Source organism: Aliiroseovarius sp. Z3 (assembly GCF_029105185.1).
GTDB lineage: Bacteria > Pseudomonadota > Alphaproteobacteria > Rhodobacterales > Rhodobacteraceae > Aliiroseovarius.
On the sequence record NZ_JAFMZK010000006.1, the window covers coordinates 1 to 55,023 of the forward strand.

At 58.8% G+C, this 55,023-nt stretch carries 62 protein-coding genes (1 of these 62 only partly in view); 36 read left to right on the top strand and 26 right to left on the bottom strand.

From position 1 onward, the window contains the following. The first annotated feature begins 8 nt into the window (after positions 1-8). The 22 genes from rplR (at position 9) to J3R80_RS11610 (ending at position 18,479) form a co-directional block, all read left to right on the top strand. On the top strand, positions 9-368 hold the full coding sequence (gene rplR, locus J3R80_RS11505; protein WP_275394153.1) for a 50S ribosomal protein L18: 360 nt from the start codon (positions 9-11) through the stop codon (positions 366-368). A 121-nt stretch (positions 369-489) separates the two neighbouring features. After that, positions 490-1,059, top strand: a complete 570-nt coding sequence (gene rpsE, locus J3R80_RS11510; protein ID WP_275393933.1) for a 30S ribosomal protein S5 — start codon at positions 490-492, stop codon at positions 1,057-1,059. Between the two features lie 12 nt (positions 1,060-1,071). Continuing rightward, on the top strand, positions 1,072-1,260 hold the full coding sequence (rpmD, locus tag J3R80_RS11515; RefSeq protein ID WP_191286621.1) for a 50S ribosomal protein L30: 189 nt from the start codon (positions 1,072-1,074) through the stop codon (positions 1,258-1,260). A 733-nt stretch (positions 1,261-1,993) separates the two neighbouring features. Beyond that, complete coding sequence (locus J3R80_RS11520; protein WP_275393934.1) at positions 1,994-2,137, top strand: hypothetical protein; 144 nt, start codon at positions 1,994-1,996, stop codon at positions 2,135-2,137. Between the two features lie 128 nt (positions 2,138-2,265). Continuing rightward, entirely contained in the window at positions 2,266-3,102 is an 837-nt protein-coding gene (locus J3R80_RS11525) for a DMT family transporter (protein ID WP_275393935.1), read from the top strand. 135 nt (positions 3,103-3,237) lie between these two features. Beyond that, the gene (gene rplO, locus J3R80_RS11530; RefSeq protein ID WP_275393936.1) at positions 3,238-3,708 is read left to right on the top strand and encodes a 50S ribosomal protein L15; all 471 of its coding nucleotides are present in this window, start codon (positions 3,238-3,240) and stop codon (positions 3,706-3,708) included. 106 nt (positions 3,709-3,814) lie between these two features. Continuing rightward, complete coding sequence (secY, locus tag J3R80_RS11535; RefSeq protein WP_275393937.1) at positions 3,815-5,170, top strand: preprotein translocase subunit SecY; 1,356 nt, start codon at positions 3,815-3,817, stop codon at positions 5,168-5,170. Further along, the gene (locus tag J3R80_RS11540) at positions 5,167-5,745 is read left to right on the top strand and encodes an adenylate kinase (RefSeq protein WP_275393938.1); all 579 of its coding nucleotides are present in this window, start codon (positions 5,167-5,169) and stop codon (positions 5,743-5,745) included. The genes secY and J3R80_RS11540 overlap by 4 nt, the downstream gene beginning before the upstream one ends. Positions 5,746-6,032: 287 nt before the next feature. Further along, on the top strand, positions 6,033-6,401 hold the full coding sequence (rpsM, locus tag J3R80_RS11545) for a 30S ribosomal protein S13 (protein ID WP_275393939.1): 369 nt from the start codon (positions 6,033-6,035) through the stop codon (positions 6,399-6,401). 15 nt (positions 6,402-6,416) lie between these two features. Beyond that, positions 6,417-6,806 carry a 30S ribosomal protein S11 gene (rpsK, locus tag J3R80_RS11550; protein ID WP_133484925.1) on the top strand — a complete coding sequence of 130 codons (390 nt, stop codon included), beginning with the start codon at positions 6,417-6,419 and terminating at the stop codon, positions 6,804-6,806. Positions 6,807-6,910: 104 nt separating this feature from the next. Continuing rightward, the gene (locus J3R80_RS11555; RefSeq protein WP_275393940.1) at positions 6,911-7,927 is read left to right on the top strand and encodes a DNA-directed RNA polymerase subunit alpha; all 1,017 of its coding nucleotides are present in this window, start codon (positions 6,911-6,913) and stop codon (positions 7,925-7,927) included. A gap of 150 nt (positions 7,928-8,077) precedes the next feature. Continuing rightward, entirely contained in the window at positions 8,078-8,506 is a 429-nt protein-coding gene (rplQ, locus tag J3R80_RS11560) for a 50S ribosomal protein L17 (protein ID WP_275393941.1), read from the top strand. Positions 8,507-8,689: 183 nt separating this feature from the next. Then, entirely contained in the window at positions 8,690-9,301 is a 612-nt protein-coding gene (locus J3R80_RS11565) for an autoinducer binding domain-containing protein (RefSeq protein WP_275393943.1), read from the top strand. A 60-nt stretch (positions 9,302-9,361) separates the two neighbouring features. Then, the gene (locus J3R80_RS11570) at positions 9,362-10,684 is read left to right on the top strand and encodes a replication-associated recombination protein A (protein ID WP_275393944.1); all 1,323 of its coding nucleotides are present in this window, start codon (positions 9,362-9,364) and stop codon (positions 10,682-10,684) included. Between the two features lie 78 nt (positions 10,685-10,762). After that, complete coding sequence (crcB, locus tag J3R80_RS11575; protein WP_275393945.1) at positions 10,763-11,140, top strand: fluoride efflux transporter CrcB; 378 nt, start codon at positions 10,763-10,765, stop codon at positions 11,138-11,140. Further along, positions 11,137-12,186 carry an RluA family pseudouridine synthase gene (locus tag J3R80_RS11580; RefSeq protein ID WP_275393946.1) on the top strand — a complete coding sequence of 350 codons (1,050 nt, stop codon included), beginning with the start codon at positions 11,137-11,139 and terminating at the stop codon, positions 12,184-12,186. The genes crcB and J3R80_RS11580 overlap by 4 nt, the downstream gene beginning before the upstream one ends. Continuing rightward, positions 12,183-12,872, top strand: a complete 690-nt coding sequence (locus tag J3R80_RS11585; protein ID WP_275393947.1) for an HAD-IA family hydrolase — start codon at positions 12,183-12,185, stop codon at positions 12,870-12,872. The genes J3R80_RS11580 and J3R80_RS11585 overlap by 4 nt, the downstream gene beginning before the upstream one ends. Then, on the top strand, positions 12,869-13,585 hold the full coding sequence (locus J3R80_RS11590) for an ATP12 family protein (RefSeq protein ID WP_275393948.1): 717 nt from the start codon (positions 12,869-12,871) through the stop codon (positions 13,583-13,585). Before J3R80_RS11585 ends, J3R80_RS11590 begins: the two co-directional genes overlap by 4 nt. Before the next feature lie 205 nt (positions 13,586-13,790). Continuing rightward, the gene (locus tag J3R80_RS11595; RefSeq protein ID WP_275393949.1) at positions 13,791-14,810 is read left to right on the top strand and encodes an amino acid ABC transporter substrate-binding protein; all 1,020 of its coding nucleotides are present in this window, start codon (positions 13,791-13,793) and stop codon (positions 14,808-14,810) included. A gap of 123 nt (positions 14,811-14,933) precedes the next feature. Then, positions 14,934-16,196 (top strand): ABC transporter permease subunit, encoded by a 1,263-nt coding sequence (locus tag J3R80_RS11600; protein ID WP_275393950.1) that lies wholly within the window; start codon positions 14,934-14,936, stop codon positions 16,194-16,196. Between the two features lies 1 nt (position 16,197). Then, the gene (locus J3R80_RS11605) at positions 16,198-17,682 is read left to right on the top strand and encodes an amino acid ABC transporter permease (protein WP_275393951.1); all 1,485 of its coding nucleotides are present in this window, start codon (positions 16,198-16,200) and stop codon (positions 17,680-17,682) included. A gap of 11 nt (positions 17,683-17,693) precedes the next feature. Then, positions 17,694-18,479 carry an amino acid ABC transporter ATP-binding protein gene (locus J3R80_RS11610; protein ID WP_275393952.1) on the top strand — a complete coding sequence of 262 codons (786 nt, stop codon included), beginning with the start codon at positions 17,694-17,696 and terminating at the stop codon, positions 18,477-18,479. A 106-nt stretch (positions 18,480-18,585) separates the two neighbouring features. Here J3R80_RS11610 and J3R80_RS11615 read toward each other — a convergent pair whose 3' ends face one another. The 5 genes from J3R80_RS11615 to argB form a co-directional block, all read right to left on the bottom strand. Next, complete coding sequence (locus J3R80_RS11615) at positions 18,586-19,197, bottom strand: LysE family translocator (protein ID WP_275393953.1); 612 nt, start codon at positions 19,195-19,197, stop codon at positions 18,586-18,588. 49 nt (positions 19,198-19,246) lie between these two features. Then, positions 19,247-19,750, bottom strand: coding sequence for a histidine phosphatase family protein (locus tag J3R80_RS11620; RefSeq protein WP_275393954.1), 504 nt, complete (start codon positions 19,748-19,750; stop codon positions 19,247-19,249). Beyond that, complete coding sequence (locus tag J3R80_RS11625) at positions 19,747-20,433, bottom strand: ferredoxin (protein ID WP_275393955.1); 687 nt, start codon at positions 20,431-20,433, stop codon at positions 19,747-19,749. The genes J3R80_RS11620 and J3R80_RS11625 overlap by 4 nt, the downstream gene beginning before the upstream one ends. Continuing rightward, entirely contained in the window at positions 20,370-21,164 is a 795-nt protein-coding gene (locus J3R80_RS11630; protein WP_275393956.1) for a sterol desaturase family protein, read from the bottom strand. Before J3R80_RS11630 ends, J3R80_RS11625 begins: the two co-directional genes overlap by 64 nt. A 67-nt stretch (positions 21,165-21,231) precedes the next feature. Next, positions 21,232-22,092, bottom strand: a complete 861-nt coding sequence (argB, locus tag J3R80_RS11635) for an acetylglutamate kinase (protein WP_275393957.1) — start codon at positions 22,090-22,092, stop codon at positions 21,232-21,234. A 117-nt stretch (positions 22,093-22,209) separates the two neighbouring features. Here argB and J3R80_RS11640 point away from each other — a divergent pair, with 117 nt between their 5' ends. Next, positions 22,210-22,944 carry an SDR family oxidoreductase gene (locus J3R80_RS11640; protein ID WP_275393958.1) on the top strand — a complete coding sequence of 245 codons (735 nt, stop codon included), beginning with the start codon at positions 22,210-22,212 and terminating at the stop codon, positions 22,942-22,944. Positions 22,945-22,952: 8 nt separating this feature from the next. Here the strand turns inward: J3R80_RS11640 and yihA are convergent, their stop codons facing one another. From yihA to rpmH, 9 genes are all read right to left on the bottom strand, one after another. After that, positions 22,953-23,606, bottom strand: a complete 654-nt coding sequence (yihA, locus tag J3R80_RS11645) for a ribosome biogenesis GTP-binding protein YihA/YsxC (RefSeq protein ID WP_275393959.1) — start codon at positions 23,604-23,606, stop codon at positions 22,953-22,955. Continuing rightward, on the bottom strand, positions 23,603-24,355 hold the full coding sequence (locus J3R80_RS11650) for an MOSC domain-containing protein (protein ID WP_275393960.1): 753 nt from the start codon (positions 24,353-24,355) through the stop codon (positions 23,603-23,605). Before J3R80_RS11650 ends, yihA begins: the two co-directional genes overlap by 4 nt. Continuing rightward, on the bottom strand, positions 24,355-26,166 hold the full coding sequence (yidC, locus tag J3R80_RS11655) for a membrane protein insertase YidC (RefSeq protein ID WP_275393961.1): 1,812 nt from the start codon (positions 26,164-26,166) through the stop codon (positions 24,355-24,357). Before yidC ends, J3R80_RS11650 begins: the two co-directional genes overlap by 1 nt. 108 nt (positions 26,167-26,274) lie before the next feature. Continuing rightward, on the bottom strand, positions 26,275-27,807 hold the full coding sequence (locus J3R80_RS11660) for a GGDEF domain-containing phosphodiesterase (protein WP_275393962.1): 1,533 nt from the start codon (positions 27,805-27,807) through the stop codon (positions 26,275-26,277). A 109-nt stretch (positions 27,808-27,916) separates the two neighbouring features. Then, on the bottom strand, positions 27,917-28,768 hold the full coding sequence (gene ttcA / locus J3R80_RS11665) for a tRNA 2-thiocytidine(32) synthetase TtcA (protein ID WP_275394154.1): 852 nt from the start codon (positions 28,766-28,768) through the stop codon (positions 27,917-27,919). A gap of 85 nt (positions 28,769-28,853) precedes the next feature. Further along, positions 28,854-29,087: a hypothetical protein gene (locus J3R80_RS11670; protein WP_275393963.1), complete on the bottom strand. Its 234-nt coding sequence runs from the start codon at positions 29,085-29,087 to the stop codon at positions 28,854-28,856. A gap of 690 nt (positions 29,088-29,777) precedes the next feature. After that, entirely contained in the window at positions 29,778-30,026 is a 249-nt protein-coding gene (gene yidD / locus J3R80_RS11675) for a membrane protein insertion efficiency factor YidD (protein ID WP_275393964.1), read from the bottom strand. After that, entirely contained in the window at positions 30,023-30,463 is a 441-nt protein-coding gene (gene rnpA / locus J3R80_RS11680; protein WP_275393965.1) for a ribonuclease P protein component, read from the bottom strand. The genes yidD and rnpA overlap by 4 nt, the downstream gene beginning before the upstream one ends. A gap of 17 nt (positions 30,464-30,480) precedes the next feature. Beyond that, positions 30,481-30,615 (bottom strand): 50S ribosomal protein L34, encoded by a 135-nt coding sequence (rpmH, locus tag J3R80_RS11685; RefSeq protein ID WP_005980833.1) that lies wholly within the window; start codon positions 30,613-30,615, stop codon positions 30,481-30,483. Positions 30,616-30,871: 256 nt separating this feature from the next. On the opposite strand from rpmH, the gene J3R80_RS11690 reads away from it, so the two are divergent. Genes J3R80_RS11690 through J3R80_RS11700 form a run of 3 tightly spaced genes read left to right on the top strand, consistent with a single transcriptional unit; the run spans position 30,872 to position 34,394 of the window. Continuing rightward, positions 30,872-31,609, top strand: coding sequence for a TVP38/TMEM64 family protein (locus J3R80_RS11690; RefSeq protein WP_275394155.1), 738 nt, complete (start codon positions 30,872-30,874; stop codon positions 31,607-31,609). Between the two features lies 1 nt (position 31,610). Further along, on the top strand, positions 31,611-32,981 hold the full coding sequence (locus J3R80_RS11695) for an FAD-dependent oxidoreductase (protein ID WP_275393966.1): 1,371 nt from the start codon (positions 31,611-31,613) through the stop codon (positions 32,979-32,981). Between the two features lie 24 nt (positions 32,982-33,005). After that, the gene (locus J3R80_RS11700) at positions 33,006-34,394 is read left to right on the top strand and encodes a HAMP domain-containing sensor histidine kinase (RefSeq protein ID WP_275393967.1); all 1,389 of its coding nucleotides are present in this window, start codon (positions 33,006-33,008) and stop codon (positions 34,392-34,394) included. Positions 34,395-34,416: 22 nt separating this feature from the next. Here the strand turns inward: J3R80_RS11700 and J3R80_RS11705 are convergent, their stop codons facing one another. The 6 genes from J3R80_RS11705 to ubiA form a co-directional block, all read right to left on the bottom strand. Continuing rightward, positions 34,417-34,890, bottom strand: a complete 474-nt coding sequence (locus tag J3R80_RS11705; protein WP_275393968.1) for a GNAT family N-acetyltransferase — start codon at positions 34,888-34,890, stop codon at positions 34,417-34,419. 28 nt (positions 34,891-34,918) lie between these two features. Then, positions 34,919-38,125 carry a 2Fe-2S iron-sulfur cluster-binding protein gene (locus J3R80_RS11710; RefSeq protein WP_275393969.1) on the bottom strand — a complete coding sequence of 1,069 codons (3,207 nt, stop codon included), beginning with the start codon at positions 38,123-38,125 and terminating at the stop codon, positions 34,919-34,921. Positions 38,126-38,127: 2 nt separating this feature from the next. Continuing rightward, the gene (locus tag J3R80_RS11715) at positions 38,128-39,783 is read right to left on the bottom strand and encodes a sulfatase-like hydrolase/transferase (RefSeq protein WP_275393970.1); all 1,656 of its coding nucleotides are present in this window, start codon (positions 39,781-39,783) and stop codon (positions 38,128-38,130) included. Between the two features lie 132 nt (positions 39,784-39,915). Beyond that, positions 39,916-40,245, bottom strand: coding sequence for a hypothetical protein (locus tag J3R80_RS11720; protein ID WP_275393971.1), 330 nt, complete (start codon positions 40,243-40,245; stop codon positions 39,916-39,918). 23 nt (positions 40,246-40,268) lie between these two features. Further along, positions 40,269-42,380: an OmpA family protein gene (locus J3R80_RS11725; protein ID WP_275393972.1), complete on the bottom strand. Its 2,112-nt coding sequence runs from the start codon at positions 42,378-42,380 to the stop codon at positions 40,269-40,271. 64 nt (positions 42,381-42,444) lie between these two features. Next, positions 42,445-43,413 (bottom strand): 4-hydroxybenzoate octaprenyltransferase, encoded by a 969-nt coding sequence (gene ubiA, locus J3R80_RS11730; protein ID WP_275393973.1) that lies wholly within the window; start codon positions 43,411-43,413, stop codon positions 42,445-42,447. 11 nt (positions 43,414-43,424) lie between these two features. Here ubiA and J3R80_RS11735 point away from each other — a divergent pair, with 11 nt between their 5' ends. From J3R80_RS11735 to J3R80_RS11750, 4 genes are all read left to right on the top strand, one after another. Continuing rightward, complete coding sequence (locus J3R80_RS11735; protein ID WP_275393974.1) at positions 43,425-44,150, top strand: 16S rRNA (uracil(1498)-N(3))-methyltransferase; 726 nt, start codon at positions 43,425-43,427, stop codon at positions 44,148-44,150. Further along, positions 44,120-45,013 carry a GNAT family N-acetyltransferase gene (locus tag J3R80_RS11740; RefSeq protein WP_275393975.1) on the top strand — a complete coding sequence of 298 codons (894 nt, stop codon included), beginning with the start codon at positions 44,120-44,122 and terminating at the stop codon, positions 45,011-45,013. The genes J3R80_RS11735 and J3R80_RS11740 overlap by 31 nt, the downstream gene beginning before the upstream one ends. 5 nt (positions 45,014-45,018) lie before the next feature. Next, the gene (locus tag J3R80_RS11745) at positions 45,019-45,522 is read left to right on the top strand and encodes a hypothetical protein (protein ID WP_275393976.1); all 504 of its coding nucleotides are present in this window, start codon (positions 45,019-45,021) and stop codon (positions 45,520-45,522) included. A gap of 64 nt (positions 45,523-45,586) precedes the next feature. Continuing rightward, entirely contained in the window at positions 45,587-46,957 is a 1,371-nt protein-coding gene (locus J3R80_RS11750; protein WP_275393977.1) for a glutamate--cysteine ligase, read from the top strand. 311 nt (positions 46,958-47,268) lie between these two features. On the opposite strand, the gene J3R80_RS11755 is transcribed toward J3R80_RS11750, so the two are convergent. Next, complete coding sequence (locus J3R80_RS11755; RefSeq protein ID WP_275393978.1) at positions 47,269-47,511, bottom strand: hypothetical protein; 243 nt, start codon at positions 47,509-47,511, stop codon at positions 47,269-47,271. 82 nt (positions 47,512-47,593) lie between these two features. Here J3R80_RS11755 and J3R80_RS11760 point away from each other — a divergent pair, with 82 nt between their 5' ends. Next, complete coding sequence (locus J3R80_RS11760; protein ID WP_275393979.1) at positions 47,594-47,962, top strand: YigZ family protein; 369 nt, start codon at positions 47,594-47,596, stop codon at positions 47,960-47,962. Then, positions 47,959-48,312 (top strand): diacylglycerol kinase, encoded by a 354-nt coding sequence (locus J3R80_RS11765; RefSeq protein WP_275393980.1) that lies wholly within the window; start codon positions 47,959-47,961, stop codon positions 48,310-48,312. The genes J3R80_RS11760 and J3R80_RS11765 overlap by 4 nt, the downstream gene beginning before the upstream one ends. A 4-nt stretch (positions 48,313-48,316) precedes the next feature. Here J3R80_RS11765 and J3R80_RS11770 read toward each other — a convergent pair whose 3' ends face one another. After that, positions 48,317-48,775 carry a hypothetical protein gene (locus J3R80_RS11770; protein WP_275393981.1) on the bottom strand — a complete coding sequence of 153 codons (459 nt, stop codon included), beginning with the start codon at positions 48,773-48,775 and terminating at the stop codon, positions 48,317-48,319. A 360-nt stretch (positions 48,776-49,135) separates the two neighbouring features. On the opposite strand from J3R80_RS11770, the gene J3R80_RS11775 reads away from it, so the two are divergent. Next, the gene (locus J3R80_RS11775; protein ID WP_275393982.1) at positions 49,136-49,729 is read left to right on the top strand and encodes a thymidine kinase; all 594 of its coding nucleotides are present in this window, start codon (positions 49,136-49,138) and stop codon (positions 49,727-49,729) included. Between the two features lies 1 nt (position 49,730). Here J3R80_RS11775 and J3R80_RS11780 read toward each other — a convergent pair whose 3' ends face one another. The 4 genes from J3R80_RS11780 to J3R80_RS11795 form a co-directional block, all read right to left on the bottom strand. Next, positions 49,731-50,681 (bottom strand): D-glycerate dehydrogenase, encoded by a 951-nt coding sequence (locus J3R80_RS11780; protein WP_275393983.1) that lies wholly within the window; start codon positions 50,679-50,681, stop codon positions 49,731-49,733. Further along, the gene (locus tag J3R80_RS11785; RefSeq protein WP_275393984.1) at positions 50,681-51,019 is read right to left on the bottom strand and encodes a tRNA-binding protein; all 339 of its coding nucleotides are present in this window, start codon (positions 51,017-51,019) and stop codon (positions 50,681-50,683) included. The genes J3R80_RS11780 and J3R80_RS11785 overlap by 1 nt, the downstream gene beginning before the upstream one ends. Continuing rightward, the gene (gene proC, locus J3R80_RS11790; protein ID WP_275393985.1) at positions 51,012-51,836 is read right to left on the bottom strand and encodes a pyrroline-5-carboxylate reductase; all 825 of its coding nucleotides are present in this window, start codon (positions 51,834-51,836) and stop codon (positions 51,012-51,014) included. Before proC ends, J3R80_RS11785 begins: the two co-directional genes overlap by 8 nt. A 109-nt stretch (positions 51,837-51,945) precedes the next feature. Beyond that, positions 51,946-52,449: a YbjN domain-containing protein gene (locus tag J3R80_RS11795; RefSeq protein ID WP_275393986.1), complete on the bottom strand. Its 504-nt coding sequence runs from the start codon at positions 52,447-52,449 to the stop codon at positions 51,946-51,948. 324 nt (positions 52,450-52,773) lie between these two features. On the opposite strand from J3R80_RS11795, the gene J3R80_RS11800 reads away from it, so the two are divergent. The 3 genes in view from J3R80_RS11800 to J3R80_RS11810 are tightly spaced (at most 55 nt apart) and all read left to right on the top strand, a layout consistent with a single transcriptional unit that may run on beyond the window. Beyond that, on the top strand, positions 52,774-54,060 hold the full coding sequence (locus J3R80_RS11800) for a lipoprotein-releasing ABC transporter permease subunit (protein ID WP_275393987.1): 1,287 nt from the start codon (positions 52,774-52,776) through the stop codon (positions 54,058-54,060). Next, on the top strand, positions 54,053-54,781 hold the full coding sequence (locus J3R80_RS11805) for an ABC transporter ATP-binding protein (protein WP_275393988.1): 729 nt from the start codon (positions 54,053-54,055) through the stop codon (positions 54,779-54,781). The genes J3R80_RS11800 and J3R80_RS11805 overlap by 8 nt, the downstream gene beginning before the upstream one ends. A 55-nt stretch (positions 54,782-54,836) precedes the next feature. After that, on the top strand, positions 54,837-55,023 hold the 5' portion of the coding sequence (locus J3R80_RS11810; protein WP_275393989.1) for a cytochrome c. Its footprint extends 227 nt past the window's final position; 187 of the gene's 414 nt are visible here — the first part of the coding sequence; the start codon lies at positions 54,837-54,839; its stop codon lies off the right edge, out of view.

Sequence of the window (55,023 nt, forward strand, 5' to 3'; positions counted from 1 at the left end):
CCAGACAGATGGCAAACAGCAAACGGACCCTGTTCCTCAAGCGCCGCCTGCGCGTCCGGAACAGCCTGCGCAAACACAACGTAGGCAAGATGCGCCTTTCGGTGCACCGCTCGAACAAGAACATCAGCGTTCAGCTGATCGACGATGTGAATGGCGTCACCCTGGCTTCGGCTTCTTCGTTGGAGAAGGATCTGGGCGTGGTTGGCAAAAACAACATCGACGCAGCCAGCAAAGTGGGTGCAGCGATCGCGGAACGTGCCAAGAAAGCCGGCGTCGAGGAATGCTATTTCGACCGCGGCGGCTTCCTGTACCACGGCAAAGTGAAGGCTCTGGCCGACGCGGCGCGCGAAGGTGGTCTGAAGTTCTAAGTGACCTGAGAGGGGCGCCGGACCTGATCCGCTGCCCCTCCGATGATCCGGGGGCACATCAAACGCCCACCAGGATTGAGATAAACGGCGCAAACGCGCGCCATCATGAAAGGAATGCCTGATGGCAGAACGTGAAAACCGCCGGAACCGTCGCGACCGCGACGAAACCCCGGAATTTGCCGATCGTCTGGTTGCGATCAACCGTGTGTCGAAAACCGTTAAGGGTGGTAAGCGCTTTGGCTTCGCCGCACTTGTCGTTGTTGGCGACCAAAAAGGCCGTGTTGGCTTTGGTAAAGGTAAAGCGAAAGAGGTCCCCGAGGCCATTCGCAAAGCCACCGAGCAAGCCAAGCGTCAAATGATCCGCGTGCCGCTGCGCGAAGGTCGCACGCTGCACCACGACATCGAAGGTCGTCATGGCGCCGGTAAAGTGGTCATGCGCACCGCCCCGGAAGGTACCGGTATTATTGCTGGTGGTCCGATGCGTGCCGTGTTCGAAATGCTGGGCGTCAAAGACGTTGTGTCGAAGTCGATCGGCTCGCAGAACCCATACAACATGATCCGCGCCACCATCGACGGGCTGCAAAAAGAAGCCAGCCCCCGCATGATCGCCCAACGTCGCGGCAAGAAAGTCGCCGACATTCTGGGCGCCAAATCTGAAGCTCCGGCAGACGCCGAAGCCGCAGACGCGTAAGGAGACTGATCCATGGCTAAAACCATCGTCGTCAAGCAGATCGGCTCCCCGATCCGCCGCCCCGCCAAACAGCGCCAGACGCTGATCGGCCTGGGCCTGAACAAGATGCACAAGACCCGTGAGCTGGAAGACACCCCCGCCGTCCGCGGCATGGTCGCGTCGATCCCGCACATGGTGGAGATCATCGAAGAGAAGGGCTGAGCCTCGGCTTGGACCAACTCTTGAAGACTTGAAGCACCCCGGTCAGAAATGGCTGGGGTGTTTTTGATACTAGGTATTAGTTCGCAAGCTTAGAGTCATATGAAGCGCTCTCTATATGAGTGCTGCGCCTCTATAAAAGACCGTCATTTTGGCTAGATGGAAGCTTCCGTACCAACGAGCTGTGGAAATCGAGAAGTTTTTGTTGACCTGCTAGGGCTCAATGGTGCGATATTACCCCTCAAGGGGTGACACACTATAGCCGGGAGTGTGTCATGACGCTAGAACCACCTACCTCAATAACGGATAAGATGTTGCAGCTAATAGCGAACGCCGAGTTGAGTTTTGGCATCGCAAGTGGAAACGGGGTTGGGGCATTCCTGCTTGCGCTTGTTGTCGTCGTTTTTCTGTTTCGTCCGCCATCATCACTTCAAAACCTTTCCGGTGTAATTAAAGCGTGGCGTAGGCGTGACTAATGCGAGGAACTGGCTAGATATGTTTTCTGGTTCAGGTGGTCTTCAGTTCGAGAAACGCCTGACCCTCCCCGTCGTGCCAAAGGCACGCCTCGGGCGTGACAGGGCGCTTCACGCCCACCCAGGGTCGGGTGCTGCCCTCTGTGGCTTGCCCCCAACCCATGCACTCCCCGCAACCCGGGGTTTCAGATTCAACTGTGGTCCTCTTCCCGTCCCCCTCCTATCAGGGCGCTAACAATTCACCCCTGTTTAGGACAACAGACATGAACGCCCTTGTTACCCCCGTCGCCCCGCTGGCCAATGCCATCGCCGAGGTGATCACCGCCGCTCAGACTGCCGCACACCGTTTCCTGACCTCGGACAGTGTTCCGACCTGGACCGAGTATCTGCGGGGTTGCAACAAATAAGCGACCCAACATCGCATGACGAACCCCGGCCTTGATGCCGGGGTTTTTCGTTTCGGGATGGCGCGAAGGTGATTGGCAGGGCGGTGCCCGTGGCGGTATGGCTGGGACACCTCGAAAAGGCCGATGACTTGAGACTTATTGCCCTGACCACGCTGACCATGATCGCCTTCGCGGCCAATTCGCTTTTGAACCGGGCGGGGCTGGCGGGCGAATATATCGGGCCGGCAGGTTTTGCCCTGATCCGGGTTGTGGCGGGTGCGGTCATGCTTTGGGGCCTGCTCTGGGCCAAAGCGCGGCAGGCCCCGCCGCGCCCGTCGCCGGATTGGGCTGCGGTTGCGGGTCTGGTTGCATACCTTGTCGGATTTTCCTTTGCCTATGTTGCGCTCGACGCTGGGCTGGGCGCGCTGGTTCTGTTTGCAGGCGTCCAAATCACCATGTTTGTTGGGGCCATTCTGGGCGGCGATCGTTTTCCGGCCCGCCGATGGGGCGGTATGGCCATCTCGCTTGGCGGGCTGGCCTATCTGGTCTGGCCGGGGCAGGCGCAGTCCTTTGACCCTTGGGCGCTGGGCCTGATGGCGTTGGCGGCTTTGGGATGGGGTGTCTATTCGCTGATCGGACGCCGGGCAAGCGCGCCTTTGGCGGCGACGGCGTGGAACTTCGTCTATGCCGTTCCACTGGTGGCGTTGGCGTCGTTCCCCTTCGTGATGGGCGAGGGCATGACGGCATCGGGCGTTCTGCTTGCCATCACCTCGGGCGCGGTTACGTCCGGGCTGGGCTATGCGTTGTGGTATCGTGTCCTGCCCGCGCTGGGCGCCAGCACCGGCGCCTTGGCGCAATTGTCCGTCCCGGTCATCGCCATGCTGGCGGGTGTGATTCTGTTGGGAGAAGGATTGACCCTGCGCGCCGTGTTGGCATCGGCGCTGGTTCTGGGCGGCATTGCCTTCGGGCTTCTGCCTCGCCGCTAACAACGCCGGACTTGCACGGCGGGCGGCAAGGGTCTATACGCCCCCGGTGGCGTCTTGCGCCACAGAATCAAAACCAAGAAAAGCCGTGTTTGGCCCCTTCCGCTTCGTGGGTCAGTTCCGGCAAGGAGAAGCGACATGAAATTGCATGAACTGCGCGACAATCCTGGCGCAACCAAACCCCGCAAACGCGTTGGCCGTGGTCCCGGCTCGGGCATGGGTAAAACCGCTGGCCGTGGTATCAAAGGTCAGAAATCGCGGTCGGGTGTGGCCATCAATGGCTACGAAGGCGGCCAAATGCCGCTCTACCAACGTCTGCCCAAGCGTGGATTCAACAAGCCGAACCGCAAAAAGTTCGCTGTTGTGAACCTGGGCCTGATCCAGAAATTCATCGATGAAAAGAAGCTGGACGCCAAAGAAATCACCGAAGATACGCTGGTTGCCTCGGGTCTGGTACGTCGCAAGCTGGACGGTGTGCGCGTTCTGGCCAAGGGCGAGTTGACGGCCAAGGCCAACATCACCGTGACCGGCGCGTCGAAATCGGCTGTTGAAGCTGTCGAAAAAGCTGGCGGTAAATTGACCGTCGCTGCTCCGGCTGCAGCTGAATAAGACCTTGTGAGGGGCGACGCTGCCCCTTACATATCTTGCTATGTTTTCAAGCGCCGCCGGAGCCGGGAACGGTCCGGCGGTGTTTTACTTGGATCGAGGGGGCCTTATGGCATCTGCAGCAGAACAAATGGCCGCGAACATGAGTTGGGGCGCCTTTGGTAAGGCGACCGAGCTGCGTCAGCGGATTTTCTTCACGATCGGGCTTCTGATCATCTATCGCCTTGGCACCTATATTCCCATTCCGGGGATCGACGGCACCGCCCTGCGCGAATTCATGGATCAGGCACAATCCGGCATTGCGGGCGTGCTGGGCATGTTCACCGGCGGCGCGCTGAGCCGTATGGGCGTCTTTGCGTTGGGCATCATGCCCTATATCTCGGCCTCGATCATCGTGCAGCTTCTGTCTTCCATGTGGGAGCCGTTGAAGCAGCTGAAGAAAGAGGGTGAGCAGGGTCGCAAGAAGATCAACCAATACACCCGCTATGGCACCGTTCTGCTGGCCACCGGGCAGGCTTTCGCACTGGCAAACAGTCTGCAAGCCGGTGATCTTGTCACCAATCCCGGCATGTTCTTCATCGCCGCCTGTGTGATCACCCTTGTCGGCGGCACCATGTTCCTGATGTGGTTGGGTGAACAGATCACCGCGCGCGGCATCGGCAACGGTATTTCGCTGATCATCTTCGTCGGCATCGTGGCCGAGATTCCCGCCGCATTGGCGCAATTCCTCGCGTCGGGTCGTTCGGGCGCGATCAGCCCTGCCGTTATTATCGGTGTGATGGTGATGATCGTCGCCGTGATTGCATTTGTCGTGTTCATGGAGCGCGCGCTGCGCAAGATCCACATTCAATATCCCCGTCGTCAGGTGGGCATGAAGGTATATGACGGTGGTTCGTCGCACTTGCCGATCAAGGTAAACCCCGCTGGCGTGATCCCGGCAATCTTTGCGTCGGCACTGTTGCTGCTGCCGACCACCATCTCGACGTTTTCGTCGGGTCAGGCGGGGCCGGTTATGTCGGTTATTCTGGCCTATTTCGGGCCGGGCCAACCGCTGTATCTGCTGTTCTTCACGGCGATGATCGTCTTCTTTACCTTCTTCTACACCCGCGAAGTGGCGTTCAAGACGGATGAGGTCGCCGACAACCTGAAAAACCAAAACGGCTTTGTTCCAGGCATCCGCCCGGGCAAGAAAACGGCTGAGTATCTGGACTATGTCGTCGTGCGCCTGTTGGTTCTTGGGTCGGGCTATCTGGCCGCTGTCTGTCTGCTGCCGGAAATCCTGCGCAGCCAGTTGGCCATCCCGTTCTATTTTGGCGGCACATCGGTTCTGATCGTTGTGTCGGTGACGATGGACACGATCCAACAGGTTCAGTCGCATCTGCTGGCCCACCAGTATGAAGGTCTGATCGAGAAATCACAGCTGCGCGGCAAGAAACGTTCGAAGAAGGCTCCGTCGCGTCGATGAGTATTATTCTGCTTGGACCACCCGGTGCCGGGAAAGGCACTCAAGCCCAGATTCTTGTTGAAACGCGTGGGATGATCCAGCTTTCGACCGGGGACATGCTGCGCGAGGCGAAAGCCTCGGGCACCGAGATGGGCAAGAAAGTTGCCGCGATCATGGACGCGGGCGAGCTTGTCACGGACGAGATCGTCATTGGCCTGATCGAAGAAAAGCTGGAAGGCGACACTGGCGGCGGCTTCATCTTCGATGGCTTCCCCCGGACGCTGGCGCAGGCGGATGCCTTGGGCGCTTTGCTTGAGAAGCATGGCCAGTCTCTGGATGCCGTGATCGAGATGCAGGTCAATGACGAGGTGCTCGTCGGCCGCATCGTTGGCCGCGCGGAAGAGGCGCGCGCCGCCGGCAAACCCGTGCGTGCGGACGACAACGAGGAAAGCCTGAAGATTCGTCTGATGGAATACTACAAGAAGACCTCGCCGCTGATCGGGTATTACTATGCCAAGGGCGACCTGAAGTCGGTCAATGGGCTGGGCACCATTGAAGAAGTGCAGGGCGAGATTGCCGAGGTGCTGGGCGCCTGATCCAGGCGCCAAAGATGAGTTGCCAAGCGCCGCGGATCTAACGCGGCGCTTTGGTTTTACAGGTTGGGCCGGGGCGTCCAAAAGGCTTGGAGCTATGATGGGGTTGACGCCCAAGGCAATCCCATCTAAGTCACCCCATCCCTAACGGGAATCGGTGGTTGTGCGGGGTCGCTCCCCCATCCCACCAGACCAGAAATTCAGCGTGGCCCGCAGGAATGATCCGGCGGGCTTCCGTTGTGAAAAAAGGTTCCGGCATTACGGAACCGCAACGAAAAGGAAAGTGACACGTGGCACGTATTGCCGGCGTAAACATCCCGACCCACAAACGGGTCCCGATCGCCCTGACTTATATCACCGGAATTGGTCATACTTCGGCCAAAGCTATCTGCGAAGCCGTGAATATCGACGTGACACGTCGTGTGAACGAACTGTCGGATGCCGAAGTTCTGGCCATTCGCGAGCACATCGACGCGACCTACACTGTTGAAGGTGACCTGCGTCGTGAAGTTCAAATGAACATCAAGCGTCTGATGGATCTGGGCGCTTATCGCGGCCTGCGCCATCGTCGTAACCTGCCCGTTCGCGGTCAGCGTACCCACACCAATGCTCGTACTCGCAAAGGCCCCGCAAAGGCCATTGCCGGTAAGAAGAAATAAGGGAGGGTTTGATCAATGGCACGCGATAAGACTCGTATGAAGCGCAAAGAGCGTAAGAACATCGCCTCGGGCGTTGCTCACGTAAACTCTTCGTTCAACAACACCAAGATCCTGATTTCGGACGTTCAAGGTAACGCGATTTCGTGGTCTTCGGCAGGCACCATGGGTTTCAAAGGGTCGCGCAAATCGACACCTTATGCTGCTCAGATGGCTGCGGAAGATGCTGGTAAGAAAGCACAAGAGCACGGCGTGAAAACGTTGGAAGTTGAAGTTCAAGGCCCCGGTTCGGGTCGTGAATCGGCTTTGCGCGCTCTGGCTGCGATTGGTTTCAATATCACGTCGATCCGTGACGTGACCCCGATCGCCCACAACGGCTGCCGCCCGCCAAAGCGCCGCCGCGTATAATTCGATTTTCTCCGGGCTGCGGTTGTCGCGGCCCGGTTTCCGTCATTTTAACCTCGGGCGTCCTGCCCTTTGGACATGGGGACAGGACTGGTATGGAGGGACGCATGATCCATAAGAATTGGGCTGAACTGATCAAGCCGACACAGCTGGAAGTCAAACCCGGCAACGACCCCGCGCGTCAGGCGACTGTGGTTGCAGAACCGCTGGAGCGTGGCTTTGGTCTGACCCTGGGCAATGCCCTGCGCCGCGTGTTGATGTCGAGCCTGCAAGGCGCGGCCATTACGTCGGTTCAGATTGACAACGTGCTGCATGAGTTCAGCAGCGTTGCTGGTGTGCGCGAAGACGTCACCGACATCGTTCTGAACCTCAAAGGTGTTGCGATCAACATGGAAGTCGAAGGCCCCAAGCGCCTGTCGATTTCTGCCAAAGGCCCGCAGGTGGTGACCGCTGGTGACATCTCGGAAACCGCTGGTATCGAGATTCTGAACAAGGATCACGTGATCTGTCACCTTGATGACGGCGCTGATCTGTTCATGGAACTGACCGTCAACACCGGTAAGGGCTATGTCGCGTCGGACAAGAACAAGCCGGAAGATGCTCCGATTGGCCTGATCCCGGTCGATGCGATCTATTCGCCGGTCAAGAAAGTGTCGTATGACGTTCAGCCGACCCGTGAAGGTCAGGTTCTGGACTATGACAAGCTGACTTTGAAGCTGGAAACTGATGGTTCGGTTTCGCCGGAAGATGCCGTGGCATTCGCTGCCCGTATCGTTCAGGACCAGTTGTCGATCTTCGTGAACTTCGACGAGCCGGAAGCCGCTGGTCGTCAGGACGAAGACGATGGGCTTGAGTTCAACCCGCTGCTTCTGAAGAAAGTGGACGAGCTGGAACTGTCCGTGCGTTCGGCAAACTGCCTGAAGAACGACAACATCGTTTATATTGGCGATCTGATCCAGAAAACCGAAGCCGAGATGCTGCGCACTCCGAACTTCGGCCGCAAGTCGCTGAACGAGATCAAGGAAGTGCTTTCGGGCATGGGTCTGCACCTTGGCATGGATGTCGAGGAATGGCCGCCTGAGAACATCGAAGAGCTGGCGAAGAAATTCGAAGATCAGTTCTGATCTTCTTCGGGGCCGTCCCGTACGGCCCCGGCAATGCCCGCCTGATGCGGGGAATATCCGGGCAATCCTGCCCCAAGGAGAGGGACCGACACGCATCGGTTCACAGACAAAGCATCGCTCGTTCAAGAGCACCAAAGAAGGATTAAGAAAATGCGTCACGCTCGTGGTTACCGCCGCCTGAATCGCACCCATGAACACCGCAAAGCGATGTTCGCCAACATGGCTGGTTCGCTGATCGAACATGAACAGATCAAAACAACCCTGCCGAAAGCCAAAGAACTGCGCCCGATCATCGAAAAGATGATCACGCTGGCCAAACGCGGTGACGTTCACGCCCGCCGTCAGGCTGCTGCACGGTTGAAGCAAGACCAGCACGTTGCAAAACTGTTTGACGTTCTTGGCCCGCGCTTTGCTGATCGCAAGGGCGGCTATGTTCGCGTTCTGAAGGCTGGCTTCCGTTATGGCGACATGGCACCGATGGCGATCATCGAATTCGTTGATCGTGATGTCGACGCCAAAGGCGCCGCAGACCGTGCACGTCTGGAAGCAGAAGAAGCTGCCGACGCGGCCGACGAATAAAGATCATCCCCTATCGGGATTTTAGAAGCCCCGCGCTGGTGCGCGGGGCTTTTTTTGTCCGCGGTTCAATAAAATTGCTGGAAAAGCCATTGCGCGCAAAGAAAAGTTGCACAAACAATTTAAGGTTGTTTGACTCCTGCGCGACTGTCTAAAAGGATAGGTATGGGGATCGGGGATTAAACGATGGTCGAAGATTTTGGCCTTGATCAAGGTTTGGCTAAGCTGTCTGACTTGGCGCCGAAAGGCTATGCGCTGGGGCTGCACATTCGGTATGCTTCGGCCCATATCATGATCCAGACCTATGACCCACGTTGGAGCCAGCTTTACACCGAAAAAGGGTATATGTTGGCTGACCCGATGGTGTTTTGGGGCTTTGGCAATGAAGGCACCATAAGGTGGAGCGCATTGAACCTGCCCGATCCACATGGAATCCTGTCGCAAGCGGCTGGGTTTGGTCTGAAATACGGGGTGGCCGTATCGCACGGGTCTACAGCATCGCGTACGATTGGCGGGTTCGCTCGTGATGATCGTGAATTCACCGATGACGAAATAGAAAAAATCTATGAACTGGTTGTGGAACTGCATGACAGATCGACACCACCCGAGCAGCTAACCTCAGCCCAGCGGATGGCCTTGCGCCTGATCGCCAAAGGCAGCCGCCATGCCGAGGCCGCCGCCCTTCTGGGCATATCGGAAAGCGCGCTGAAGGCACGGTTGCGCAGCGCGCGCGAGCGATTGTTCGTGCGCACTACCGCCGAAGCAATTCAGCGCGCGCAGGAGTATAACCTTCTGTAACCCGCTCAGGCGGGCCGTTTTCGCCTTTCAACTCGCGGGCCGCATCCCTAGATTTGAATCATGGCTGACCTGTTTGATAATGATCCCGCGTCCAAAGTGTCTGACCACGGGAAAGATGCGCCGCGCCCTCTGGCCGACCGGCTCAGGCCGCAATCATTGTCCGAGGTTGTCGGACAGGAGCAGGTTCTGGGACCGGACGCACCGCTTGGCACAATGCTTGCGGCGGGCAGCCTTGGCTCGCTGATCTTCTGGGGCCCCCCCGGCGTTGGCAAGACGACCATTGCGCGCTTGCTGGCACAGGAAACAGATCTGCACTTCGTTCAGATCAGCGCGATTTTCACAGGCGTGCCCGAGCTGCGAAAGGTGTTTGAAGCCGCGCGCCATCGGCGATCAAATGGGCAAGGCACCTTGCTGTTCGTGGACGAAATCCATCGCTTCAACAAGGCACAGCAGGACGGGTTCCTGCCACATATGGAAGACGGCACCATCCTTCTGGTGGGTGCGACCACGGAAAACCCGTCGTTCGAGCTGAATGCCGCCGTGCTCTCGCGCTCGCAGGTTCTGGTGCTGACCCGCCTGTCGCTTGCGGATCTTGAACGGCTTGCCCAACGAGCCGAGAAAGAGCTGGATCGCCCCTTGCCGCTGACCGGTGACGCCCGCGAGGCGTTGTTAGAGATGGCAGATGGGGATGGGCGCGCCGTTTTGAACTTGATCGAACAGGTTTTCGCGTGGAAGGTCGATGGCAAGCTGGATGTCGAAGGTCTGTCCAAACGTCTGATGAAACGCGCGGCGATCTATGACAAATCTGGCGATGAGCATTACAACCTGATCTCGGCCCTGCACAAATCGGTGCGGGGATCGGATCCTGACGCCGCGTTATATTGGCTCGCACGGATGCTAACCGGTGGCGAAGACCCTCGTTATCTTGCCAGGCGCATCACGCGCATGGCGGTCGAGGATATCGGGCTGGCCGATCCACAGGCTCATCGGGTGTGTTTGGACGCGTGGGAAACCTATGAGCGATTGGGAAGCCCTGAGGGTGAACTGGCGCTGGCGCAGGCTGTGACGTATCTGGCACTGGCGCCGAAATCCAACGCGGCCTATGTCGCCTATAAGGCTGCGATGGCTGCGGCGAAGAAAACCGGGTCAGAGCCCCCGCCCAAGCATATCCTGAATGCGCCCACGTCGTTGATGAAGGATCAGGGATATGGTGATGGCTATGCCTATGACCATGATGCGCCGGATGGGTTTTCGGGGCAGAACTACTTCCCCGACGGCATCAAACGTGGGGTGTATTACCTGCCTGTTGAGCGGGGTTTCGAGCGTGAGCTGAAGAAACGCACGGATTATTTCGCGCGTCTGCGTGCCAAACGGGCTGATTGAGCCAAACACCACCGCCAGAGGTCCGCAAAGACCACCCTGACGCTTGACAAGCGCGGCGCGGGGCCTCAGTCAGACCGCATGATGACACCCCTTATTCAAGTTGCCCTTGGTGGCGCGATTGGCGCTTCGGCCCGGTATCTGACCGGCAACGCAGTTGCGCGCTGGGTGGGCCACGGTTTCCCTGCGGGCACGATGGTCGTGAATGTCCTGGGCTCGTTTTTGATGGGCGTTTTGGTGGTCGTGTTGGCCCGCAAAGGTGGTCAGGCGGCAGCGCCGTTTCTGATGACCGGGCTGCTGGGTGGGTTCACGACCTTCTCGGCGTTTTCACTAGATGCGATCACATTGTACGAACGGGGGCAGATTGCCGCCGCCAGCGGTTACGTGATCGGGTCGGTGGTTCTGTCACTGGCCGGTCTTATCGCAGGTCTGCATGTCGCCCGCATGGTGCTGGCATGAGCGGCGTTCAGATTATTACAATCGGCCCGGACGAAGCCGAGCAACGACTGGATCGCTGGGTCAAGCGGATGTTTCCGCATGTGGGACAGGGGCGGATCGAGAAGGGATGTCGCAAGGGTGAGTTTCGCGTCAACGGCGCGAAGGTGAAGACTTCGACCCGCGTTGCGCCGGGCGACGAAGTGCGTGTGCCCCCATTGCCGGTGCCGGAAGGCGGGCAAGAGCGTCCGAAAGCCCCGCCGCGGGTGTCTGATGCGGATGCCAAGTTGATCCAGTCCTGCGTAATATACCGCGATGACCATATCATTGCACTGAACAAACCACCGGGCCTGCCCAGCCAAGGCGGCAGCAAACAGACCCGCCATGTGGACGGTTTGGCCGAGGCGCTGAAGTTTGATCGCGACGAAAAACCGCGTCTTGTGCATCGGCTCGACAAGGATACGTCGGGCGTTTTGTTGTTGGCGCGCAGCCAGAAAATGGCCTCGGATCTGACGCAGGCGTTCCGCTCTCGCGATACTCGAAAGATCTATTGGGCCTTGGTGGCAGGTGTGCCGCAGCCACGTTGGGGCACATTGCGCTGGGGGCTGGTCAAAGCACCGGGCCACGGGGGCAAGGGCGAGGCGGAAAAGATGATCTGCGTACATCCGCGACATGTCGATGAAACGCCGGGCGCCAAGCGTGCCACCACCGATTATGCGGTGCTGACGACACTTGCCAGCCGTGCGGCGTGGGTCGCGCTGGTGCCTGTGACGGGGCGCACTCACCAACTTCGCGCCCATATGGCCGAGCTTGGTCATCCGATCGCTGGGGATGGCAAATACGGAGGGTCGAGTCAGGAGAATCTTGGCGACGGGTGGGGTGCACAGCTGGGCGGTGAGCTGTCGAAAAAGCTGCATTTGCACGCCCGCTCGATCACGTTCACGCACCCTGTCACCAAGAAACAGGTGACGATCACCGCACCACTGCCGGACCATATGCAGCGCACGTGGAATTATATGGGTTGGCAAGAGGGCGATGTGCCCGCAGACCCGTTCGAGGATTTGGAATGAGTGATGCGCCCTTGCGGTTGGCTGTGTTCGATGTTGATGGCACGCTGATCGACAGTCAGGATTTCATCGTCGAAGCGATGAACAGAGCCTTTGGTGCGATGGGTGTGACGCTGCCCACCCGCGCCGAGGTTTTGTCGATTGTCGGGCTGTCGCTGCATGACGCGATCCGGCGCCTTGTGCCGTCAATGAGCCCAACGGAAGTCACCGAAGCGTCACAACAATACAAAGACATGTTCATCCAGTTGCGCGCCGAAAAAGGCGGCGAGGCATCAGCGCCGATGTATCCCGGTGCGCGCGCTGCCTTGGAGCACTTGCATAAGCGGGATGACGTGCTGCTGGGTGTCGCAACCGGCAAGGCGCGGCGCGGGTTGGATCACGCCTATGATGCCCACGATCTGCGGCACTTTTTCGTCACCAGTCAAACCGCGGACAGTCACCCGTCGAAACCGCACCCGTCGATGTTGCAAGCCGCACTGGCGGAAACCGGGGCAGATGCCACCAACGCCGTGATGATTGGCGACACGAGCTTCGATATCGAAATGGGCCGCGCTGCGGGCTATCGCACCATCGGTGTTACCTGGGGGTATCATCCGCGCGAACGGTTGGTCACAGCCGGGGCCGACCTGCTGATCGATACCTATGCGGATCTGGCGGCCGCTTTGGATGAACTTTGGGGGACAGCATGAGCGACTGGGCGGCAAAACGGTTCTGGAAACAGGCACAGGTCGTTAAGACCGACGGCGGGTATTCGGTCGAACTGGATGGTCGCCCTATCAAGACGCCTGCCAAGGCACTTCTGCAAGTGCCGACACTTGCGCTTGCCGAAGCGATTGCCAAAGAATGGGATGCGCAGGTCGACAAGATTGATCCCGACACGATGCCGGTCACCCGAACCGCAAATTCGGCATTGGACAAGGTGGCGCATCAATTTGCAGATGTTGCCGACATGTTGGCCGCCTATGGTGATAGCGATTTGCTGTGCTATCGCGCCACCCATCCAGAAGAACTGGTCAGCCGTCAGTCTGACCTTTGGGACCCATTGTTGGATTGGGCGGCTGATGACTTGGGCGCACGGTTGGTGCCGGTGGCGGGAATCATGCATCAACCGCAGGATGGCATTGCGCTTTCCCGGCTCACGGAACGGGTGCATGCGCTGTCGGATTTCGAGCTGGCAGGCTTTCATGATCTGGTGGCAATCAGCGGATCGCTTGTATTGGCGCTGGCTGTTACCTCCGAAAGGTTATCTGTGGACGAGGCTTGGTCACTGTCCCGGCTGGACGAGACCTGGCAGGAAGAACAGTGGGGGGTGGACGAGGAAGCCTCGGAACTTGCAGAGAAAAAACGTATCGACATTGTGAACGCTGCTTGGTTCTTCCACGCAAGTCGCCGCGAAATATAATGCAACCAACGCGTTAGCTTCGATAATATTCTTGCTTTCCCCTAGGTTAAGCATCGCTATTCGCGATGTTGCCCTTGACGATAACTGATCAATTCTTTCAAACTCCTCTCCATGCCGAAGGGGCAATCCTTTCGCTAACATCTTGTGACCACAATGGTTGCGAATTCAGCCCGAAACTACGGGTAACTATCAGGAAGAGGTAAACATGAAAAAATCCGTTTTTCTTGGCGCACTGACCGTCGCCAGCATCGCTGCTGGCGCTTCGGCGGCTGCGACCCTTGATGACGTCAAGGCACGTGGCAAGCTGAACTGCGGTGTGACCACCGGTCTTGTCGGCTTCGCCGCACCGGACGCAAACGGCAAGTGGGAAGGTTTCGACGTCGGTGTGTGCCGCGCTGTGGCTGCTGCTGTTCTTGGCGATGCTAACGCGGTCGAATTTGTTCCGACCACCGGTAAAACACGCTTCACGGCTCTGGCTTCCGGCGAAGTCGATATGCTGGCACGTAACACCACCTGGACGCTGTCGCGCGATGTCGACCTGAAGTTCGACTTCGTCGGCGTGAACTATTATGACGGCCAAGGTTTCCTTGTCTCGAAAGAGATGGGTGTAAGCTCGGCCAAGGATCTGGACGGTGCAACCGTTTGTATCCAGACCGGCACCACCACCGAGCTGAACCTGGCGGACTTCTTCCGTGCAAACAACATCAGCTATGAGCCGGTTCCGATCGAAACCAACGCTGAAGGTCAGCAACAGTACCTTGCCGGTGCTTGTGATACCTACACCACCGACGCTTCGGGTCTTGCCGCAACGCGCGCAACCTTCGAAGATCCGTCGGCACACGTTGTTCTGCCGGAAATCATCTCGAAAGAGCCGCTGGGCCCGCTGGTCCGTCACGGTGACAACGAGTGGGGCGATATCGTTCGCTGGACGCTGAACGCGCTGATCTCGGCAGAAGAGCTGGGCATCACGTCGACCAATATCGGCGAGCTGTCGGCTGCACCCGGCGACAACCCGGAAATCAACCGTATGCTGGGCACCGAGGGTAACCTGGGTGAAATGCTCGGCCTCGACGCTGATTGGGCCAAGCGCGCCATCATGGCGGGCGGCAACTACGGCGAGCTGTTTGCCAAGAACATCGGCGAAAGCACACCGATCGCTCTGGCCCGTGGCCTGAACGCTCAGTGGAAAGATGGCGGTCTGATCTATTCGCCGCCGTTCCGGTAAAAACATTCTTGGAAAGGGCGTGGTTCATCCACGCCCTTTTCGTATCTATCTGAACGCACCCTGGCACAGCGGTAAAATCCGCATCTTAAAGAAACAAAGCCAGGGGCAACGGGGACGTCATCAATGACAACTATAACCGACCCTCATCAGGGCCAGTTCCGGCTATCCATGCTGTTATATGACAGCCGGTATCGCTCGATGACCATTCAGATTGTCGCCTTGATCGGCTTTCTGATGCTTCTTGGCTGGCTCTTGTCCAACACCGCACAAAACCTTGCGGATCTTGGCAAAGAACCCAGCTTCCGTTTCATGTTCGAGCCAGCAGGCTATGACATCAACCAGCGACTGCTGGAATATGATTCCCAAGACACCCACTTGCGTGCGTCCTTGATGGGGCTCTTGAACACGCTGCTTGTGGCTGTGCTGGGGTGTATCGCTGCGACCATCATCGGCGTGGTGATCGGTGTGCTGCGCTTGTCACCCAACTGGATTATTTCACGTTTGTCGGCTGTCTATGTCGAAGGGTTCCGGAACGTTCCGGTGCTGTTGTGGATCGTTTTCATAATGGCAATCCTGATCGAAACACTTCCACAGCCGCGGGCGTTCAGAAGCGGCGATGCAACGATGTCCTTTTGGGAAAGCGTCGCGGTCACCAACCGCGGGGTCTATATTCCCGAACCATTGTTTTCGCGCAGCCTTGGCGATGTTCACGTCTTCGGCGCATCCAGTCTGCGCTTTGACGTCAGCCTTGACCTGCTGGCGCTTTTGGCTGTCCTGATTGCGGGTATCCTTACGTCTGTGCTGATCAAGCGACGTGCGGATGCGACGCAGGAAGCAACCGGCGTGCGTCCCCGCACATGGCATTGGCGCCTTGGTGTTGTCGTGGTGCCGTTCCTTGTGGTGATGGGTATCCTTGGCTTCTATCTGGGCTATCCCGAACTGAAGGGTTTCAACTTCCGAGGCGGAACCCATTTGCGCAACTCGTTAATTGCACTGTGGCTAGCATTGTCGCTTTACACTGGTGCTTTCATCGCCGAGATCGTGCGCGCAGGTATTCTGGCTGTCTCGAAAGGGCAGACCGAAGCCGCCGGTGCGCTGGGTTTGCGCCCAAATCGCACGATGAGCCTTGTGATTTTGCCGCAAGCGTTGCGGGTGATCATCCCGCCGCTCATCTCGAACTACCTTAACCTTACCAAGAACAGCTCATTGGCGATTGCCGTGGGTTATATGGACATCACGGGCACTTTGGGTGGCATCACCATGAACCAGACAGGCCGCGAGCTTGAAACGGTTCTGCTCTTGATGCTGGTGTATCTGGCCATCTCGCTGACCATTTCAGCGGTGATGAACTGGTACAATGAATCCGTGAAGCTGAAGGAGCGCTGATATGTCTGATATGTCTTATGTCCGCTCTGAAATGTTGCCCGAACGCGCCCCACCCGCTTCGTCGGTCGGTATCGTAGGCTGGGCACGCCAAAACCTGTTCAATGGTGTTGGTAACTCGATCCTGACGGTATTGGCTTTGATCCTGCTTTGGATTGTGGTCAGCCGACTGGTGCCTTGGTTCTTCTCGCCAACCTGGAACAGCGCGTCGCTGAACGAGTGTCGAGAGATCGTTGGAACAGGCCATGGCCATGGCGGCGGTGGCGCGTGTTGGGGGGTCATCCGTGACCGCTGGCAACAGCTCCTGTTCGGCTTCTATCCCGAAGCAGAACGCTGGCGCACGGTGCTTGCCTTCGCATTGCTTTTCGTGGCCCTGATCCCTGTGCTGTTCAACATGATCTCGCGCCGGATGAACTGGGTGCTGCTGCTGGCCGTGCTGGGTTTGGCCGCGCTTTATCTGGGTGGCGCTCTTGGCATCATCGTCGGGCTTGCCCTGATTGCTGCGGCTGGGTTCGTTGGCTTCAAGGCACTGTCCACATCGAAAGAAGACCGTGCTGCGGAGATCGAGGCGGGGGCAAAGCGCCTTCCCAACCCTCTGATTTTCTCGGCGATCTTCCCGTTTGTGGCGCCTTGGCTGCTGTGGGGTGGATCGATCTGGTTGCCAATCGGCGCCGCGCTGGGCTTTGTGGTTGGCTACATTGCTTTCCGCTATCTGACCCCGATCGTGGGCAGCTTGGCGGGGTTGATCATCGCAGTGTTGGCAACCGTCATCTGGTGGTTGGTCCTGACTGGCGGCTTCGCCAGCATCATGAGCAGCATCATCCCAATTGGACTTGAGCCTGTGGAAAGCCGCAACTTCGGTGGCTTCATGCTGTCGATCACCATCGGCGTGGTCGCCATTGCCTGTTCGCTGCCAATCGGCATCGTTCTGGCGTTGGGCCGTCAATCCGATCTGCTGATCGTGAAAGCCCTGTGTGTTGGCTTCATCGAGTTCATTCGCGGTGTGCCGTTGATCACGCTTCTGTTCGTGGCTTCGACGCTTCTGAACATCTTCATGCCGCCGGGCACGAACTTTGACATCATCCTTCGGGTGCTGATCATGGTGACGCTTTTCGCCGCAGCCTATATGGCCGAGGTGATCCGGGGCGGTCTGGCAGCCCTTCCAACGGGCCAGTATGAGGCAGCGGATGCGCTTGGGCTGGACTATTGGAAGGCTCAGCGACTGATCATCATGCCGCAAGCACTCAAGATTTCGATCCCGGGGATCGTGTCGACCTTCATCGGCGTGTTCAAGGACACGGTGCTGGTGTCGATCATCGGCCTTCTGGATCCGCTTGGGCTTACAAATGCTATCCGTGCAGATGTCGCGTGGAACGGATTGGTGTGGGAGCTTTACGGCTTCATCGCCTTCATGTTCTTCGTCTTCTGTTTCTCGATGTCGCGCTATTCGATGTATCTCGAACGCCGGCTTCGCACGGACCACCGTTAAAGGAGAGACTTATGTCTTCTATTACACTCGAAACCCATGCCGATCGTTCCAAAATGGAAGTGTCGGAAGAGGTCGCCATCGAAATTCGTGGCATGAACAAATGGTATGGGGCCTTCCACGTGCTGCGCGACATCGACCTGACCGTCTATCAAGGCGAACGGATCGTCATCGCGGGGCCATCCGGGTCGGGTAAATCAACCTTGATCCGTTGCATCAACCGGCTTGAGGAACATCAGGAAGGTCAGATCATCGTGGACGGGACCGAACTGACCTCGGACCTGAAAAACGTCGACAAGGTGCGTTCGGAAGTGGGAATGGTGTTCCAGCACTTCAACCTTTTCCCGCATCTGACCATTCTGGAAAACTGCACGCTCGCCCCCATCTGGGTGCGCAAAACGCCCCGTAAAGAGGCGGAAGAGATCGCGATGCACTTCCTTGAAAAGGTGAAGATCCCTGAACAGGCCCACAAGTATCCGGGCATGTTGTCGGGTGGTCAGCAGCAGCGTGTGGCCATCGCGCGCTCGCTGTGCATGCGTCCGCGCATCATGTTGTTTGACGAACCGACCTCGGCGCTTGACCCCGAGATGATCAAGGAAGTTCTGGAAACCATGGTGGAGCTTGCCGAGGAAGGCATGACCATGCTCTGCGTGACCCACGAAATGGGTTTCGCGAAAGAGGTCGCCAACCGCGTGATCTTCATGGATGCCGGTCAAATAGTGGAACAGAACGAACCGAACGAGTTCTTCAACAACCCACAAAACGAACGCACCAAGCTGTTCCTCAGCCAGATCCTCTGATCTATGCCGTATATTGTGAAAAGCCCCGCCATTTGGTGGGGCTTTTTATTTGGAACGGGTCTGACCCGTGTGTCTGCTTGTCGAAGGCCGTCGATGTCGCCTTGGATCAGTCGGATGTCGCAAGTTTAAGGCCCAAGAAGCCAAATGTTCCGGCAAAGCCACGTTTGATCCAACGAAGTACAGACGGTCGGGATATAATGTATGTGCGCGCCGAGGCCGAAAACGCGCCATAGCCGACAAAGACGATGAAGGTCATCACCATGAACGCCAATGCAAGCTGGACGAGTTCATGGGTGGAACTGGCTGAAGCTGGCGAAATGAACTGGGGCAGGAAGGCAAGGAAAAACAGTGAGAGTTTCGGATTCAATACGTTGATAAGCGCGCCTGTCACGGCGATTTTGACCAGAGATCGCGGTGATTTCTCTTCTTCGATGTCCATGGGACCACCGTCTTTGACGATGTTCCATGCCATGAAAAAGAGATACGCGACGCCTGCGTACTTAAGAATCTGGAACGCCAGTGCACTTGTGTGAAGCACGGCCGCAAGTCCAATGATACTTGCAACCGCCGCCGGAATGATGCCGAACGTACAGCCAACAGCGGCAGCAATGCTTGCTTTGAAACCACGGCTAAGCCCAACGGCCAACGTATAAAGAACACCTGTCCCGGGAAGTAACACCACGACAAGGGAGGTCAGAATAAATTCCAGCGACATCATGTGCCTTTCAATTTGGTATTTGTCTGTTTCAGCGTGTTGGAAATTGCACCTAAATGAGTTCGCGCGGCACGACGAAATCAACCACGCGTCCCGTATCCCAGTCGATATCCTCCCAGCGATCCGTATCAAATTCGATAACAGCAGTTGCTGCAGTCGGATAATGATTGAACTTCGGATGGGGATGCGGTTCAACGACCAACCGACGTGCCATGAAGGCCGAGCCGGGATTATGCGCTACGATCATTACCACCGGCGCCTCAGCACTGCGCAGGCTGTCCAACATCACCTTGGGATCGGCAAGATATAGTTCGCGCAAATAGGAGGCTTTGGGCACTCCCACAAGTTTGTCTGCAATCAAGGCCCAGGTTTCTCGTGTGCGCTCGGCGTCTGAACACAGTACCGCTTCCGGCATATATCCCTTACTGGCAAGCCAACGCCCAATGGCTTTGGCTGACGCGCGACCGCGCTTGTTCAATGGCCGGGCGTGATCGTCCAGATCTGCGTCACCCCAGCTGGATTTTGCGTGTCGGGTCAGAATCAAAGTCAGTGTCATATCGGGTTAAACGCTTTCATGTGAAATGCAGACTGAGCGGCCAACCTGCCATAGTTTTGGCTGATGGGGCAAGCACGACGCGCGGCGCATCCAGATCCCATGCAATCTGCGCTGTCCTTTCCGTTCAGATGTGAACGGCATGTGTCGACATCGTATTGTTCAGGTTTCAATGCGCCCACGGGGCAGGCCGTGCGGCACGGGGCCGGGCACGCGTCGCAGGGGTTAACGGGGGCGGGGGGCAAGGCAAGGTGTCCTGCCAGTCTCACCGCGCCGCGATAGCTGACCCAAAGGCCAGCGGTGTTATGCACCAACAGCGTAACCGGCGATTGCCACGCCCGTCCAGATCGCAATGCCCAATCGAAGAACGGCGGATAGGGTGGTCCGTCCGAGGGAAAGATGGCCTGCCCCGCCCAGCGGTCTGCCAAATCAGAGATCACGGATTTCGACCACCGATCCATCGGGTCTGGCAATCCGTCGGCATACTCGGCGCTTTTGGTGAAACCAGCCCAAAACCCCGGCTCAAACGGCCCCAGAAGGACCACGGTCTCACGCCCGTCATGCAACGCTCCGAAAACGTCAAGGTGCCGGGCGCGTGCATCACGCGTCAGTGTATCAATGGTTACTTCCGTCGAAACGGCAGCATCAGGCTCCAGCCCAGCTTCGATGGATTGTCGTTTTGCCATTCCAGTCCAATCACCATGTCGTCATGCCCGTCGCGCGGCTGGTCGGTATATGTTTTGAATATACGGTCCCAGACTGACAAGCAGAAGCCATAGTTGCTGTCTGTTTCATCTCTGTGAATGGAATGGTGGACGCGATGCATGTCCGGTGTCACCAGAAACAGCCTGAGCCAGCGATCCAGACCAAGGGGCAACCGCATATTCGCATGGTTGAACATTGCCGACCCGTTCAGAACGACTTCGAACAGGATCACTCCAAGGGCAGGGACGCCAATCAGATACACCATGCCGATTTTGATGATCATGGAGGCCGCGATTTCGATTGGATGAAACCGCAGCGCGGTTGTGACGTCAAAGTCGCGGTCCGCATGGTGTACCCGGTGCAGCCGCCATAGGACGGGCACTTTGTGAAACGCCACATGCTGCGCCCAGATCGCCAGATCGAGGATCAGCATGGACGCAACGACCTCGGCCCATACAGGAAGATTGAGCGTGTTGAACACCCCCCATCCCTGTGCCTCGGCATCCAGTGCCGCACCCACCGCCAGTAATGGCATCAACAGCGCCATAAGGCGCAGGGTCAGGCTGTCGATCACGATGATGGACAGGTTGGTGAACCAGCGCGTTTGCCGCGGCTGTGTGCGTGGGCGCCGTGGCACCTTGGCCTCGATGATCGCGAACAATGCGAACAGGCCCACAAAGGTGCCCAGCCGAAGAAGAATTTCGTATTCCATAGGGTGAATTTATGGGCTGCCACCCCAAGTGCAAGACACTTTCCCGCGACATGGGGCGCGGTGATGATCACGCGCGGATCAGCGATCCCGCACCGTGATCGGTATAAAGCTCTAACAAGCAGGCATTGGGCGCGCGACCATCAAGGATCACCACTGCCCGCACACCGTCTTCGATTGCGGCCAGCGCGGTTTCAGTCTTGGGAATCATTCCGCCAGCAATCACACCGGATGCCGTCATCTCGCGAATTTGCGTGGGCGTCAGCTGGGTTAGAACCGCCCCATCGGCGTTCTTAACGCCTTCAACATCCGTCAAAAGAAGCAGGCGATCGGCCTTCAATCCGGCAGCAATGGCACCCGCCATCGTGTCGCCATTGATATTGTAGGTCTCGCCGTTCCGGCCAGCGCCCAGGGGGGCGATCACTGGAATTGTCTCTGCTGCTGCAAGGTCGTGCAGGATCGACACATCCACGTCTGTCGGTGTGCCAACGAAACCCAGATCAGGATTGGTTTGATCGCATGTGACAAGTCCAGCGTCCTTGCCAGACAGTCCGACAGCCTTGCCGCCCTCGGCGTTGATGGCTTGAACAATCCGTTTGTTCACCGCGCCGGACAGAACCATTTCAACCACCTCAACAGTGGCCGCGTCGGTTACACGCTTGCCGTTCACGAACTCGCTTTTGATCTGCAACCGGTCCAGCATGGCGTTGATCATCGGCCCACCGCCATGCACGACCACAGGTTTCACGCCCACCTGCCGCATCAGAACAATATCGCGCGCGAAGCTGGCCATCTCTTCGTCGTCGCCCATGGCATTGCCGCCAAACTTGATGACGACCGTGGCGCCGGTATAGCGCTGCAGATAGGGCAGGGCCTGGGACAGAGTGCGGGCAGTGGCGATCCAATCGCGGTTCATATCTTGGGTCTTCATTCCATTATCCTCGTGCCACACTGTGTTAGAGCGTTGGTTCCCCCATGCCAAGGCCCATTGCACGCAGCCCGGGTGCTGATAGGGTTGCCGCGAAACCTACTGACGGGAACGCAGATCATGGCCGAAAGACAGAAGACCCTTTTGCTGACGGGTGCCAGCCGTGGCATTGGCCACGCGACCGTGCGCCGGTTCAATCTGGAAGGTTGGCGGGTCATCACCTGCTCGCGCCATCCCATACCCGAAGAATGCCCGTGGGGTGGGGCCGGGGACGACCATGTGCAACTTGATCTGTCCGATCCCGCTGACACGATCAACGCGGTCGGGGTCATTCAGGAAAAACTGGACGGGCGTCTGGATGCCCTGGTGAACAATGCAGGTATTTCGCCCAAAGGCCCGAAGGGTGAGCGCCTGAGCACCCTGAACACCGACCTGATGGATTGGGGCAAAGTGTTTCACGTCAATTTCTTCGCCTCGGTCGTGCTGGCCCGTGGGTTGAAGGATGAGCTGGCAGCGGCCAAAGGGTCCGTGGTGAACGTAACGTCGATCGCAGGCGTTCGCGTGCATCCGTTCGCGGGGGCTGCCTATGCCACCTCCAAGGCGGCGCTTGCTGCGTTGACCCGCGAAATGGCGCATGACTTCGGCCCGCTGGGTGTGCGCGTGAACGCGATTGCCCCCGGAGAGGTCGAAACCTCGATCCTGTCCCCGGGAACAGAGAAAATTGTCGAGAAGCTGCCGATGCAACGGCTGGGCCAGCCCGAGGAAGTCGCCGCCGCGATTTATTTCCTGTGCTCAGACGACAGCTCTTACATTTCGGGGTCCGAAATCGAAGTGAATGGCGCCCAGCACGTCTGATCTGTGTTTCAGTCCAGTGTTGCGATGATGGCCCGCAATGTTTCGATCCCCAGTCCCTTTTCGGACGAGGTCAACACCATCTCGGGAAAGGCTGCGGGATGCTTTGATAGCGCACCTCGCACCTGAGCCAGGATTTTCTCGCGGTCTTTTTCCTTCACCTTGTCGGCTTTGGTCAGAACCACTTGAAAGGTCACGGCGGACTTGTCCAGCAGTGACATGATCTCGTCATCCACGGGTTTTACGCCGTGGCGCGCGTCGATCAGAACAAAGGCACGCCGCAGATTTTGTCGACCCGAGAGATAGGATTTCAGCAGCCGCTGCCATTTCTCAACCACCTTGACCGGCGCGTTGGCATAGCCATAGCCAGGAAGGTCCACCAGATAGGGGCCGTCGGTGGCTGTGAAAAAGTTGATCTCTTGCGTGCGGCCGGGGGTGTTGGACGCGCGTGCCAGCCCTTTCCGCCCCGTCAGGGCATTGATCAGGCTGGATTTCCCAACATTGGAACGTCCTGCAAAACAAACCTCGATCCGGTCCGGCGCAGGCAGACCGTCCATCGCGACAACCCCTTTCAGGAAGTCGGTCGCGGCTGCGAACAGCAAGCGCCCAGCCTCTCGGTCTTGTTGATCCGGTTCGTCTGCAAGAGGGAAAGGAAGCTGGTTCATGCGAGCACCTCGACCGGGCTGTCGATGTGAACATGACCCGGTTTGGTAACTTGGGCGTAGACCCCAAATTGCTGATGGCCCCAACCCTGCTTCAAAGCGCCCAATGTGTCCGCATCCCGAATACCGGTGTCGGGATTGGCCGTGGTGGCAAGGCACCGGGTTATTTCTTCCCTGACTTCCATCTCCGCCTCACCGATACGAAGGGTCTTGCCGATCCAGTGCTTTTCGTCCCAAGCCTGAAGGCCTGCCAAAATCAGGTTGCCACGCCACCGCAGCGGGGACAATTGTTGCCCAAGCTGCTTCTCGACAGCGGCGTGAGAGGCCAGGTTGATCAGCGCTACAGACGGGAAATCGGTGTCTGTCATGCCGCGATCTGCCTTTACGATCCGCGCGGGTGCCGCCCGGTTCGCGGGGCAAAGAGGGGAGATCCATTCGATGAACCGTCCGTGATCCTCGGCACGGTCAGGGTTGAACGTGATACCGGGTTGGCTTGGATGAGTGAGCGTGACCGTGTTGCTGGCAACGTCTAAACTAGCATCCAGTGCCATCAGCGACGGCGCCTTCGCCCCGCGCGAAAAGTTCGAGCACGGTGCCCACTGACCCTCTTCACCCAATTTGGCCGCGTCATGGGCCACAGCCCAATGGCGATCATAGGGCAGGCACTCCCCTGCATTCAGGGACACACTCAGAAGCGCCTCGCGCCCGTGCGACTTGATCGGATGCCGCCAGATTTCGGCGACATGCACCATTATCCCGCGTCCTTCGACTTGCGTTTGAAGGTTTTCAGGACATTGCCCAGAACGTCCGGTTTGTGCCCGTGGCTACGCATGATGGTGTATTGTTGGATGAAGGTGATCGTGTTGTTCGCGATCCAGTAAACCACGAGACCCGAGGCAAACCGACCCAACATGAACATGAAGACCCATGGCATCCACGCAAAGATCATTGCCTGAGTAGGGTCGGTGGGCGCCGGGTTCAGCTTCTGCTGCAACCACATCGAGATGCCCAGAATGATCGGCAAGACGCCCAGCGAAAGGATTGCCAAAAGGCTTTCCGGACCCGGAGGTGCATAGGGCAGCAAGCCGAACAAGTTCAGGATCGAGCTGGGATCGGGCGCCGAAAGGTCTTTGATCCAGCCGATCCACGGAGCGTGCCGCAGCTCCAGCGTCACGAAGATCACCTTGTAGAGCGAGAAGAAGATCGGGATTTGCAGCAGGATCGGCAGACAGCCGGATGCCGGGTTGACCTTTTCCTTCTTGTAAAGCTCCATCATTTCCTGTTGCAGCTTGGCGCGGTCGTCGCCGGCGCGTTCCTTCAGCTTCTCCATCTCGGGCTGAAGTTCTTTCATCTTCGCCATCGAGACATAGGATTTATAGGCCAGCGGGAACAGGATCGCCTTGATCACCAATGTCAGGCCGATAATGGCCCAGCCCATGTTGCCGATCACACCGTTCAGCCAGTGCAGGACGGCAAAGATCGGCTTGGTCAGGAAAAAGAACCAGCCCCAGTCGATCGAGTCGATGAACCTGTGGATGCCGTCTTCGTTCTGATAGGCGCGGATGGTTTCCCATTCTTTCGCACCGGCGAACAGGCGGGTTTCAACGCTGGCGGTGGCACCGGGGGCCACATCCTGTGTCTGCATCCTGATTTGTGTTTGATAAATGTCCGATTTCTCAGCATAGCGCACGACCGAGGTGAACCCCTGACCGGGTTCGGGGATCAGCGTGGTCATCCAGTAATGATCCGTGAAGCCGATCCAGCCGTTTTCCTCGACCTGGGCGACGTCGGCCCGTGCGCCTTCGCGTTCGTCAAATGACAGGTCGGCCACGTCGGAATAATCGGTCTCTTCCAACTCCTTGTCGACTTGCCGGATGACGCCTTCATGCAGGATGAAAAACCCCTTCAGATTTGAGGGTTCACCGTGACGCGCCAGCACCCCATAGGGCGCCATGCGCTGGGCCGTGTCGCCGGTATTTTCGACCGACTGATTGATCGTGAACATGAAATTTTCGTCAACCGACACGGTGCGGCGAAAAATCAGGCCGTTGCCATTGTCCCAACGCAGTGTAACTGGCGTTTCCGGTGTCAGTTTGGAGCCGGTTTCAACTGACCAGATGGTCGTTGGTCCAGGGACGTCTTCCAGCGTCGTTTGACCACCGGGTGTCCAGCCATAAAGCGCATAATATGCCTCGGCCTCGCCGGTGGGGCGCAGCAGTTTGACGATGTCGCTCTCTTTTGACAGCTCGACGTGATAGTCCTTGAGCTTCAGGTCATCCAGACGCCCGCCCAGAAGGGAAATGGATCCGGCAAGCTCGGGCGTGTCGATCTCCACGCGGCCAACATTTGCTTGTTCGGCAGATACATCCGCCGTTGTGGCCGCCGGGGCGACCGCGCTGTTGGTGTCGGGAAGGGCCGGAACGACCTGACCTTCGGCGGTCGCCTGTTCGGTCGGCGCGGTGGCTTCGACAGGCTCTGCCGGTGGAAACATGATCATCCATCCAGTGATGACGAGAAAGCTCAGCACTGTTGCGAGGATCAGGTTCTTGTTTTGGTCGTCCATCGGGGCCTACCACTCATCAATTTCGGTCAGAGTGGTTCAACAGGGCAGGGCGCAAAAGGTCAAGCAGTTTTAGGGCGCGCGCCCTTTGCATTCTCGACGCTTTGGACTTTAGGCAAGCTTGGGGGCAACCATATCCGCTGCCCTTTTTTGCTCATGCGCCAATGCCCAATCCAGGAACTCGTCGGCTGGCATTGGTCTTGCGATCGAATACCCTTGTGCGTGGTCGCAGCCCAATGCTGCAAGCATCGCATGTTCTGCATGAGTTTCGACCCCCTCTGCCAGTGTTCCGACATTAAGTTGCTTCGCAATGGTCAGGATGGCCGAGATCATGCTTTGTTGATCAGTGTCGCTGTCGATATGGGTGACGAAAGACCGGTCGATCTTGATCCGGTGGACGTTGAAACGGGCAATGCTTGCGATGGCTGCGTTTCCGGTGCCGAAATCGTCAAGATCGATCTTACATCCCGCACGAGTCAGCGCAGTAACATTGTGGATTGCGACGTCGTCTTCGGTCTGTGCGATTACATTTTCGAGGATTTCGACCACCAAACGCTCGGGCGGGGTGTCGAACCGATCCAACTCCCATCTGATCTTGTCGCTCAGCGTCGGGTTGCTCAGTTCGTCAGCCGAGAGGTTGACGGCCACTGTGGGTACGATGAACCCGGCACTTTCCCAGTCGCGCAGAGCCGTCAGGGCTTCGAAAAGCACAACCTCGCCCAACCTTTCCAGCAGTCCCGCCTTGGCGAGGGCGGGCAAGAAAGCCCCCGGCGCAATCAAACCCATTGTAGGGTGCTGCCAACGGGCCAATGCCTCGCAGCCGGTGATGCGCCCCGTTTTCACGCAGAGCTGTGGCTGAAACCATGGTTTGATCTGCCCTTCATCCAGTGCGCAGAGCAGCGTGTCGCGGTTGTGTTCAACCCGCCCGACGCGGGGTGTCATGCCATTGGAAAAGGCGCGAATCGATCCGGGTCCGGACTGAATCGCGACAGAAAGCGCGCTTTCGGCTGCTGCAAGCAGCACCTCGCCATTGGCCTCGGGGGACTTGCCGGGCAAAGCGAATCCCACGCAGGAAGACAGCAATACCCGCGTTTGATCAAGCGAGATCGGGTCGCTGACGGCGGCTTGAAGGCGGGCGGCCAATTGCAGCGTTGCTTCCAGATCAACGCGCTGTCGTTTGTCGATGGAAAGACCAAAGCGGCCCACACCCAGAACACAGATCAGATCGGTTTCGCGCAGCGCTGTCCGCAGGCGATCAGACACGGTGCGCAACACATGATCAATGGCGTCATTCCCAAGCTGCTCGGCCAGTTTGGTGATCTCGTCGATTTCAAGGACAAGGCAAGATTTCTCGTAATCTGCGTCTTGTGTGAACCCAAGGTCCAACTGTTCAAGAAGCCGGGAGCGTTCCGGCAATCCAGTGGTTGCATCAACTTTGCGAAGCGCCGGTGGTGACGGGCGCGTCAAAGCGCCACCAATGGCCAATAGACCAGGAAACACGACGGCGACCAGAACCATCAGATGCTCACCGCCATACCAATAGGCGAGGATCATGGTTGCAGGCAAAAAAGCCGCCAAATGGGGCGCGGTCAACACCGCGCGAATACGTCGTTTAACTTGCTCAGCCCCCTGAACGATTGCCATGACAGGTTCCTTTTGTTGGCGTCACACACCCAAGGTGGCGATGCGAATGCCCCATGCGGGGACAAAGTAGGAACATGTGGTCAATCAGAGGTTAATGCGTCAAAGGGAATTAGAGCGAATTGTCACGATCTTCTGCAGCGTCTCGCATCAGGCCTTTGAAATCAAACAATTGCGGGTCCAGAAGGTGGCTTGGGCGCGTGTTCATCAGGGCCTTGAACATGATCTGACGGCGGCCGGGGAAGTTCGCCTCCCACCCGTCGATGATCTTTTTCACCTGCTGGCGCTGCAGCCCGTCTTGTGAGCCACAGAGGTCACAGGGGATGATCGGATAGTTCATCTGGGTGGCAAACTTTTCGCAATCCTGTTCCGCCACGTGGGCCAGCGGGCGATAGACGAACAGATCGCCTTCTTCGTTCACCAGTTTGGGCGGCATGGTGGCCAGCCGTCCGCCGTGAAACAGGTTCATGAAAAAGGTCTCTAAGATGTCGTCCCTGTGGTGGCCCAGAACAACGGCCGAGCAGCCTTCCTCACGCGCAATGCGATAGAGATTGCCGCGGCGCAGGCGCGAGCAGAGCGAGCAGAAGGTGCGGCCCTGCGGGATCTTGTCCATGACAATGGAATAGGTGTCTTCGTATTCGATCCGGTGCGGCACCTGCATCTTTTCCAGAAACTCCGGCAGGACGGTTGCGGGGAAGCCGGGCTGCCCCTGATCCAGATTGCAGGCCAGAAGTTCGACCGGAAGAACGCCACGCCATTTCAACTCATAGAGCGCGGCCAGCATTGTATAGCTGTCCTTACCGCCCGACAGGCAGACCAGCCATTTTGCGCCGCGTTCAACCATCCCGTATTGGTCCAAGGCCTCGCGCACATTACGCATGATGCGCTTGCGCAGCTTCTTGAACTCGGTGGTCGAGGGCGCGCCGTGAAACAGCGGGTGTATGTCGTCCAGTTGGTCGCTGATAAGATCGGTCATGGGCGGGCGTCTAAGCGCTTTGGCGGCGTCTGGCAAGTATTCGTGGCGCGGGGCGGCAAAGGTTGCGCGCCGCCTAAAGCAGATCGTGCCATGGATGCGCCTTGGTGGGGCTGTCCGTGGGGAACCCCATGTCGCGCTTCAGTGCCGGGGGCAGAGTGTCCAGATCGAACTGGCGGCGGGGCCGCGCAAAGAACGCGGCCCGGATCACACGCCAGCGGCCATGCCGGCGGATCAGGCCAACCAGCGTAGCTTCCAGCCGGAAGGGCGTCTTGTGGGCGCGGGGTGGCAGGGTCAGTGTGTCAGTCATTTCTTGTCTCCTGTCGCGATGTCGATGTGTTGTCGGACCTCAAGTCGACTTGAGGTCAAGAGGTTTTTCGCCGCCCCGCGGTGAAAACTGCGGGGCAGGAAGATCAAAACCGCGGGTCTTGAAACCGTGGCGGAGGGTGCCCGGGTGGAAGCCCCACGTCGCGTCGCAGGTGATCGGACAGATGATCTGTCAGCGGTCGCCGATGACGCCGGGTTGCAATGTTTGTGACCAGGACACGGACGACGCGCCATGCGCCGTGCCGGGTGACCAGATCGTCAACAAGATCGTTGAGCCGCAGCGGCTCGGAATGAAAGTTAGAGTCCATCATGGATTGGATACCGGCAAGGAAACCGGCCCTCTTGGGTTGGATTGTGGTTAATGGGACTCTCTGATGCGCGCGCAGGCCTTTGACACAGGAATGGTGTCAGGACGCACGTGTTTCAGAGATGTCAGAAATGCCCTTCACGGGCAACTTGGCGGGGCCGTCAGGCGCGCGATGCGAAGATCACGAGGCGGTTGTGCCCCACAAACCCGGAACGCGACAGGCGAATTGGAGAACGCTGGTATTCATCATGTAACGCCTCCTTCTGATTAGTGCGCTGCGAGTAGGTGTGTTCTAGCGCGGCTAACCGAGATTTCAAGAACTGTGTTCAGGAAGTCGCAGGTTGTGTCCATCTGGTCACGATCTGGTCAGTCTGGGCGCGTACAGTCGTGATCCGAACCGGGCACCGGGTCATAGCCGCACGATCCCCACGGGTTGCATCGCGCAATCCGTTTGGCCGCCAACCAGCCGCCCTTGATCGCGCCGTGTTTTTGCAACGCCTCAAGCGCATAGGCGCTGCAGGTCGGTTGATAACGGCAGCTCCAACCAACCCACGGGCTGAGGACGACCCGATAGGCCCGGATTGGCAAAGATAAGAGATAGGCGGCGGGGGTCATGGTTTCTGGCGTGATGTGTGAATCTGATTGAGCGCGCGAACAAGGTCCGCTTTCAGATCAACATAGTCACGGCTGGCGGTTTTTTCAGCGCGACCGATCAGCACGTAGTCCCATCCGGGTTTGCCATGTATCGGCAGGATATCCTGCGCGATGGCGCGCAGACGGCGCTTGGCGCGGTTGCGGGCGACGGCATTGCCAACTTTTTTCGAACAGGTAAACCCGATGCGAATCTGGGCAGATGGCGCTTTCTCGGTTTCGCGCCGCTTACGTGCCTGCAGCAGAAATGCAGGCGCAGGGGCGCGCCGGGCGCGCGCGGCAGCCAGAAAATCCCGACGTTCCGTCAGGGTTGCAAGTTCTGATCCGTCCGCACAAACGGAAACCGCCGCAGGCCCTTCGGCCTCGGCGGTCTTCGTGTTGTCAGCTTTGGGCGCAGACATGACTGCGGCCCCGGCGCTTATGCGCTCAGCGACTTCCGGCCACGCGCGCGGCGTGCGTTCAGGATCTTGCGACCGGCTTTCGTTGCCATACGCGCACGGAAGCCGTGGCGGCGTTTGCGAACCAGGTTCGAAGGTTGGTAGGTGCGTTTCATCGCCCGTCTCCGTCATATGCCCCCAATCCCGGTGGATTCGGAGCGTGTGTCATTCGAAGCCCGGTCTATAGGGGGCATTGACGGGCAAGTCAAATGCCAGATGAAGAAATTTCCGCCCTTTGTTACAGGTGGGAACGATTTGGTCATCACGGTTCAACCACGCGTGATGTGGGTGGGCAAGGGGGCTGTTTCACCCCATCCTGATGCCAACCCCACGCGGCCCGCTGCCGCACAGGCACCGGAGCCGCATATGATGATGACCGAACCGAAAACCCAGACGCCCAAAGACGCGCCGCATCCCATGCTGCGCCGCCTTCCGATCATGGCCATTCTTGCCGTGGCCCTGATCGGGGCGTTCACGCTGCGCGATTACCTCAGTTTCGAGACATTGGCGCAAAACCGCGAGGCGCTATTGGCGTTTCGGGATGCGAATTACCTGATGACCGTGCTGGTGTTCGTTTTGGCCTATGTCGTGATCGTTGGCTTTTCGCTGCCCGGTGCAACAATTGCGACGCTGACCGGCGGCTTCCTTTTCGCAACCTTTCCCGGCGTGGTGTTTAACGTCACCGGGGCCACGATTGGTGCCACTATTATCTTTCTGGCCGCCCGTTGGGGGTTGGGTGAAAAACTCGCCGCCCGGATGGAAACCAGCGAAGGCAAGGTGAAAGCGATCAAGGATGGGATCGACGAAAACCAGTGGTCCGTCTTGTTCCTGATCCGCCTTGTGCCCGCCGTGCCGTTCTTCGTGGCCAACCTGATCCCCGCACTGGTCGGTGTTCCGCTCTATCGCTTTGTGATCTCGACATTTGTTGGAATCATGCCCGGTGCGCTGGTCTATACATCCGTCGGCGCCGGGCTGGGCGAGGTCTTTGCCCGTGGCGAGACCCCCGATTTGGGCATCATCTTTGAGCCACATATCCTTCTGCCCATACTGGGATTGGCGGCGCTTGCCGCCTTGCCGATAGTGCTGAAGCGCTTCAAAAAAGGAGCCTGAGATGGCTGAGCGTATCAAGGTTGATGTCTGTGTCATCGGCGCAGGGTCCGGCGGATTGTCGGTTGCTTCAGGTGCAGTTCAGATGGGGGCATCGGTGGTGCTTCTGGAAGGTCACAAGATGGGCGGGGACTGCCTGAACTATGGCTGTGTGCCGTCGAAAGCATTGCTTCATGCAGCCAAGGTTGGAATGGGGTGGGGCGACGCCCATGACCATGTCAGGAAAACCATCGCGACCATCGAGCCGCACGATTCGGTTGACCGGTTCGAAGGGCTGGGCGTGCGCGTCATTCAGGAATACGGGCGGTTCATATCTGAAACCGAGGTCGAGGCGGGCGACCACATCATCGAAGCGCGCCGCTTCGTGATCGCCACCGGATCTTCGCCCTTTGTGCCCCCCATTCCAGGGCTGGACAGCGTGCGCTACCTGACAAACGAAACGCTTTTCGATCTGAAGGAACAACCCAAACACCTGCTTATCATCGGCGGCGGACCCATCGGGCTGGAAATGGCGCAGGCGCATCGCCGCCTTGGCTGCAAGGTCACTGTGATTGAGGGCATGAAAGCGCTGGGTAAGGATGACCCCGAGATGGCGGCGCAGGTGTTGGACACCTTACGGGACGAGGGTATTGCCATCGAAGAAGATGCGATGGCGGCCGAGGTTCGCGGCAAAGCCGGCGCAATCGAGGTCGAAGTCAAAGATGGCCGCGTGTTCAAGGGCAGCCATTTACTGGTCGCTGTGGGGCGCAAAGCCAATACCGACAAGTTAAATCTGAAGGCGGCAGGTGTAGAGCCGACGCGCGCAGGCATCAAGGTGGATGCGGGTCTGCGCACCACCAATCGCAAGATCTATGCCATCGGCGATGTGGCCGGTGGGCTGCAGTTCACGCATGTGGCGGGCTATCATGCGGGTGTTATCATCCGTTCGATGCTGTTTGGGCTGCCATCCAGGCAACGCACAGATCATATCCCCTGGGCGACTTACACGTCACCTGAGTTGGCGCAAATCGGTCTGACCGAAGTCGAAGCATGCGAGAAACATGGCGATAAACTTGAACTTGCCCGGTTTGACTTCCAAGGCAATGATCGCGCCATTGCTACACAGCAAACCAACGGGCTGATCAAGGTGATGATCGTGAAAGGCCGACCCGTGGGCGTCTCCATTGTTGGACCGGGGGCGGGTGAAATGATCAACCTGTGGGCGCTGGCGCTGGCCAATAACCTGAAAATGAGCCAGATCGCCGCTATGGTCGCGCCCTATCCCACGATGGCGGAAGTCAGCAAACGTGCAGCAGGGGCCTATTTCTCGCCGCGACTGTTTGATAACCCTTGGGTCAAGCGGATTGTCGGACTGGTGCAACGAGTCCTTCCGTGATGGCGTAACAGCGGAGCGCGCGTCGTGTTTAACACCCTTTCAGGCCGTTTCCTGATCCTGACGACCCTGTTCGTCATGTTGGCCGAAGTGCTGATCTTTGTGCCGTCCGTGGCGCGCTTTCGCGAGGATTACCTGCGCACCCGGTTGGAACGCGCCCAAATTGCGTCTCTGGTGCTTTTGGCCGATGATATGATCGCCCCCGAGTTGGAGGCCGAGCTTCTGGAAAACGCCGAAGTCTATAACGTTGTCCTGCGGCGTGATGAGGTGCGGGAATTGATGTTGTCCTCTCCCATGCCAGCAGCGGTCGATAAGAGTTACGATCTGCGGCAGTCGACACCCTTTATCCTGATCCGGGATGCGATGGCACGGCTGTTCACACCGGAACCCGAGGTGATCCGCGTGATCGGCGACCCGGTGCGCGAAGGCGGATTGGTGATCGAAATCACGATGATGACGGGCAAGCTGCGCAGTGCGATGTTGGAATATGGGCGGAACATCTTCTATCTGTCGGCGGTCATTTCGGTGATCACGGCAGGGCTTTTGTTTGTGGCGGTGCGCTCGCTTATGGTGCGACCGATCAAGCGCGTGGTCAGCAATATGAAAGACTATGCCATCGCCCCGGAAGATGCGCGCAGGATCATCCAGCCCAACACCAATGTCACCGAACTGCGCGAGGCCGAGCTAGCCTTGAAAAGCCTGCAGACCGATTTGACCGGTGCGCTGAAGCAGAAGGAACGGCTGGCGCAACTAGGCGGCGCGGTGGCCCGGATCAGCCACGATTTGCGGAATATTCTGACGACCGCGCAACTGTTTGCCGACCGCATGGAAAGCAGTAAGGATCCGATGGTGAAACGGGTGGGCCCAAAGCTGGTGAACTCGATCCACCGTGCCGTCAGCTTGTGTGAAAACACACTTACTTTCGGGAAGGCCGAGGAACCTGCGCCGTCGCTGGGATGGGTGGTGCTGACCGATCTTGCGGGCGACATATTTGACAGTGAGCGATTGGCCGCTGGCGACCATGACCTGTCGTTTGCCGAAGATATTCCGACCGGTATGACCTTGCGCGCAGATCCCGAACAGCTTTATCGCGTTCTGTCCAATCTTGTGCGCAACGCGCGACAGGCAATTGTCGCAACCGGCAAGCCGGGTGAAATTGCCGTTCAGGCCAAAGAAACCGACACGGATTGGCAGATTCGCGTGGCGGATACCGGGCCGGGCCTTCCCAAACCCGCCCAGGACCATCTGTTTCAACCCTTTGCAGGCACCAACCGCAAAGGTGGGTCAGGTCTTGGGCTGGCCATCGCCGCCGAGCTGGCACGGGGTCATGGTGGCACGATGGTGTTGGAGCAGACCGGCCCTGACGGCTCCACTTTCTTGCTGACCTTGCCGAAAGAGGTTGCACACGCCGAATAGGTGTGGCCTTGGCAAAAATGCGTCAGGCTGAGGGTGCCGGGACCTCTAGCATCTTGCAGATCGCCCCATCCGCCGACCTGTAGGTGCGGAACCCCATCGCCTCGTAATAAGCCAGACCTTCGGCGTTCGTGGAACCGATGGTCGCGTCAATATTCTTGATGCCCGCATTCTGTGCCGCCGTGAGCGTTGCAGCGAATAGGGCTTTCCCGACACCTCGGCGGGCCGCACTGGGTTTGACATGCGTGCCAATAATGCCCCAACCGGGCGTCACGTCGTAGATATTGCCTTGCACTGCACGCGACAGGGCCTGCATCCCAAGGATCGTGCCATCGTCGTCCACGGCAACGCTGCATTGAATGCCATCGGGATTGTTGACGTAGCAATCACGAACAAACGTTTCCTCCCATGGTCTTTTTCGTTTCCCACGATCCACCAATTCCTTAAGGAATGCGCTGATTTCTGCCGCGTCTTCTGTTGTCGCCTGTCGGGTCTTCATAACCTGACCTCCTGTGATTTTCGTTTTGCTAAAGGTCGATCTCGATCTCGCCGTCCGGGTCAGCGGCCCTGCTTTGGCATAAGATCATGCTTTCGCTGCGCTGGGCGTTGGACAAAACGAAGTCGCGGTGTTCGACATCGCCCGCGATAACGCCGCATTTGCAGACGCCACAGATACCGTCCGAGCATTTGACATCGACATGTATGCCCGCAGCGTTCAGGGCATCTGCCGCGGTTTCGTCATCGGCCACCACAATCCGTCGCCCATTTTTGAGCTTAAGGGTGAACGGGTGATTTTCGTAGTCGGGCTGTTCAGGTGGACTGAAGTATTCCAGATGGCGCGCGGCTTCCGGGATCCCCTGCCGTTCTGCAGCCTCCATCACCGCCGACATGTAGCGGTCGCCCCCACAGCAATAGACATGGGTGCCATCGGGTGGGTTCAACAAGATCGCATCGAAGTCGGCCCGCGTATCTTCATCCGAGAAATGAAAATGCACACGGTCTGACCATGGCATCGCGGCAAGATCGTCCAGAAATCCGGCATCTGCCCGTCGACTGGCCGAGTAATGCAGCACGAAATCCGCGCCGATGGCGTGCAGGCGGTGGGCAAAAGCGATCATCGGTGTCACGCCTATCCCGCCGCCCATCAGGAATGTCTTGGTGGCGCTTTCGTTCAGTTCAAAGTGGTTGATTGGCTTGGCGACAAAGACCTTTCGCCCCTCGGAAAATATCCGATGAAGCAAAGCCGACCCGCCGCGCCCTTCTGGTTCACGCAATACGCCGATCTGATAGGTCATACGGTCCGCCGGATCACCGGACAGAGAGTATTGGCGCAGAAAATCGGGCGACACCAACACATCCAGATGTGCGCCCGCTGTCCATTGGGGAAGCGGCGCGCCATTGAGGGAAGACAGCTCGTATTTTGTCACGCTTTCGGTCATCGGTTCGACGCGGTTCACCACCAGTTGAACCACTGGCGCATCGTCAGGGACGGTATAGCGGTGGATCATGGACACGTCGCCCGTCGCCAACCGTGCGCGGTATTCGCTGGCTGGAATCATGGCCTGATAGGCCGCGATACCCGCCTCGCGATCCATCGGGAAAGGATAGGGATAGGGCGGAGGAGCGAGGGGGGCCGGATACACCGCCAGCGTCTGATCATTGTATTTCAGGTTCAGTTCACGGGTCAGCCCACGCCGATTCACCGGGTCTTCTGTCGGGTGATACCCGCCATCCGGGCCGAGTTTCAGATCCCACCACCATTTCTTCGTGTCGTTCAGCTCTCCGTTCCCGACTGCGTCATCCAGTCTGGCCAACACCGGGGCCGCACCCGGCAGGTTCGAGGCCGCCCAACGGAACGGCGCTTGCGCAAACAGACCTTCAAGGTTCCACGGGCAGGTTTTCATGCAGCGCCCACACATCGCGCCGCCGGGCTGGGTCACGCGAAAGGTGGTGCATTTCTGGCTGTCGGACTTCCATATCTCATAGCCGTTGAACATCAGCTTCGGCCCGGCCGTGATCGCGCCTGACGGACATTCCCGCGCGCATTTGTTACAGGAGTTGCAAAACCGTTGCAGACCGAAATCAATCGGCTTGTCATGGGCCATCGGCATATCGGTCGTCACCACCCCGGATTTAAGGCGCGGGCCAAGATATGGGTTCAGGATCACCTCGCCGATCCGGCTGACCTCTCCCAATCCCGCCAGCAGCAAAAGCGGCGGCTGAAGAACGGTGCCGTCCATCACGGTATGCGCCTTGGCAGAGTAGCCAAGGTTGCGGATCTGCTGCGCAATCACGCCGCCAATCAGCGAGAACCTCAGATAGGCGCGCATGGATTGGCTGACGGCAATCCAGTCGTCGCCCGACGCGCCTTCCATCGTTTCAAAGCCCTGATCCACGATCATCGAGATCGCCTGATCATGCGCGGGCGTTATTTCGGCCCCCGTCGCGTCGTGGCTGTACCACGTCCAGTCGGGGCAACGGCTGGTGCCGACCGCGTCGATGCCAAGGAAATAGCAGGCGGCTTTCAGAGCATTGGCGTTGTCGACCAGATCGGCAGGTCGGCTGGCCGGATCCGCGATGGGCCCGTCTTGCAGTGGCGTCAGCAATCCCAATGCGCGGCGCTGGGCATAGCTGGGCGCGGCCTTACGCACATACAAGCCGCCGGATGAATGTTCTTGCAGATGTTTCCCCATATCCCCGAACTGGGCACGGGCGAACATGTCGGCGCGTTTCGGAACGCGGGCGACGTTGGCTTCGTCAATGTAAGTGGTCGGAGTGTCCACCCGTTTCAGACGTTCGAACGGATGGGCACCCATTGCATAATCGCGCTTGGCAAAGGGATCGCGGTTCAGGGCGGATTTCGTGGTCTTCGTGCCCAGCCACCATGACGGGCCGTTGATCCGGTGCCAGGGTTGTTGTGACATAGGGGCAAGAGGTTCGTCGGGCGCGAGGGCCATTTCCGTCGTCACGGCGGCCAACCCGAACCGGGGGCCGATCCAGGGTGCAACAAGTTGTCCGTTTTCCACGGTGGCCAGCCCGCCTGCCACAGCCAGCCGATGCAAATCCACATCTGTTGCGGCCCCGGTATGCGCCTTGGCATCAAAGCCCAGAAGTCGGATGTAGTTTGCGATGACAATGGCGGTCTCGGCCCCCAACAGGCAGGCACGCTGCTTCTGTGTGTCCATGATCCAGTCGGCGCCGGGTTCGTCCGGCCTGGGGTCGCGGTGGTGTTCATACAGAAACACGATTGCATGCCGGTGGCTGCTGATCGGACGGGGCGTTGACTTAAGGCTATCGCGCAGCTCGGCCATCAATGTGTCAATGCCAGCAGCCAGGGTGCGCACTTCGCGGTGATCCAGTGATGTGACCAGCGCCTCGATATTGGGGTTGATGATCGGCTGGCTGAGAAGATCATCCGAATTCAACTCCGAGATGCCCACCATGGACGCATCCGAGAAATAGCCAAATGCTTTCAGATGTTCACTTCGTTCCACCGGATCACCCGGGATGGTTGCCCGTGCCGGGTTCACATCCCCATCGCGGATGGCATCCAATGCTGCCTGATAGGGGGCCATGGCGTTGACGATGCTGTCTGGCCTGTCCGGGCGGCTGAAACTGACAGGCGCCAATCCGGGGATATCGGACAGGTCGGGCGCGCGGCGTACCCGAAGCAAATCTTCAAGCGGGTATGGCCCCAAATGCACCGGGCGGTTCCGGGTCGAGAAAAGCCGCATGGTCAGGCCTTGCCGACCGGCGTCGCCTTGCCGGAATAGGCGGCGAGGTATTCCTCGGGGATGTCCTCGTCTCCGAAAAGACCCAGAAGGATACCGACTTTTCCCGAGCCACCCTTGCGCCGTGTCATGATTTGCGCATCCGATACGGTGGTGCGCTGGGATTGCCGACGCGCCCAATTGTGGAGATAGGTATAGAGCGTCTTGATTACCTCGGTATGGTCGTCCGAAGCGCCAAGATCGACCAGTTCGTCAGGGTCATTTTCCAGATCAAACAGCATCGGGCGGAACCCACCCTCGGCATGCATCATCTTCCAGCGGTCGGTGACGACCATGAACAGGCGGCAATCCTTTGGATCCAGCCCCAGTCTGGTGGCTGCGCCCGAGGTGGAAAAATCATACTCGCTGATCGCATAGTCCCGCCACGCCACTTCGTGCCCGCCCAGCAGCGGCAGCAGCGAGCGGCCTTCAAGGATGTGATCCGGCACTTCGCCGCCCGCCATCTCGACAAAGGTCGCAGCTAGGTCGATCTGTTCCACCAGCCTGTTGCAAACTGTTCCGCGGGTCGTATCTGCTGTGGGTCGCGGGTCGGCGATGATCAGCGGCACCCGCACGGATGGGTCGTGGAACAAGTCCTTTTCCCCCATCCAGTGGTCCCCCAGATAATCCCCGTGATCCGATGTCAGAACGATGACGGTGTTGTCGGTCTGCCCGCTCTCATCAAGATAATCCAGAAGCCGGCCCAGCTGGTCGTCGCATTGCTTGATGAGCCCCATATAGGCGGGGATGACGGTTTCGCGCACCTTGTCGCGGGAAAAGGCGGTGCCGATGCCACCTTCCATGTAAGCGCCATAAACCGGGTGAGGATCGCGGCGTTCGTCTTCCGACCGGACCACTGGCTTGATGTGATTGTGGCCATACATATCGTTGTAAGGCGCGGGCACGATATAGGGCCAGTGGGGCTTGATGAAACTCACATGGGCACACCATGGGGCTTTGCCCTTCTGCGCTTCAATGAAGTCGATGGTGCGTGACGTGAGCCACGGTGTTTCGCTGTCTTGTTCACGGATGTTGGCAGGCTTGTTGGCGTGCATCATCAGAAAGCCGGACGCGATGTCGCCCTCGTCCGTCACGCCTGCATTGGCATTGTCATGCCACGGGTTATCAGACGGGTATCCTTTTGCCTTGAGGTATTCGTTGTAGGGCGAGCGTTTCTGGTCGTAGAACCCTGCCGGACCCTCGGCCCACAACCCGTCATCTCGGATCCAGACATCAAAGCCGCATTCCTCGACCCGTGCGCCGATCACGCTGTCTGGTGACAGACCCAGCCGGGCCATCCCTTCGGCATCGGCTTTCATATGGGTTTTGCCGATCAGCCAGCAGCCCATGCCCGCCTTTCGCAGATGATCGCCCATCGTCATTTCGCCGACCTTCAGCGGGAAGTTGTTGAACGACGCACCGTGCGAAGAGACATAGCGACCGGTATAGGTGCTCATCCGGCTGGCACCACAGACGGGGGACTGGCAGTAAGCGCGATCAAATCGAACGCCCCGCGCGGCCACGCGGTCGAAGTTCGGTGTCTTCAGCGTCGGGTGTCCCGCACAGCTGAGGTAATCGAACCGCAACTGGTCATACATGATGAAAAGGATGTTTGGAGCCATGCCCGTGCCTCCTCCGGCATATCATTCTGTTCGCAATGGAATCAGTTGAGCATGGAAGGAAAGAGGGCGCTACCCCATATTGGATTCAATATCCATTCTTGACGAAGAGCCGATGGAGTTTTCGAACGACCGTCAGGTCGCCTGCTGAACCCGCTCGATATAGGCGCGAAGCTCACCTGCTTCCTGCCGGGCGTCGCGCAGACCATCCATGGCGGCGCTTAGCTCTGCTTCGGTTTGTTGCAGTTGGTTGGACATTTCCGCTTCGCGTTGTTGTAGATAGGTCATGGCCTGATCGCGGGTTTCTTCCGCTTCGTGAAGGGCTTGCGCCATCTTGTCCAGTTCATCCATTTCCGTTCCGGCGACGTGAACGAACCGATGGATCAGCCAATGGGTGAACCACCCAAGCGCGAAGGCCACGAACAGGATAATGGCGGTGACGATGATAAACTCGGTTCTGTTCATCGTGGATGGTCCTTGTCTGGTGCCTAGCGCTCGGGGCGCGGTTGGGGGCGGGTGTCATCAGTTTCGGGCGTGAATACGTCAACGCCGCTGTAGGGCGGGGCCTCGGCGTCTTGCGCCGCGTCCCCGTCTGGTGCGTCGGGATCAGCTTCACCAGCGTCAGAATCCGAGGGTGCGGTACCCTCAGCGCCGGTGTCAGCATCGGCATCCGGGGTCGTGCCGTCATCAGGCGCTGATGATGGTTCATCTGTTTCACCTGTCTCGCCCGCGTCAGTGGTCCCATCCTGATCTGTGTCAGCATCGCTGACTTTCGCTTCGGACGTGTCCAGCAGGCGGAACTCGATCCGGCGGTTGGCTTCGCGACCGTCTTCGGTGCCGTTATCGGCAATCGGGTCCGCCTCGCCATAGCCCTGAGCGGTCAGGTTCGTTGTCAAAATGCGTCGCGTCAGAAGCGCGTTCAAAACGGCCTGCGCCCGGCTTTGTGACAGGGCAAGGTTCATTTCCTCGCGCCCCTGACTGTCGGTATAGCCCTGAATTTCCATCCGCACATCCACGCAATCTTTCATGGCTTCTGCGATCTCGTCGATGATTCCGGCGGCCGAGGCTTCGATATTCGCCGACCCGGGGGCAAATGTAATCTTCTGTTTGGCCAGGATCGCATTGATCGTGGCGGCGCATTGTTCGGGGCTGGGCAGCGCATGGCGCGGATCAAGTTCTTCCTGATAATCCACATTGACCTGAAAGTTCTCAGATGCACCCAGTTTTTCGCTTAGAATGCGCGAGACCGAGTCGCTTGCGTCCGGGTCGCCGGTAACGCCACGAATGTCCACGACCTCGGGCTGAACCACAACCGACCCGCTGGATAGAAACGAAAGCGCCTCCAACCCGGCCAGCACACGGGTCGGCCAGTCATTCGGCAATTCACTGTCCAGCCGTGTAGCCGGATACACATTGCCTGATCCGAACTTTGCCCGGGCGAAACTTTCAGTGGCACTGCGCAAGGTTTCGTCCGTCAGGCGGCCCCGCATCTGCAACAACCCTTCCGGGCTGCGGGTGGCGACGAATTCCGGCGGCCCGCTGCCTTCGCCACTGCCGTCGATCTTCACCGGTGCGGGCAGGACCGAATGCAGGGAATACAGGTCTGGCAAGTTGTTCTCCAACTCGCCCACGATGCGGTCGAACGTGGCTTGCGAGGTGGTGTCGGGGGCGACAAGGGTCACGTCCGCATCCGAGAAGGTGATAGACCCGCCGCCCAACTCGCTGACCGCGCGAATACCAGTTTCAACCGCGTCCGGCCAATCGGGTGATGGAACACCCAGCCCGATGGTGCAGTTGGCCGCGTCGGTCAGGCCCGCTTCGGTCGCAGCGGACACGATCCGCGCCCGCCCCACGGTTGTATGGGCAGAACAGGCGTCAAAGCGCGGCCCGTCGTCGTCTATCAGGAACCGCAGGGTGAACGGGGTAATCACGGGGCGGGGGGCCGAAATATCAATCGACAAAAGCGCCGTGCGGGGGGCGGCGCGTTTCAGGTCGCGTGCCCATTCGGCTTTCTGCTCCTCGCTATCTGCCAGAGCGGTGATCGCCACCTTGTCCGCATCCATCGAGATCTTAGAACGCGGCAAAGTCTCTAACGCATAAACGGAGAAGGCCAGCACCTCGTCCCAGTTTGCAGGCACTGGATAGTCGGCGGTCTCAAGCAGGTCGGTGACATGTGAATCGCGTGCAATCGCATTGACGTCTTTGTTCAGGGCGTCCCTGTCGGACGCCGCCGGGATCAGTCCGATCATCGAAATACCGGCATCATTGCGCAAGATCTCGATCGAAAAGCGTGGCGGCTTGATCGCTTCGGCCGCCGGGATCGTCACATTGTCGATGACGCGTGTCGAATCGACGATCTTGCCAGCGGCAGCAAGTGCGCGGAACCGGGCGGCTTCATTGGGGGCCACACCGGACAGGATCACCTGAAGCCCGTCTGCTTCGACACTGGCCCATTCATGGCCCTGCAGAAAAAGCTCGCTTGTAACGCCGTCCTGCGATGTTGTCTCGATCGCGGAAACGGCAAGATTGGCTGCGAGAAGCGACACCAATGCAGCGACAAAAAACGAGGCAGGAACCAGAATAACTTGCGAAAGGCGCATACTGAATGGCGTCCGTTATCTTGTGAATCCTACGCTTCTTAAGGCCTGTCGCAGTTCGGCGCAATCAAAGCAATATCGCAATGGCGAGAAACAGCACAGGGATCAGCCCGGTATTGCGATTGGAGCGGAACAGCCGAAGACAGGTCTCGGGATCATCCGTTTTCAATTGTCTCAGCTGCCACATCATGTGCCAGCCCATAAACCAAACACCGCCAAGTGCGATGGCCAGCAAAAGCGCGTTCGCACCGGGCGCCAAGGCCAAAACCACTGCAAATGCCATGAATACGACGGTCAGTATCTGAAACAGCAGAAGCCATTTTCTGCTGTTTTCACCAAACAGGCGGGCCGTGGATTTGACGCCGATCAGGGCGTCGTCTTCCGTATCCTGATGGGCATAGATCGTGTCGTAAAACAGTGTCCATGCAATGCCTGCGACATAAAGCATCACCGCGGGCCAGCCAAGACTTCCGGTATGCGCCGTCCATGCCAGAAGGGCGCCCCAGTTGAATGCGATGCCGAGAAAGACCTGTGGCCACCACGTGAATCGCTTGGCGAAGGGATAGATGGCGACCGGCACCAGCGAGATGATGCCCAGCAAAATGGCAGCGCCGTTGAAGGTCAGCAGAATTCCGAAGGCGATCAGGGCTTGCAGTGCCATCCATATCGCCGCCTGCTGTGTCGTGACTTGTCCCGAGGGGATGGGGCGACTGCGCGTCCGTTCGACCTGTGCGTCGATGTCGCGATCCGTGATATCGTTCCAGGTGCACCCGGCCCCGCGCATCAACCAAGCGCCTATGGCACACCCCACCATGATCCACACATCCATCCAGCCGAAACGCCCGGTGACATTTGCCGCCAGCAATACGCCCCACCAGCAGGGCAGCAATAGAAGCCATGTACCAATGGGCCGGTCCGCGCGGCTCAGGCGCAGATACGGGCGGCTCCAGTCCGGGGCGCGATGATCGACCCAATTGCCGGTGTACGCGTCGGACACTCGTCCTTTTGGCTCTGGCATATCGGCGTTTTGGGTCATAGGTTCCCCTCATGAAACAGGCGAAAGTCAGGCTCTATGTAGATCACCCCTTGGCCGAGGGGCAAACCGTTTCGCTGGAACGTGAGCAGGCGCATTACCTTTTTGGGGTGATGCGGCTGGGCGAAGGCGATCTGGTGGCGCTGTTCAATGGCCGGGACGGAGAGTTCACGGCGCAGGTTGTGGAAGCCGGGAAGCGCAAGGGTGTTCTGGAATGTCAGGCCCAGTCGCGGCCTTTGCATATGCCCCCCGACCTGTGGCTGTGCTTTGCACCCATCAAGAAGGCGCGCACGGATTTCATTGTCGAGAAAGCTGCCGAGATGGGTGCTGCCCTGATCCAGCCGATGCAAACCGAGTTCACGAATTCAGAACGCATCCGACGCGACCGCCTGCAGGCCCACGCAGTTGAAGCAGCGGAACAATGCGGCGGCACCTATGTGCCCGAGGTCGTCGACCTGATGCGCATGGACAAACTGTTGGATGCGTGGCCCGAGGATCGCCAAATCATGTTCTGCGACGAGGCGTTGGTGGGCGCGGCCGAGACGCTTTCTGCCGCCAGCGGTCACCGCTGGGCCATCTTCATTGGCCCGGAAGGCGGGTTTTCGGATCGTGAACGTGCTCGCCTTCACGCGATGGACAATGCCCATCCCGTCAGCCTTGGCCCGCGCATTTTGCGCGCGGATACGGCGGCGGTGGCGGCAATGACGCTTTGGCAGCAGGCCTTGGGGGACTGGTCGTGATCCGCTTGGCGCAATCGGGGGACGAGGGTGCGATTGATGCGTTCCTCAAGCCACATTCCGAAAGCTCGATGTTTCTGCGATCCAATCTGGCGCAATTCGGTGTTGGGCCAAATCGCTCAGACGATCCACGCGCCACCACATTCTGGCTGATCGAAGACGGACCCATTCGCGCGGTTTTTGGGCGAAGCAATGGTGGGTTTTTGATGGGCCAATCGCCCGACAATGACCCCGCGGACTGGCAGGCCTTTCGCGATGTGTTGCACGGAGCGACGGTGGCGGGGATCACAGGGGCGACGCCTCAGATCAAGGTTGCGCTGGATGTGTTGGACCTGCGTGATGCGCCATTCTCAATGATGCGGGATGAACCGCATTACAAACTGGATTTACGGGATCTCGAACCCCCGTTGGTCGATGCGCGGCTTCGCCCGGCCCAACCTGGTGATTTCGATACACTGTTTGATTGGGTCATGGATTATGACACCAGTGTGTTGGGTTCATCGGCGACTGAAGAAACCCGTATTCGCGCCCGAACAAATGCGCACGCGCACATGAATTCGGACAATCATCGTATTCTAGAGGTTGGCGGCACTCCCGTGGCAAAAACGGCGTTTAACGCCGCATTGCCGGACATGGTACAGATCGGGGGCGTCTACACTCCGCCAGAGCACCGGTCGAAAGGCTACGCCCGCACCGCTGTTGCGCTTCACCTTTTGGAAGCTCGAAAGCGCGGCGTGAAAATCGCCATTCTGTTTGCCAGCGGTGAACCGGCATGCCGCGCTTATGAAGCCATCGGCTTTCAAAGGATCGGCACCTATACCCTGGCAATTCTCGCTGAACCGTGCGTGATAGGTTCTGACGGATGAGTTTTATGCGGCCAGAAGCAGGTGAAACACTTGCCCGGTATCGCGAAGCGATAATGGGCGGCGTGGTGATCGCGTTGGGGCTCTGGTGGGCTATTGGTTCGTTAGGGTTGATCAAGTGGATAGGGCTGACTGTCGCGACATTCGGGGTCGCCATACTGTGGTCGGGCTTGCGTCACGCGCGCATTCGGGCAGGACATGGTGGTGTTGGCGTCGTGCAGGTGGATGAACGACAAATCACCTATCTGGCCCCCGTCGGCGGTGGTTTTGTCTCGTTAGATGATGTTGGGCTGGTCGAGATTGCCGAAGATCGCGCGGGCACAGCGGTTTGGCGCTTTCGCACAGGAAACGACATTCTGTTCGTTCCGGCGCAGGCAAAAGGCGCCGAGGCATTGTTCGATGCATTGACCGCCTTACCGGGTGCCGACATCAATGGTGCGATCCGTGCGGCCAATACGCCGCCCCATGACACTGTCGTGATCTGGCAACGACCGGTCATGTCATTGCATTGACAGTCCCGGCCCGTTGGCCCACCACTGAAAGACCTTGCAAGGCGCGAACAAGCAGGAGACGCCCATGTCCATCCCTCAGTCCGGCGGCGGACCGATCACCCACCACGACCAGTTGGCCCAGTATCTGGTAGACGGTTGCAAACCGCGCGACGCGTGGAAAATCGGCACCGAACATGAGAAGTTCGGCTATTGCAAGGATACGCTTAAACCGCTGCCATATGATGGGCCGCGGTCCATCCTGGCAATGTTGGAGGGGTTGCGAGACCGCTTCAATTGGACCGAGGTGCGTGAAGCCGGAAACCTGATCGGCCTTGAACGCGAGGGGGCCAATATCAGTCTTGAACCGGGTGGGCAGTTCGAACTTTCCGGAGCGCCTTTGGACAGCATCCACCAAACCTGTGATGAGGTGAATGAACACCTTCGCGAGGTGCAGGACGTCGCCGACGGGATTGGTGCGCGCTTCATCGGTCTCGGCGCGGCACCCGAATGGACGCATGATCAGATGCCGGTGATGCCCAAGGGGCGTTACAAGCTGATGACCGACTACATGGACAAGGTCGGAACCCACGGAAAACAGATGATGTATCGGACCTGCACGGTGCAGGTGAACCTCGATTTCGCAGACGAGGCCGACATGGTGCAGAAATTCCGCGTGGCGCTGGCGTTACAACCCGTGGCCACCGCGCTGTTCGCCAATTCACCCTTCTTTGAAGGCAAACCCAACGGTCACAAATCATGGCGATCGCGCATTTGGCGCGATCTGGATCCGGCCCGCACGGGAATGCTGCCGTTCGTGTTCGAGGACGGGATGGGGTTTGAACGCTATGTGCAATATGCGCTCGATGTGCCGATGTATTTTGTCTATCGCGACGGGGAATATATCGACGCACTGGGTCAGTCCTTCCGCGACTTCATGCAAGGCAAACTTCCCGCACTGCCCGGCGAAACCCCAACGCTTTCCGATTGGGCCGACCACCTGACCACAATCTTCCCCGAAGCCCGTATCAAGCAATACATGGAGATGCGCGGTGCCGATGGTGGCCCGTGGCGCCGCCTATGTGCGTTGCCGGCCTTCTGGGTTGGATTGATGTACGATAAGGGCAGCCTTGATGCTGCATGGGATCTGGTCAAGGGACTTGATGCGGAAACGCGCGAGGGCCTGCGTGTCGCAGCCTCGGTAAACGGTCTGCAAGGCGGCGCTGGCAGTGTGACCCTGCACGACCTTGCACGTGAGGCGCTAAAAATAGCCGAGACCGGCCTGAAAGCCCGTGCCCGCGCAGGCAATGCCGGATTGGTGCCCGACGAGACCCACTTCCTGAATGCCCTTCAGGAAAGTGTCGAAGAAGGGCGTTCGCCCGCCTGTGAATTACTTGCCAAATACAATGGCGAATGGGGCGGAGATTTGAAGCACCTTTATGCAGAATACAGCTACTGACCAAGGCGACGCACCGTCTCAGCGATCTGTTGAAACGTCCCAAGGGGCGCTGCCCCTCGGCCGCCCGCTGCGCGGGCGACCTCACCCCGGGATATTTAGAACAAGAAAAAAGAGAGGGGGTCGCCCTCTCTTTCAAGCTTTCGCTTTTCCTTGTGCGGTCATCGGCGTCCCCGCCTGTACCGCAAAACCAAGCTAACGCGGATTGGTTAACAAAAGCCTACGCTTTTTCTTGTTCCAAATATCCCCGCCGGAGGCATCAGACACTTCGAGGTTTGGGGAAGGGGAAGTCAATCTCCCATGTCGACGAAGACCTACTCTTCCTTGGTCTGCGTTGAACGATAGATCCCTTCAGGCAGGTTCAGAGCCGCGGTCAGATCCCTGAGCTGAGCAAGTGACAGTGTAATTCGGTGCACCAGGTCCGTGCGAGGATCCCATTGCTCCAACGTAACGCAGTCGTCGAAAGCATTGATCGTGACATCTTCGTTCAGATGCTCTCTGCCCTCGTCCACAAGAGTGACGACAGTGGCATCAAATTCGTGCTCAATGGTAAACATAGGTCGAGTTTACGCGTTCGCGCGGCAAAGACCAGAGCCAGATTCAAGCGCGGTCGTTGGTAAAAGGGGGGTGCCGGGACATATGCAGCAATTCAGTGGATTTCTATCGGATCGAGGGTCCAAATATGCCGTATCGGGTGGCCCGGTCGCAACGCGCGCCGAGATAAAGGCGTTTCTAAAAGACCTTGCCCGCGACAAGCGGTTTGCCAAAGCCACTCACAACACGTGGGCGGCGATCCTACCCGATGATGGCCCGGTTAAGGGGGACGATGGAGAGGCCGGTGCCGGGTTGGTCATTCTCAGGATGCTCGAGCGCGAAGAATTGTTTGGGCATATTATCGTGGTCACGCGTTGGTTCGGCGGCACCAAGCTGGGCGGCGACCGATTTCGCCGCGTACAGGATTGCGTGGATCACTACATCGCCAATGCCCAACCGCAGGTGCGGCAATGATCCGGTCAGAACTGAAACGCTTTTGGAACACTTGTATCTGGTCCTTGGCTGGGTGGCGCACCGCATGGGAAACCGAAAAGTCGTTGCGCCAATGGACGATTGTCTGCCTTCTTTCCTGCGGCCTTGCGCTATGGCTTGATTTGAGCCGGGGCGAGCGCGCCCTGATGCTTGCGTTGTCCGTGCTGGTTGTGGCGTCGGAGTTGATCAATACGGCGATCGAGCGGGCCGTCGATCTTGTCACGAAAGACATTCACCCACTCGCAAGGCAGGCAAAGGATGCAGGTAGCGCCTTTGTTGCGCTGTCAGCGTTGGCCGGTGGCGTTGCATGGCTGGCGATCTTGTTGGGGTGAACCCTTAGCTGCCGCTTTCTTCTTCCAGATGCAGCTTCATGTCGATCAGCACGTGTTGAAGTGCCAGCGTTTCACGCAGCAGCCGTTTGGCTTCATTGATTGTGATGACGCCGTCTTCTATGGATTGCTGATACTCGCCCATCAACATGGCAAACCGCTGTGACAGCGCGATAACGTCGGCATTCACACCGCCCCCTTGGGTGTTCTTGCGCTCGGCATCGTAAGACATGGTGATGCCACGCAGCTCTGCCAGTGCGCCTGTGACATGAGGGTAACGCGCAGCTTCTTCCAAGGCAGCAACGGCGTCGACTGGCATGAAGCGATCCGAATGCTCGTCACTGTCGGAATAGTACCGACCCAGTGTCGCCTTGGATTTGCCTGTAAGCTCACAGGCGGCTTCAAGCCCCACATCCTTGACCAATGCCTCGGTGTGTTTTTTCAGATAGCTGCCGATACTGTCCATATTCGTAACCTCATCGCGTCCGCATTGGCTTGCGGGGAAATCCGGTATTCTTTTCCCATTATTCTCAGCGCAATGGAATGGCTTATTTAGTTCGTGGCAAGTTGGTGAGTTTATCGAGTGCTTGGCGCAAGTTGCGCCAGCGCGCGGAAAGGGCCCGTCATGTGTATTATGGCGGGGATCTGGTCGGGTGATCAGGTCAGTGTCAGCAGGACACGCGTAGTGAGTTTGAGGTCCGTTCCATCCCCAGGGTTTCGACCCGCAGACCTCGGTATTGATTTCGTCTCTGCTGCCCCCTTTTCGTCTGCGCCCATGTCGCCGGATGGTCTTGATCACAGCACCTGCGCCGCGTAATCCCTGTACATGGCAAAACTATATTTTCAGTACTCCACGATGAATGCGGGGAAATCGACCCTGCTTTTGCAAGCCAGCCATAACTATGGCGAGCGCGGGATGCAGACGTATTTGATCACCGCACAGTTGGACAAACGCGCTGGCGCAGCCCGTATTGGCAGCCGGATCGGGATCGGGTCTGATGCCGATACATTTGCCGCGGGCGAAGACCTGTTTCAGAAGATAAAGGCGCGGTTGGAGGCTGGTCCCTGTGCCTGTGTGTTCATCGACGAAGCGCAGTTCCTTGAACCCGAACAGGTGTGGCAACTGGCGCGCGTGGTGGACGATCTTGGTGTGCCGGTCATGTGCTATGGTTTGCGTGTGGATTTTCAGGGCAAACTGTTTCCCGGTTCTGCTGCTTTGTTGGCGCTGGCTGATGAAATGCGCGAGGTCCGCACGATCTGCCATTGCGGCAAGAAGGCCACGATGGTTGTGCGCCAGGACGGGGAAGGCAATGTGCTGACCGCTGGCGATCAGGTCCAGATCGGCGGGAACGAGACCTATGTTTCGCTTTGTCGGCGCCACTGGCGTGAGGCGGTCGGCGACATCGCAACCGGAGTTTAAGTCAGACCGGGCTGACCAGCGGTTTGCCTGCTGCGAAGGCTTCCAGATTGTCCATCGCCAGCATTCCCATCGCGGTGCGCACCTCAAGCGTCGCCGTGCCCAGATGGGGCAGTAAAGTCACGTTTTCCCGCGCGATCAGGGCGTCAGGCACCTTGGGTTCAAACTCGTACACATCCAGACCGGCGCCGGCGATTTGTCCTTCATCAAGTGCGGTGATCAAGGCGGCCTCGTTCACGATCTCGCCACGGGCAATATTGATCAGAATGGCGTGGGGCTGCATTGCGTTGAACGTGTCAGCGTCGATCAAGTGCCGGGTGTCCGCCCCTCCGGGGACGGCGATCACGAGTATATCACAGGTATGGGCCACGTCGTGGATGCTGTCCAACTGACGCGCTGGGAAGGGCGGGGATTTTGGCGATCGGTTGAAAAACACCACGTTCATTCCAAACCCATGTTGGCACCGCGCGGCGATTGCCTCGCCAATCCGCCCCATGCCGATAATGCCGACGGTTTTGCCGGTAACGTGCATCCCCAGCATCTGCGTCGGGTGCCAGCCGTCCCAACGACCCGCCCGCACCATACGCTCGCCTTCGCCCGCGCGACGAGCTGTCATCAGGATCAGGGTCATCGCGGTGTCGGCAGTCGCGTCCGTTACGGCGCCCGGTGTGTTGGATACAGCGATCCCATGGGCGCGGGCGGCATCCACGTCGATATGGTTATAGCCGACGCCGAAATTGGCCAGCAGCTTGGCGCGGATGTCTTTCGCGGCATTAAAAACCTCCGCCGAATAGAAATCCCCCAGCGTGGGCAACACCAGGTCATAGTCGCGCAGGCTAGCGACCATTTCGTCTTGCGACATAGATGTCGTTTCGGTGCGCAGAGTCACATCGAAACCCGCACGGGCGCGATCAATGACCGCGTCAGGCAAGGGGCGCGAGATGAAAAGTTTCATCAATACATCCTTGCACCGTTGGGCACGGATTTGTCGGGGGTCAGCAGCACGACCTCTTCATTCTCGTCGGGCACACCAAGGACCAGAACCTCGCTCATCACCGGGCCGATCTGGCGCGGGGGGAAGTTGACGACCGCGAGCACCTCTTTGCCCACCAGTGTTTCCGGGTCGTAATGCACGGTGATCTGTGCCGAGCTTTTCTTTTCGCCCAGCTCTGCCCCGAAATCGACCCACAGCTTGATGGCGGGTTTGCGGGCTTCGGGAAAGGGTTCAGCGCGGGTGATCGTGCCCTTTCGAATGTCCACTTTCAGAAAATCATCAAAACTCAGATCACCCATTGGCAAGCTCCTTGGATCGGTTGGCGGCAGCGGCAACGGCGCGGGTCAAAAGCGCCGGGAAGCCGTCGGTTTCATTCATCAACACCTCAAGTGCGGCGGCGGTTGTGCCGCCGGGGCTGGTGACGTTTTTGCGCAGTTGCGCCGGATCATCGTCGGCCTGTTCTGCCAATGCGCCCGCCCCGCCAACGGTGGCCTTGGCCAGCTGCATCGACAATTCCGGCGACAGACCTTGCGCGACACCAGCCGCCGCCAGCGTTTCGATCAGGTGAAAGACATAGGCGGGGCCGGAACCGGAAACACCCGTGACCGCGTCCATTTGGTGTTCCCCGTCCAGACGGACAACTTGCCCGACCGCCGACAGCAGTGCCTCTGCCATGTCCAGATGCGCAGCTGTCGCGTGGTCATTTCCGCAAATCGCCGTGATCCCGTGACCGATGGCGGCAGGGGTATTGGGCATCGCGCGGATAATCGGTGTTTTGTCGCCCAGCATCGCCTCGTAAGTTGTGATCGGTGTGCCCGCAGCGACGGAAAGAAACAGGGTGTCGCTGTTCCCATATGCTTTCAAGGTCGGCAAGGCGTCGGCCATCATCTGCGGCTTTACGGCAATCAGGACAATGGCCGGATCGTCCGGCAAGTCTGTGTTCAGGTTCACCCCTGTCCCGGTCAGCCAATCAGACGGGTAGGGATCATTCACCCAGACAGACCCGACAGGCAAACCCTGCGCCAGCCAACCTTCCAGCATCGCCGACCCCATCTTGCCGCACCCCAGCAGCACAAGTCCGCGTGCCTCAAGCTCTTTCACGTTCCCAGCGCTCATCATGGCTCCTCCGTTGTTGCTGCCATGGATAACGCGAGCGTCAGGCTGGGGGCCAGCAAAAAAGCCCAGCCGAAGCTGAGCTCTGTTCGTTGCCTGTCATGTGGTTGTATCAGGCCCGGCCATATGCCTCGGCAATGGCGACCTGAAGCGCGTCGTCCACACTGCGATCCGCCCAGCAAACCAATTGGAAGGCGGGATAGAAGCGTTCTGATGTGGCAACCGCGCTTGAGATCAACTGGTCGATCTGCTGCGGGCTGACGATCTGCCCGCCATTCAGCGCAAGGCCATAGCGATACACCATCAACCGCTGTTCATGCCAATAGGTGAAAGCCCCGGTCCAGCACATATCATTGGTGCGGTTCAGCGCCTCGTAAAGTTTGGGCAGGCTATGCTCGGGCGGCTCCATCTCGAACGTGCAGATCAGCCGCAGGGTTTCGTCATAGGGCGACCATGCCAATGTCAGGGAATAGGTGCGCCACTGTCCTTCAACGGCCATCGCGATCTGGTCATCGGCCACGCGGTCGAACTCCCATGCGTGGTGTTCTGCAATGGTTTCGACGATGTCGATGGGGTGAAGGTCGTCACTTTCGATGAACTGCTCGGTCGCGGACATGTTTTGTCCTTCCATTCGTTTCAGCCTTGCGGCGTGGTGTGCAGATGGTCGGCCAAGACCAAATGCGGCCACTAAGACTTGATGCCTGTACTAGGTTCGGCGTTCTGCGCGCCTTGCCCTTACTAGATATGGTGTCAGGTCGCCGAGTCCCTGTAAAGACAAACTTTCGCAAGTGAAGCAGTTGTCCACAGAAAACGTTGGTTTCTCCACAAGTTAACGGTGCAGGGTCGGAATGGCGAAACATTGCCAACATCGCGCGCCCGCTTGACGTTGCCCCCCCGAACCCCCAACTTGCCGCGAAAGACCAGAGGTCAGGAGAAACAGGTGTCCAAACACACAGCCCCGTTTTCACGGTTCGAGTGGCAGATAGCGTGGCGATACCTGCGGGCGCGGCGTGCCGATGGGGGCGTCAGCACGATGACATGGATCAGCCTGATCGGCATCACGCTGGCGGTTGCGGCCCTGATCATCACGCTGGCCGTGCGCACCGGGTTCCGCGACGAGTTTGTCGACACGATCCTTGGAGCCAATGCGCATGTCGAAGTGTTTGCCCAAAGCCATGTGAATGATGCCGGGCAGGTTGAAAACACGATCACCGATTACGACGGGTGGGCCACGCGGATCGCCCAGGTGCCCGGCGTCATGCGGGCGGCCCCCCTGATCAAGGGGCAGGTCATGGCCAATGCGGGCCAGAACAACGCGGGGGTCGAGGTGTTCGGCATCACCTATGACGACCTTCTGGCCATCCCGCGCGTGGCCAAGCCGGAAAGTTTCGTGGGCGACATCACCGCGTTCGAGGACGGCATCGCCATCGGGTCGGGCGTGGCGGCGGAACTGGGCATCGGGCTGGGCGACAAGATCAAGATCATTTCGCCCAACGGGGTGAAAACCGCCTTTGGCACCAGCCCGCGGGTGAATGCCTATGACGTGACCTATATCTTCACCGCCGGGCGCTGGGATATCGACCGCACCCGCGTCTATCTTCCGTTTGCCGAGGCGCAGAGTTTCTTCAACCGTGAAGGCACCGCCGATCAGATCGAGGTCATTGTCGAAGACCCCGAACGCGTGGACCGTTTGATCGAGGATATCCTGACCGCGACCGGGGAACCGTCGACCTATTGGACATGGCGCGACCGGTCCGGCGCGTTTCTGCGCGCACTGGATATGGAGGATAACGTGATGTTCATCATCCTGTCCGTGCTGGTGCTGATTGCCTCGATGAACATCACCTCGGGCCTGATCATGCTGGTGAAGAACAAGGGACGCGATATCGGCATCCTGCGCACGATGGGCCTGACCGAAGGGTCCATCCTGCGCGTGTTCTTCCTGTGCGGGTCGCTGACCGGGATTGTCGGCACCATCGCAGGGGTTGTCGTTGGCTGCCTGTTTGCCATTAACATCGACGCCATCTTCTCGGTGGTGGATTACTTTGCCGGGGGCGGGGTGTGGGATCCGTCGATCCGCGGCATCTATCGCCTGCCTGCGAAGCTGGAGTTCTGGGACGTGGCCTCGGCGGTTGGCCTGTCGCTGACCCTGTCCTTTCTTGTCACCCTGTTTCCGGCGCGCAAAGCGGCCCGGATGAACCCGGTCGAGGCACTGCGCTATGAGTAACCCTGTTCTGCACCTGTCGGGCATCGAAAAGACCTATAACGAAGGCACGCCCGGCGAAATCCGCGTGCTGCGTGGGGCCGACCTTCAGATCGCGCGGGGCGAGGTTGTGGCGCTGGTTGCGCCCTCGGGGTCCGGCAAATCGACGCTTCTGCATATCGCGGGGCTGCTGGACACTGCCGATGCGGGGCAGGTGGCGATCAACGGGCAGGATATGGGCGCGCTGTCGGACCGCAGACGCACCGCCGCCCGCCGGAACGAGGTGGGGTTCATCTATCAGTTCCACCACCTGCTGCCGGAGTTCACGGCGCTGGAGAACATCGTCCTGCCGCAACTGGCCAACGGGATCGGCGACAAACCGGCTCGCGACCACGCGATGGAGCTTATGGCGCGGGTGGGCGTCGATGCCCGCGCGACGCACCGGCCTGCGGAATTGTCGGGCGGCGAACAGCAACGCGTTGCGTTCTGCCGGGCGCTGGCCAACCGTCCCGCGCTTTTGCTGGCCGACGAACCCACCGGCAACCTTGACCCGGACACCGCCGACACGGTCTTTGCCGCGCTGATGGAGCTGGTGCGCGACACCGGCCTGTCGGCCCTGATCGCCACCCACAACCTTGAGCTTGCCGGGCGGATGGATCGAACGCTCAGGCTGGATGCGGGCGTGATCGTGCAAGGCGCGGGCGCAAAGGCGCAAATCGCCGCCGCCCCGCCACCTTCCGGTTGAACGCGGACCCGCGCGTGATACTCTGTTCCCGACCCCCAAACGCAAGCGAGGTTCCATGCTGCGCACCGCCCTGATCATCCCCGCCCTGACCCTGACCCTTGCCGCGTGCGAGCAGGACGGCATATTCCCCGCCAAGTCCAACCAGATCGACGTGACGGATGAAACCGGCGCACAGATCTTTGCCGAGAATTGCGCCCTGTGCCATGGGGCAGACGCCAAGGGCGGCGCGATGGCGGGGGCAC

Excerpts from the sequence above, each read along its gene's own strand:
- J3R80_RS11750 (WP_275393977.1), top strand. The coding sequence starts at position 45,587 with ATGTCCATCCCTCAGTCCGGCGGCGGACCGATCACCCACCACGACCAG.
- rplR (WP_275394153.1), top strand. The coding sequence starts at position 9 with ATGGCAAACAGCAAACGGACCCTGTTCCTCAAGCGCCGCCTGCGCGTC.
- J3R80_RS11620 (WP_275393954.1), bottom strand. The coding sequence starts at position 19,750 with ATGACACTGACTTTGATTCTGACCCGACACGCAAAATCCAGCTGGGGT.
- J3R80_RS11625 (WP_275393955.1), bottom strand. The coding sequence starts at position 20,433 with ATGGCAAAACGACAATCCATCGAAGCTGGGCTGGAGCCTGATGCTGCC.
- argB (WP_275393957.1), bottom strand. The coding sequence starts at position 22,092 with ATGAAGACCCAAGATATGAACCGCGATTGGATCGCCACTGCCCGCACT.
- rnpA (WP_275393965.1), bottom strand. The coding sequence starts at position 30,463 with ATGTCTGCGCCCAAAGCTGACAACACGAAGACCGCCGAGGCCGAAGGG.
- J3R80_RS11705 (WP_275393968.1), bottom strand. The coding sequence starts at position 34,890 with ATGAAGACCCGACAGGCGACAACAGAAGACGCGGCAGAAATCAGCGCA.
- secY (WP_275393937.1), top strand. The coding sequence starts at position 3,815 with ATGGCATCTGCAGCAGAACAAATGGCCGCGAACATGAGTTGGGGCGCC.
- J3R80_RS11710 (WP_275393969.1), bottom strand. The coding sequence starts at position 38,125 with ATGCGGCTTTTCTCGACCCGGAACCGCCCGGTGCATTTGGGGCCATAC.
- J3R80_RS11695 (WP_275393966.1), top strand. The coding sequence starts at position 31,611 with ATGGCTGAGCGTATCAAGGTTGATGTCTGTGTCATCGGCGCAGGGTCC.
- rpsE (WP_275393933.1), top strand. The coding sequence starts at position 490 with ATGGCAGAACGTGAAAACCGCCGGAACCGTCGCGACCGCGACGAAACC.
- J3R80_RS11540 (WP_275393938.1), top strand. The coding sequence starts at position 5,167 with ATGAGTATTATTCTGCTTGGACCACCCGGTGCCGGGAAAGGCACTCAA.
- J3R80_RS11565 (WP_275393943.1), top strand. The coding sequence starts at position 8,690 with ATGGTCGAAGATTTTGGCCTTGATCAAGGTTTGGCTAAGCTGTCTGAC.
- J3R80_RS11570 (WP_275393944.1), top strand. The coding sequence starts at position 9,362 with ATGGCTGACCTGTTTGATAATGATCCCGCGTCCAAAGTGTCTGACCAC.
- J3R80_RS11640 (WP_275393958.1), top strand. The coding sequence starts at position 22,210 with ATGGCCGAAAGACAGAAGACCCTTTTGCTGACGGGTGCCAGCCGTGGC.
- ubiA (WP_275393973.1), bottom strand. The coding sequence starts at position 43,413 with ATGACCCAAAACGCCGATATGCCAGAGCCAAAAGGACGAGTGTCCGAC.
- J3R80_RS11770 (WP_275393981.1), bottom strand. The coding sequence starts at position 48,775 with ATGGACAGTATCGGCAGCTATCTGAAAAAACACACCGAGGCATTGGTC.
- yidC (WP_275393961.1), bottom strand. The coding sequence starts at position 26,166 with ATGGACGACCAAAACAAGAACCTGATCCTCGCAACAGTGCTGAGCTTT.
- yihA (WP_275393959.1), bottom strand. The coding sequence starts at position 23,606 with ATGAACCAGCTTCCTTTCCCTCTTGCAGACGAACCGGATCAACAAGAC.
- rpsK (WP_133484925.1), top strand. The coding sequence starts at position 6,417 with ATGGCACGCGATAAGACTCGTATGAAGCGCAAAGAGCGTAAGAACATC.
- J3R80_RS11605 (WP_275393951.1), top strand. The coding sequence starts at position 16,198 with ATGTCTGATATGTCTTATGTCCGCTCTGAAATGTTGCCCGAACGCGCC.
- J3R80_RS11785 (WP_275393984.1), bottom strand. The coding sequence starts at position 51,019 with ATGGGTGATCTGAGTTTTGATGATTTTCTGAAAGTGGACATTCGAAAG.
- J3R80_RS11660 (WP_275393962.1), bottom strand. The coding sequence starts at position 27,807 with ATGGCAATCGTTCAGGGGGCTGAGCAAGTTAAACGACGTATTCGCGCG.
- rpmD (WP_191286621.1), top strand. The coding sequence starts at position 1,072 with ATGGCTAAAACCATCGTCGTCAAGCAGATCGGCTCCCCGATCCGCCGC.
- rpmH (WP_005980833.1), bottom strand. The coding sequence starts at position 30,615 with ATGAAACGCACCTACCAACCTTCGAACCTGGTTCGCAAACGCCGCCAC.
- J3R80_RS11615 (WP_275393953.1), bottom strand. The coding sequence starts at position 19,197 with ATGATGTCGCTGGAATTTATTCTGACCTCCCTTGTCGTGGTGTTACTT.
- J3R80_RS11670 (WP_275393963.1), bottom strand. The coding sequence starts at position 29,087 with ATGACTGACACACTGACCCTGCCACCCCGCGCCCACAAGACGCCCTTC.
- J3R80_RS11745 (WP_275393976.1), top strand. The coding sequence starts at position 45,019 with ATGCGGCCAGAAGCAGGTGAAACACTTGCCCGGTATCGCGAAGCGATA.
- rplO (WP_275393936.1), top strand. The coding sequence starts at position 3,238 with ATGAAATTGCATGAACTGCGCGACAATCCTGGCGCAACCAAACCCCGC.
- J3R80_RS11610 (WP_275393952.1), top strand. The coding sequence starts at position 17,694 with ATGTCTTCTATTACACTCGAAACCCATGCCGATCGTTCCAAAATGGAA.
- J3R80_RS11735 (WP_275393974.1), top strand. The coding sequence starts at position 43,425 with ATGAAACAGGCGAAAGTCAGGCTCTATGTAGATCACCCCTTGGCCGAG.
- J3R80_RS11805 (WP_275393988.1), top strand. The coding sequence starts at position 54,053 with ATGAGTAACCCTGTTCTGCACCTGTCGGGCATCGAAAAGACCTATAAC.
- J3R80_RS11760 (WP_275393979.1), top strand. The coding sequence starts at position 47,594 with ATGCAGCAATTCAGTGGATTTCTATCGGATCGAGGGTCCAAATATGCC.
- J3R80_RS11690 (WP_275394155.1), top strand. The coding sequence starts at position 30,872 with ATGACCGAACCGAAAACCCAGACGCCCAAAGACGCGCCGCATCCCATG.
- J3R80_RS11650 (WP_275393960.1), bottom strand. The coding sequence starts at position 24,355 with ATGGTGCATGTCGCCGAAATCTGGCGGCATCCGATCAAGTCGCACGGG.
- J3R80_RS11590 (WP_275393948.1), top strand. The coding sequence starts at position 12,869 with ATGAGCGACTGGGCGGCAAAACGGTTCTGGAAACAGGCACAGGTCGTT.
- J3R80_RS11755 (WP_275393978.1), bottom strand. The coding sequence starts at position 47,511 with ATGTTTACCATTGAGCACGAATTTGATGCCACTGTCGTCACTCTTGTG.
- proC (WP_275393985.1), bottom strand. The coding sequence starts at position 51,836 with ATGAGCGCTGGGAACGTGAAAGAGCTTGAGGCACGCGGACTTGTGCTG.
- J3R80_RS11715 (WP_275393970.1), bottom strand. The coding sequence starts at position 39,783 with ATGGCTCCAAACATCCTTTTCATCATGTATGACCAGTTGCGGTTCGAT.
- J3R80_RS11600 (WP_275393950.1), top strand. The coding sequence starts at position 14,934 with ATGACAACTATAACCGACCCTCATCAGGGCCAGTTCCGGCTATCCATG.
- J3R80_RS11520 (WP_275393934.1), top strand. The coding sequence starts at position 1,994 with ATGAACGCCCTTGTTACCCCCGTCGCCCCGCTGGCCAATGCCATCGCC.
- J3R80_RS11580 (WP_275393946.1), top strand. The coding sequence starts at position 11,137 with ATGAGCGGCGTTCAGATTATTACAATCGGCCCGGACGAAGCCGAGCAA.
- yidD (WP_275393964.1), bottom strand. The coding sequence starts at position 30,026 with ATGACCCCCGCCGCCTATCTCTTATCTTTGCCAATCCGGGCCTATCGG.
- J3R80_RS11555 (WP_275393940.1), top strand. The coding sequence starts at position 6,911 with ATGATCCATAAGAATTGGGCTGAACTGATCAAGCCGACACAGCTGGAA.
- J3R80_RS11595 (WP_275393949.1), top strand. The coding sequence starts at position 13,791 with ATGAAAAAATCCGTTTTTCTTGGCGCACTGACCGTCGCCAGCATCGCT.
- J3R80_RS11765 (WP_275393980.1), top strand. The coding sequence starts at position 47,959 with ATGATCCGGTCAGAACTGAAACGCTTTTGGAACACTTGTATCTGGTCC.
- J3R80_RS11630 (WP_275393956.1), bottom strand. The coding sequence starts at position 21,164 with ATGGAATACGAAATTCTTCTTCGGCTGGGCACCTTTGTGGGCCTGTTC.
- rplQ (WP_275393941.1), top strand. The coding sequence starts at position 8,078 with ATGCGTCACGCTCGTGGTTACCGCCGCCTGAATCGCACCCATGAACAC.
- J3R80_RS11795 (WP_275393986.1), bottom strand. The coding sequence starts at position 52,449 with ATGTCCGCGACCGAGCAGTTCATCGAAAGTGACGACCTTCACCCCATC.
- J3R80_RS11780 (WP_275393983.1), bottom strand. The coding sequence starts at position 50,681 with ATGAAACTTTTCATCTCGCGCCCCTTGCCTGACGCGGTCATTGATCGC.
- J3R80_RS11585 (WP_275393947.1), top strand. The coding sequence starts at position 12,183 with ATGAGTGATGCGCCCTTGCGGTTGGCTGTGTTCGATGTTGATGGCACG.
- J3R80_RS11725 (WP_275393972.1), bottom strand. The coding sequence starts at position 42,380 with ATGCGCCTTTCGCAAGTTATTCTGGTTCCTGCCTCGTTTTTTGTCGCT.
- J3R80_RS11720 (WP_275393971.1), bottom strand. The coding sequence starts at position 40,245 with ATGAACAGAACCGAGTTTATCATCGTCACCGCCATTATCCTGTTCGTG.
- crcB (WP_275393945.1), top strand. The coding sequence starts at position 10,763 with ATGATGACACCCCTTATTCAAGTTGCCCTTGGTGGCGCGATTGGCGCT.
- J3R80_RS11775 (WP_275393982.1), top strand. The coding sequence starts at position 49,136 with ATGGCAAAACTATATTTTCAGTACTCCACGATGAATGCGGGGAAATCG.